General features: G+C 70.9%; 47 protein-coding genes (1 of these 47 running past the window's edge). 36 read left to right on the top strand and 11 right to left on the bottom strand.

Annotation, left to right across the window (positions count from 1 at the left end; all coding sequences use genetic code 11):
• From DEJ04_RS02950 to DEJ04_RS02920, 7 genes are all read left to right on the top strand, one after another.
• On the top strand, window positions 1–27 hold the 3' portion of the coding sequence (locus tag DEJ04_RS02950) for a LacI family DNA-binding transcriptional regulator (protein WP_071250632.1). It extends 1074 nt beyond the left edge of the window; 27 of the gene's 1101 nt are visible here — the last part of the coding sequence; its start codon lies off the left edge, out of view; it ends in the stop codon at window positions 25–27.
• A 238-nt stretch (window positions 28–265) separates the two neighbouring features.
• A complete protein-coding gene (locus tag DEJ04_RS02945; protein WP_258371290.1) occupies window positions 266–2026 on the top strand; it encodes an ABC transporter substrate-binding protein in 1761 nt (586 codons plus the stop codon).
• Window positions 2023–3003, top strand: a complete 981-nt coding sequence (locus DEJ04_RS02940; RefSeq protein WP_111046201.1) for an ABC transporter permease — start codon at window positions 2023–2025, stop codon at window positions 3001–3003. The genes DEJ04_RS02945 and DEJ04_RS02940 overlap by 4 nt, the downstream gene beginning before the upstream one ends.
• Window positions 3004–3061: 58 nt before the next feature.
• On the top strand, window positions 3062–4012 hold the full coding sequence (locus tag DEJ04_RS02935; protein ID WP_111022713.1) for an ABC transporter permease: 951 nt from the start codon (window positions 3062–3064) through the stop codon (window positions 4010–4012).
• Window positions 4009–5805 (top strand): ABC transporter ATP-binding protein, encoded by a 1797-nt coding sequence (locus tag DEJ04_RS02930; protein ID WP_111046200.1) that lies wholly within the window; start codon window positions 4009–4011, stop codon window positions 5803–5805. Before DEJ04_RS02935 ends, DEJ04_RS02930 begins: the two co-directional genes overlap by 4 nt.
• The gene (locus tag DEJ04_RS02925) at window positions 5802–6674 is read left to right on the top strand and encodes an alpha/beta fold hydrolase (protein WP_111046199.1); all 873 of its coding nucleotides are present in this window, start codon (window positions 5802–5804) and stop codon (window positions 6672–6674) included. Before DEJ04_RS02930 ends, DEJ04_RS02925 begins: the two co-directional genes overlap by 4 nt.
• Before the next feature lie 24 nt (window positions 6675–6698).
• Window positions 6699–7895, top strand: coding sequence for a glycoside hydrolase family 1 protein (locus DEJ04_RS02920; RefSeq protein WP_111046198.1), 1197 nt, complete (start codon window positions 6699–6701; stop codon window positions 7893–7895).
• Window positions 7896–8002: 107 nt separating this feature from the next.
• Here DEJ04_RS02920 and DEJ04_RS02915 read toward each other — a convergent pair whose 3' ends face one another.
• Window positions 8003–9190 (bottom strand): ankyrin repeat domain-containing protein, encoded by a 1188-nt coding sequence (locus DEJ04_RS02915; RefSeq protein ID WP_146248626.1) that lies wholly within the window; start codon window positions 9188–9190, stop codon window positions 8003–8005.
• 144 nt (window positions 9191–9334) lie between these two features.
• Between DEJ04_RS02915 and DEJ04_RS02910 the strand changes: the two genes are divergently transcribed.
• The 7 genes from DEJ04_RS02910 (at window position 9335) to DEJ04_RS02880 (ending at window position 17293) form a co-directional block, all read left to right on the top strand.
• Entirely contained in the window at window positions 9335–9955 is a 621-nt protein-coding gene (locus DEJ04_RS02910; protein WP_111029708.1) for an acyltransferase, read from the top strand.
• Window positions 9952–11049 (top strand): DegT/DnrJ/EryC1/StrS aminotransferase family protein, encoded by a 1098-nt coding sequence (locus tag DEJ04_RS02905; RefSeq protein WP_111046196.1) that lies wholly within the window; start codon window positions 9952–9954, stop codon window positions 11047–11049. The genes DEJ04_RS02910 and DEJ04_RS02905 overlap by 4 nt, the downstream gene beginning before the upstream one ends.
• Window positions 11046–12062: a Gfo/Idh/MocA family protein gene (locus DEJ04_RS02900; RefSeq protein ID WP_111046195.1), complete on the top strand. Its 1017-nt coding sequence runs from the start codon at window positions 11046–11048 to the stop codon at window positions 12060–12062. The genes DEJ04_RS02905 and DEJ04_RS02900 overlap by 4 nt, the downstream gene beginning before the upstream one ends.
• Entirely contained in the window at window positions 12059–13366 is a 1308-nt protein-coding gene (locus DEJ04_RS02895) for a nucleotide sugar dehydrogenase (RefSeq protein WP_111046194.1), read from the top strand. The genes DEJ04_RS02900 and DEJ04_RS02895 overlap by 4 nt, the downstream gene beginning before the upstream one ends.
• A 4-nt stretch (window positions 13367–13370) precedes the next feature.
• The gene (locus tag DEJ04_RS02890; RefSeq protein ID WP_181437716.1) at window positions 13371–14636 is read left to right on the top strand and encodes a lipopolysaccharide biosynthesis protein; all 1266 of its coding nucleotides are present in this window, start codon (window positions 13371–13373) and stop codon (window positions 14634–14636) included.
• A gap of 72 nt (window positions 14637–14708) precedes the next feature.
• The gene (locus DEJ04_RS02885) at window positions 14709–15887 is read left to right on the top strand and encodes a glycosyltransferase (RefSeq protein ID WP_111046192.1); all 1179 of its coding nucleotides are present in this window, start codon (window positions 14709–14711) and stop codon (window positions 15885–15887) included.
• Window positions 15884–17293 (top strand): right-handed parallel beta-helix repeat-containing protein, encoded by a 1410-nt coding sequence (locus DEJ04_RS02880; RefSeq protein WP_111046191.1) that lies wholly within the window; start codon window positions 15884–15886, stop codon window positions 17291–17293. Before DEJ04_RS02885 ends, DEJ04_RS02880 begins: the two co-directional genes overlap by 4 nt.
• 1573 nt (window positions 17294–18866) lie before the next feature.
• On the opposite strand, the gene DEJ04_RS02875 is transcribed toward DEJ04_RS02880, so the two are convergent.
• The 6 genes from DEJ04_RS02875 to DEJ04_RS18330 form a co-directional block, all read right to left on the bottom strand.
• Window positions 18867–20009: a glycosyltransferase gene (locus tag DEJ04_RS02875; RefSeq protein ID WP_110865481.1), complete on the bottom strand. Its 1143-nt coding sequence runs from the start codon at window positions 20007–20009 to the stop codon at window positions 18867–18869.
• Between the two features lie 57 nt (window positions 20010–20066).
• The gene (locus DEJ04_RS02870; protein WP_181437715.1) at window positions 20067–21353 is read right to left on the bottom strand and encodes a glycosyltransferase family 4 protein; all 1287 of its coding nucleotides are present in this window, start codon (window positions 21351–21353) and stop codon (window positions 20067–20069) included.
• Window positions 21350–21991, bottom strand: coding sequence for a sugar transferase (locus DEJ04_RS02865; protein ID WP_111046189.1), 642 nt, complete (start codon window positions 21989–21991; stop codon window positions 21350–21352). The genes DEJ04_RS02870 and DEJ04_RS02865 overlap by 4 nt, the downstream gene beginning before the upstream one ends.
• Window positions 21992–22005: 14 nt before the next feature.
• Window positions 22006–23370 carry a polysaccharide biosynthesis tyrosine autokinase gene (locus DEJ04_RS02860; RefSeq protein ID WP_111046188.1) on the bottom strand — a complete coding sequence of 455 codons (1365 nt, stop codon included), beginning with the start codon at window positions 23368–23370 and terminating at the stop codon, window positions 22006–22008.
• Window positions 23371–23492: 122 nt separating this feature from the next.
• On the bottom strand, window positions 23493–23921 hold the full coding sequence (locus DEJ04_RS02855) for a DUF3060 domain-containing protein (RefSeq protein WP_111046187.1): 429 nt from the start codon (window positions 23919–23921) through the stop codon (window positions 23493–23495).
• Between the two features lie 92 nt (window positions 23922–24013).
• Window positions 24014–26161 carry a hypothetical protein gene (locus tag DEJ04_RS18330; RefSeq protein WP_181437714.1) on the bottom strand — a complete coding sequence of 716 codons (2148 nt, stop codon included), beginning with the start codon at window positions 26159–26161 and terminating at the stop codon, window positions 24014–24016.
• A gap of 662 nt (window positions 26162–26823) precedes the next feature.
• On the opposite strand from DEJ04_RS18330, the gene dnaK reads away from it, so the two are divergent.
• From dnaK to DEJ04_RS02825, 4 genes are all read left to right on the top strand, one after another.
• Complete coding sequence (dnaK, locus tag DEJ04_RS02840; RefSeq protein WP_071246129.1) at window positions 26824–28689, top strand: molecular chaperone DnaK; 1866 nt, start codon at window positions 26824–26826, stop codon at window positions 28687–28689.
• A gap of 2 nt (window positions 28690–28691) precedes the next feature.
• Window positions 28692–29351: a nucleotide exchange factor GrpE gene (locus tag DEJ04_RS02835; protein WP_082046895.1), complete on the top strand. Its 660-nt coding sequence runs from the start codon at window positions 28692–28694 to the stop codon at window positions 29349–29351.
• 41 nt (window positions 29352–29392) lie between these two features.
• Window positions 29393–30397, top strand: a complete 1005-nt coding sequence (locus DEJ04_RS02830) for a DnaJ C-terminal domain-containing protein (protein ID WP_017886377.1) — start codon at window positions 29393–29395, stop codon at window positions 30395–30397.
• Window positions 30398–30523: 126 nt separating this feature from the next.
• Window positions 30524–30934, top strand: coding sequence for a heat shock protein transcriptional repressor HspR (locus DEJ04_RS02825; protein ID WP_027464889.1), 411 nt, complete (start codon window positions 30524–30526; stop codon window positions 30932–30934).
• A gap of 63 nt (window positions 30935–30997) precedes the next feature.
• Here the strand turns inward: DEJ04_RS02825 and DEJ04_RS02820 are convergent, their stop codons facing one another.
• Window positions 30998–32920 (bottom strand): hypothetical protein, encoded by a 1923-nt coding sequence (locus tag DEJ04_RS02820; RefSeq protein WP_111046184.1) that lies wholly within the window; start codon window positions 32918–32920, stop codon window positions 30998–31000.
• Window positions 32921–33184: 264 nt separating this feature from the next.
• Between DEJ04_RS02820 and DEJ04_RS02815 the strand changes: the two genes are divergently transcribed.
• Window positions 33185–34498, top strand: a complete 1314-nt coding sequence (locus DEJ04_RS02815) for a right-handed parallel beta-helix repeat-containing protein (protein ID WP_181437713.1) — start codon at window positions 33185–33187, stop codon at window positions 34496–34498.
• A 76-nt stretch (window positions 34499–34574) separates the two neighbouring features.
• Here the strand turns inward: DEJ04_RS02815 and DEJ04_RS02810 are convergent, their stop codons facing one another.
• Window positions 34575–36353 carry a hypothetical protein gene (locus tag DEJ04_RS02810; RefSeq protein ID WP_111046182.1) on the bottom strand — a complete coding sequence of 593 codons (1779 nt, stop codon included), beginning with the start codon at window positions 36351–36353 and terminating at the stop codon, window positions 34575–34577.
• Between the two features lie 123 nt (window positions 36354–36476).
• Here DEJ04_RS02810 and DEJ04_RS02805 point away from each other — a divergent pair, with 123 nt between their 5' ends.
• The gene (locus tag DEJ04_RS02805; RefSeq protein ID WP_071404391.1) at window positions 36477–37622 is read left to right on the top strand and encodes a class I SAM-dependent methyltransferase; all 1146 of its coding nucleotides are present in this window, start codon (window positions 36477–36479) and stop codon (window positions 37620–37622) included.
• A 72-nt stretch (window positions 37623–37694) separates the two neighbouring features.
• Here the strand turns inward: DEJ04_RS02805 and DEJ04_RS02800 are convergent, their stop codons facing one another.
• Window positions 37695–38525 carry an aldo/keto reductase gene (locus DEJ04_RS02800; RefSeq protein ID WP_111046181.1) on the bottom strand — a complete coding sequence of 277 codons (831 nt, stop codon included), beginning with the start codon at window positions 38523–38525 and terminating at the stop codon, window positions 37695–37697.
• A gap of 73 nt (window positions 38526–38598) precedes the next feature.
• Complete coding sequence (locus DEJ04_RS02795; RefSeq protein ID WP_027464885.1) at window positions 38599–39018, bottom strand: hypothetical protein; 420 nt, start codon at window positions 39016–39018, stop codon at window positions 38599–38601.
• A 238-nt stretch (window positions 39019–39256) separates the two neighbouring features.
• Between DEJ04_RS02795 and DEJ04_RS02790 the strand changes: the two genes are divergently transcribed.
• From DEJ04_RS02790 to DEJ04_RS02715, 16 genes are all read left to right on the top strand, one after another.
• Entirely contained in the window at window positions 39257–41980 is a 2724-nt protein-coding gene (locus DEJ04_RS02790; RefSeq protein ID WP_111046180.1) for a glycoside hydrolase family 2 protein, read from the top strand.
• Window positions 41981–42131: 151 nt separating this feature from the next.
• Window positions 42132–42416: a twin-arginine translocase TatA/TatE family subunit gene (gene tatA / locus DEJ04_RS02785; RefSeq protein ID WP_111029830.1), complete on the top strand. Its 285-nt coding sequence runs from the start codon at window positions 42132–42134 to the stop codon at window positions 42414–42416.
• A gap of 104 nt (window positions 42417–42520) precedes the next feature.
• Window positions 42521–43933, top strand: a complete 1413-nt coding sequence (locus tag DEJ04_RS02780) for an MFS transporter (protein ID WP_111046179.1) — start codon at window positions 42521–42523, stop codon at window positions 43931–43933.
• A 53-nt stretch (window positions 43934–43986) separates the two neighbouring features.
• On the top strand, window positions 43987–46155 hold the full coding sequence (locus DEJ04_RS02775; protein WP_111039430.1) for an ATP-dependent Clp protease ATP-binding subunit: 2169 nt from the start codon (window positions 43987–43989) through the stop codon (window positions 46153–46155).
• A gap of 74 nt (window positions 46156–46229) precedes the next feature.
• Complete coding sequence (locus DEJ04_RS02770; RefSeq protein ID WP_071404319.1) at window positions 46230–46784, top strand: DUF2231 domain-containing protein; 555 nt, start codon at window positions 46230–46232, stop codon at window positions 46782–46784.
• Window positions 46785–46830: 46 nt separating this feature from the next.
• Complete coding sequence (locus DEJ04_RS02765; protein WP_111046178.1) at window positions 46831–47484, top strand: response regulator transcription factor; 654 nt, start codon at window positions 46831–46833, stop codon at window positions 47482–47484.
• Window positions 47481–48689, top strand: coding sequence for a HAMP domain-containing sensor histidine kinase (locus DEJ04_RS02760; protein ID WP_111046177.1), 1209 nt, complete (start codon window positions 47481–47483; stop codon window positions 48687–48689). Before DEJ04_RS02765 ends, DEJ04_RS02760 begins: the two co-directional genes overlap by 4 nt.
• Window positions 48686–49204 carry a hypothetical protein gene (locus tag DEJ04_RS02755; protein WP_111046176.1) on the top strand — a complete coding sequence of 173 codons (519 nt, stop codon included), beginning with the start codon at window positions 48686–48688 and terminating at the stop codon, window positions 49202–49204. Before DEJ04_RS02760 ends, DEJ04_RS02755 begins: the two co-directional genes overlap by 4 nt.
• Window positions 49201–50331: a peptidoglycan-binding protein gene (locus DEJ04_RS02750; RefSeq protein WP_111046175.1), complete on the top strand. Its 1131-nt coding sequence runs from the start codon at window positions 49201–49203 to the stop codon at window positions 50329–50331. The genes DEJ04_RS02755 and DEJ04_RS02750 overlap by 4 nt, the downstream gene beginning before the upstream one ends.
• Window positions 50328–51056: an ABC transporter ATP-binding protein gene (locus DEJ04_RS02745; RefSeq protein WP_258371288.1), complete on the top strand. Its 729-nt coding sequence runs from the start codon at window positions 50328–50330 to the stop codon at window positions 51054–51056. The genes DEJ04_RS02750 and DEJ04_RS02745 overlap by 4 nt, the downstream gene beginning before the upstream one ends.
• Window positions 51053–52240 (top strand): ABC transporter permease, encoded by a 1188-nt coding sequence (locus DEJ04_RS02740; protein WP_181437712.1) that lies wholly within the window; start codon window positions 51053–51055, stop codon window positions 52238–52240. Before DEJ04_RS02745 ends, DEJ04_RS02740 begins: the two co-directional genes overlap by 4 nt.
• 287 nt (window positions 52241–52527) lie before the next feature.
• The gene (locus DEJ04_RS02735) at window positions 52528–53853 is read left to right on the top strand and encodes a sugar ABC transporter substrate-binding protein (protein ID WP_220035541.1); all 1326 of its coding nucleotides are present in this window, start codon (window positions 52528–52530) and stop codon (window positions 53851–53853) included.
• 3 nt (window positions 53854–53856) lie between these two features.
• Entirely contained in the window at window positions 53857–54882 is a 1026-nt protein-coding gene (locus DEJ04_RS02730; protein ID WP_111046172.1) for a carbohydrate ABC transporter permease, read from the top strand.
• Window positions 54879–55766, top strand: a complete 888-nt coding sequence (locus DEJ04_RS02725) for a carbohydrate ABC transporter permease (RefSeq protein WP_258371287.1) — start codon at window positions 54879–54881, stop codon at window positions 55764–55766. Before DEJ04_RS02730 ends, DEJ04_RS02725 begins: the two co-directional genes overlap by 4 nt.
• Window positions 55767–55878: 112 nt before the next feature.
• Window positions 55879–56667, top strand: a complete 789-nt coding sequence (locus DEJ04_RS02720; protein WP_071404329.1) for a DeoR/GlpR family DNA-binding transcription regulator — start codon at window positions 55879–55881, stop codon at window positions 56665–56667.
• Window positions 56664–57659: a 1-phosphofructokinase family hexose kinase gene (locus DEJ04_RS02715; RefSeq protein WP_111046171.1), complete on the top strand. Its 996-nt coding sequence runs from the start codon at window positions 56664–56666 to the stop codon at window positions 57657–57659. Before DEJ04_RS02720 ends, DEJ04_RS02715 begins: the two co-directional genes overlap by 4 nt.
• Window positions 57660–57671: the final 12 nt, after the last annotated feature.

The raw sequence follows: 57671 nt of genomic DNA, 5'->3' as shown, positions 1-57671 counted from the left end.
CGCGAGAGCTGCCCGCCCGCGCTGTAGGCGTGCGTGCCGTCGCGAGGCCGCACCGTGCGACCTTCCGCATCCCGTGCGAGTCCGTAGCAGTGCACAGAGCGGGCAACCTCGCACCAGTCGGCGCACCTCGCACCGTGCGCCGCCCTCCCTCAGGACGGCAACCTCGCACCAGTCGGCGCACCTCGCACCGTGCCGCCCCGCGAAACAACACCCGCAGTTGCACGCCACGATGTAAGCGCATACATTGAGCACGTACCGAATCGACATGGAGGTCGACCGAGCAATGACGCTTCCCCCACAGCGCACGCGCGGCACGCGTGACCCAGGCCCCCGCCGCCGAGGCCGCCTCGTCGCGGCCATCGCCGGCCTCGCCGCAGTGGCCCTCGTGGCCACCGGCTGCAGCATCCAGGTCCGATCCGAACCCGATCCCACCATCGGCAAGGACACGATGCTCATCAACGCGGACCGCGGCAACCCGCTGTTCGACCGCAACTTCAACCCGTACATCGCGAACGCCCGCACGGCCTCCAAGTGGATGTACGAGCCCCTCATCGAGGTGAACCCCCTCGACGGCAAGCGCAACCCGTGGCTCGCCAGCGCGTGGAGCCAGCCCGACGCGAAGACGATCGACATGACGATCCGCTCGGGTGTCGAGTGGTCCGACGGGTCGCCGTTCAGCGCGAAGGACGTCGTCTTCACCTTCGACCTGCTCAAGAAGTTCCCCGCCATGGACGTCAAGGGGGCCTGGCAGCACATCAAGAGCATCGAGCAGGACGGTGACCACGTCGTCTTCCACCTCAAGAGCGAGGACGTCCCGAGCCTGACGATCATCGGGCAGACGTACATCCTCGGTGAGGACCACTGGGGCGGCGTGAAGGACCCGACGACCTGGCGCGACCCGAACCCGGTCGGCACCGGGCCGTTCGTCCTCGGCAACTACACCGACCAGCAGTACTCGATGAACAAGAACCCGAAGTACTGGCAGGCCGACAAGATCGCCATCAAGCACCTCATCCTGCCGGCGACGAACACGCAGCTCGACACCGTCACCCGCGGCTACGACTGGGCGTACTCGTTCATCTCCGACGTCAAGGGCACCTGGGGCGCCGCGTCGAAGACGAACGAGTGGTGGTTCCCGGCCGGCGGTGTGATCGGCCTCATCCCGAACCTCACGAAGGCGCCGTACAACGACGTCAACGTCCGCCGGGGCATCTCGCTCGCGCTGGACCGTGACGCCATCGCCGAGACCGCCTCCGAGGGCAACCTGTCGGCGGCGGGCCAGACCGGCCTGATCCTGCCGAACCAGGAGCGCTACCTCAACCCGGACATCCCCGACAAGGGCATGATCACGCAGGACACGAAGGCGGCGCTCGCCAGCCTCGAGAAGTCCGGCTACACCGTGCAGGGCGGCAAGGTCGTCAAGGACGGCAAGCAGCTCGCCATCACGATCATGACCGCGAACGGCTACTCCGACTGGCTCCGCGCCGCGCAGGAGGTCCGCCGCGAACTGACGGCCATCGGCATCAAGGTGACGATCCAGGCGCCGCAGCCCGCCGGGTACCAGCAGAACATCAACAACGGCACGTTCGACATGGCGATGGGCGGCATGGGCAACGGTGACGTCTACCAGGCGTTCAACTCCCTGCTCAGCAGCGAGTTCTACCAGCCCGTCGGCAAGTCGACGGTCAACAACTACGAGCGGTACAAGAACGCCGACACCCAGAAGCTCCTCGACGAGTACAAGGCGACGACGGACACCGCGAAGCAGCAGGAGATCCTCGACCAGCTGCAGCAGACCGTGTACGACGAGCTCCCCGTCATCGGCATGTACTACGGCGGGCTCTGGGGCCTGTTCAACACCGGCAAGTTCGTCGGCTGGCCGAGCGCGAAGGACCCCTACATGGCACCGCAGAACTACGACTCGGCACCGCTGCTCATCTTCACCAAGCTCCGGCTCCGCGACAGCGCCGCCGGCAAGCAGATCCTGCAGGAGCAGAACGCCGCGCAGCAGGAGGACCAGAAGTGAAGTACATCCTCCAGAAACTCGTCCTCTTCGTCCTGACCCTCTGGGCCGCGGTGACGCTGAACTTCGTGCTCCCGCGCCTGATGCCCGGCAGCCCGGCCGACGCCGCACTCGCGAAGCTCAGCCAGAACGGTCCGGTCACCGACGCCACCAAGAAGGCCATCGAGGCTCAGCTCGGGGTGCCGACCGGCAACCTCTGGGACCAGTACGTCAGCTACCTGCACCAGGTCATCACCCTCGACTTCGGCACGAGCTACACGTTCTACCCGCAGCCCGTCGGTGACCTCGTGTCGAAGGCCCTGCCCTACACGCTGATCCTGGTCGGGGTCGTCACGATCCTGGCGTTCGTCCTCGGCACCCTGATCGGTGTCGCGGCGGCGTGGAAGCGCGGCACCTGGCTCGACTCACTGCCCACCCTGTCGGGCAGCTTCATGTCGACGTTCCCGTACTTCTGGACCGCCCTGCTGCTGCTGTTCTTCCTCGGCTACGTGCTGCACTGGTTCCCGACCACGGGCGCCTACTCGGCCACGACGACGCCGGGCCTGAACGGTGCCTTCTTCGGCGATGTCCTGCAACACGCGGTGCTGCCGGCGGTCACGATCCTGGTGACGAGCCTCGGCGGCTGGATCATCGGCATGCGCAACGCGATGATCAACACCCTCGGTGACGACTACGTGACCTTCGCCGAGGCCAACGGCCTGCGCGGACGCACCGTCGCCATCCGCTACGCGGCCCGCAACGCGATCCTGCCGAACCTGACCGGCTTCGGTCTGGCGCTCGGTGGCGTGGTCGGCGGTTCCGTCCTGGTCGAGCAGGTCTTCGGCTACCCGGGCATCGGCTACCTGCTGTTCAACGCCGTCATCGGGCAGGACTACCCGCTCATGCAGGCCCTCTTCCTGATGATCACCGTGTCGGTGCTCATCGCCAACTTCATCGTGGACGTCATGTACGGCGTCCTGGACCCGAGGACGCGTCGATGACCAACAACATCACGAAGGCGGCGTGCTGCGCCCACATCAAGCACCCGGGGGCACGTCGATGACCAACACCACCACCCCGGACGCCACAGTCGCAGTCCGCACGCAAGAAGAAGCAGCCCAGGCGCCGTCCAAGTGGCGCGCCGCCGCCCGCCAGTTCGGCGTCGTCTGGTCGAACAAGAAGGCCCGGATCGGCATCATCATCCTCGGCGTCTTCGTGTTCGTCGCGATCTTCGCCCCGCTCCTGGCCCCGTACGGCGCCAGCCAGAACGGCTTCGCCCGGTCCGCTGACGCGACGCCCGACCACTGGATGGGCACCACCGCCGCCGGCGAGGACGTCCTGTCCCAGATCATCTACGGCGCACGGATCTCGGTCATGGTCGGCGCGGTCGCGGGCATCCTGTCCACGCTCGTCGCCGTCGCGATCGGTCTCAGCTGGGGCTACGTCCGCGGCTGGATCGCCGAGGTCATCGGGTTCATCGTGAACCTGTTCCTCGTCATCCCGGGTCTGCCCCTGATGATCGTCATCGCCGCCTACCTGCAGAACGGCGGCATCGCGGTGATCATCGCGGTCATCGTCGTGACCGGTTGGGCGTGGGGCGCTCGCGTGCTCCGCTCGCAGACGCAGTCGCTGCGCGGCCGGGACTTCGTCACCGCCGCCCAGTTCTCCGGTGAGGGCGCGACCCGCATCGTGTTCCGCGAGATCCTGCCGAACATGACGAGCCTCATCGTCGGCAGCTTCTTCGGGGCCGCCACCAGCGCCATCCTCGCCGAGGCGGGCCTCGAGTTCCTCGGACTCGGCGACTCGTCGATCGTCAGCTGGGGCACGATCCTGTACTGGGCGCAGAACTCGAACGCGCTCCTCACCGGGCAGTGGATCCTGCTCTTCGCGCCGGGTCTCTGCATCGCGCTCCTCGCGATGAGCCTCACCCTGATCAACTTCGGCGTCGACGCCGTGTCCAACCCGCGGCTGCGCGACGGCGCACGGCCCCGTAAGGAGAAGCGCGCATGAGCGGCTTGCCAGAAACGCACCCGGCAGACGGCCTGGAGGCGCCCACCGGCGCCGCCACGGGCCTCCAGTCCGACGCCCGTCACGACCAGGGCGACGCCTCCGTCCTGCTCGACGTCCGCGACCTGTCGGTCGTCTACGAATCGGCCGGCCAGACGGCCGTCCAAGCCGTCGACCACGTGTCGTTCCAGCTGCAGAAGGGCGAGTTCGTCGGCCTGGTCGGCGAGTCCGGTTCCGGCAAGTCGACGCTCGGCTACGCGCTGACCCGGCTGCAGAAGCCGCCGGCGCGCACGAACGGCGGCAGCATCGTCTTCGCGGGCAAGGACATCCGCGACCTCGACGACGAAGCCCTGCGCCAGCAGCGGCAGGGCGGCTTCGCCATGGTGCTGCAGTCCGGCATGAACGCGCTCAACCCGGTGCGCACCATCCGGAACCACTTCATCGACGTCTTCAAGGCGCACGGCCACGTGTCGCGCGACCGCTGGGACGCCCGGATGAAGGAGCTCATCGAGAAGGTGAAGCTGCCGACGTCGATGCTCGCCCGGTTCCCCGGGGAGCTCTCCGGCGGCATGCGGCAGCGCGTCTCCATCGCGCTGGCGCTCTCGCTCGAGCCGCAGCTCATGGTGTTCGACGAGCCGACGACGGCGCTCGACGTCCTCGTGCAGCACGCCGTGATGGACACCATCATCGAGCTGCAGCGCACCGAGGGCTTCACCGCGATCCTGATCAGCCACGACCTCGGCATCGTCCTCGAGGCCACCGAGCGCGTCCTCGTCATGCACGAGGGCCGGATCGTCGAGGACGGCGGCTCCCGCGAGATCCTCCGCGACCCGCAGGACGAGTACACGCAGATGCTCCTGTCGCACTACGCCGACCCCCGCGCCGAGGTGGTGTCGCTGCCGGGCTTCCCGGACCGCTCGCTCCGCGCCGAGGCCGGCGAGAAGCGGCAGGAGACGACCTCGTCGTTCAGCACCGTCGGCTCCCGCGAGCGCAGTGCCGCCCGCAACCCGATCGTCGTCGACCACATCGTGAAGACCTACCCGGCTCCCCGCCGCGGTGAGCAGCCGGTGCAGGCCGTGCGCGACGTGTCGTTCACCCTCGAGCCCGGGCAGTCGCTCGCCCTGGTCGGCCAGTCCGGTTCGGGCAAGTCGACCATCGCGAAGCTGCTCACCGGCGTCGAGAAGCCGACCACCGGCACGGTCCGGTTCGGGGACCTCGACGTCGCCCGCCTCGGCAAGCGCGGCCTGCGGGACCTCCGCTCCGAGGTGCAGATGGTCTTCCAGGACCCGTACTCGGCGCTCAACCCGCTGCACACGGTCGAGTACACGCTGTCCCGGCCGATCGCGAACTACACCGGGCTGACCGGGCGCGATGCCCGACGCCGGGTGCTCGAGCTGCTCGAGACGGTCGGGCTCACCCCGGTCGAGCAGTTCGCGCAGAAGCTCCCGCACCAGCTCTCCGGCGGGCAGCGGCAGCGCGTGGTGATCGCCCGGGCGCTCGCGAGCGACCCGCAGGTGATCATCGCCGACGAGCCGGTCTCGATGCTCGACGTGACGCTGCGCGCCGGTGTGCTCGCACTGCTCGAGGACCTCCGCGAGCAGTGGGGCGTCTCGCTCCTCTACATCACGCACGACCTGCTGAGTGCGCGGCTCATCACGGACGACATCATGGTGCTCCACGAGGGCGCCGTCGTCGAGCGGGGTCACACGGCCCAGGTGCTGCAGGACCCGCAGGACCCGTACACGATCGCCCTCCTCGACGCCGTTCCCAACCCGCGGAGGACCCTGCGCGCATGACGAACCTGCACGACTTCCCGACGGTCCCGCCGTTCGGGCACCTGCCCACCCCGGACGGCGTCGACGTCGTCGGGATCGACGTCCCGGTCGGGCGGCTCACGGCCTACCGGATCGTGCCCGAGGGGGTGTCGAAGGGCACCGTGCTCATCGTCCCCGGGTACACCGGCTCGAAGGAGGACTGGCGGACCTTCCTGCCCGTCCTCCGCGACGCCGGGTGGACCGCGGTCGCGATCAGCCGGCGCGGTCAGGCCGACTCGGCAGCACCGACCGAACCGCGGGACTACTCCCTCGACGAAGAAGCCGCCGACGTCGTCCGGGTCGCGCGCCTGCTCGACGACGGTGCCCCCGTGCACTTGATCGGGCACTCGCTCGGCGGGGTGATCGTCCGGGCCGCCGCGCTCCAGGACCCGACGGCGTTCCGCGACGTCGTGCAGTTCTGCTCCGGGCCGCACGGGTGGCCGTACCGCAAGGTCGCCGAGCTGACGATCCTGCACGACACCGGCGGGAACCTCCGGCAGCTGTTCGACTCGACGAACCCGCTCTGGGCGTACCGCCCCGACGCCGAGCTGCCCGACGACGTCCGGATGGTGCGCGACCGCTTCGACGCGACGAGCCCGCTCAGCGTCGTCGCCGGTGGACACATCCTCGAGGACCACACCGACGCCTCCGACGCCCTGCGCGCCACCGGCCTGCCGGTCCTCGTCGCCCACGGCGAGTGGGACAACGCCTGGCCGATCCCGTGGCAGCGGGCGATGGCCGAGCAGACCGGCGCCGAGTACGTCGTCATCCCCTCGAGCTACCACGGCCCCCAGGTCGAGAACCCGCTCGGGACGGTCGCCGTCTTCGACGCATTCCTGAGCCAGCACTGACTCGAACAAGCACTGAAAGGCACCATCATCTCCACGCTGCAGTTCCCCGACGGCTTCCTCTGGGGTGCCGCCACCGCCGCCCACCAGATCGAGGGCAACAACGTCAACAGCAACTGGTGGGTGCACGAGCACGAGCCGGACACCACCATCGTCGAGCCCTCGGGTGACGCGGCGGACAGCTACCACCGGTACCGCGAGGACATCCGCATCGCGGCCGAGCTCGGGCTGAACTCCTACCGGTTCAGCATCGAGTGGGCCCGCATCGAGCCCGAGCGCGGGTTCGTCAGCCGTGCCGAGGTCGACCACTACCGCCGCATGGTCGACGCCTGCCACGAGTTCGGCATCGAGCCGATCGTCACCCTCATGCACTTCACCGTGCCGCGCTGGTTCGAACGCGACGGCTTCTGGCGGGCACCCGACGCCGCCGACCTGTTCGCCCGCTACACCGAGGCCGCGCTCCCCGTGGTGCAGGACGGTGTCCGCTACGTCTGCACGATCAACGAGCCGAACATCGCGGCGATGCTCGCAGGCGGCGAGGACGCGGCCAACCTGGTGGCGTTCGGCCTGCCGAACCCGGACCTGGGCGTCGCCGACGCCCTGCTGGCCAGCCACAAGCGGTCGCGCGAGGTCCTGTCACAGGTGTCGGGCCTCCAGTCGGGGTGGACCATCGCGACGCAGGCCTTCAAGTCGTCCGGCGAGCCCGGGGCGGACGCCATGCTCCGCGAGTACGGGTACCCGCGCGACGACTGGTACCTCGAGCAGGCCGCCGGCGACGACTTCCTGGGCGTGCAGGCCTACACCCGCACGTTCATCGGTCCGGACGGGCCCCTGCCCGTCGCCGACGACGTCGAGACGACCCTCACCGGCTGGGAGTTCTACCCCGAGGCCTCGGCCGACGGGCTCCGCAGCGCGTGGGAGCTCTCCGGCGGTGTCCCGCTGATGATCACCGAGAACGGCATCGCCACCGCCGACGACTCCCGCCGGCAGGCGTACACGCAGGGCGCCCTCGAGGGCATCCACCGCTGCATCGAGGACGGCATCGAGGTCCTCGGCTACCAGCACTGGTCGCTCCTGGACAACTACGAGTGGGCCTCCGGCTTCCGCCCGACGTTCGGGTTGGTCGCGTGGGACCGCGAGACCTTCGAGCGCACGCCGAAGGACTCCGCCCGCTGGTACGGGCGGGTCGCGCAGGCGAACGCCCTCGAGTCGGTCACCGTCTAGGACGGTCGATCCCGCAGGCGCGCGGCGGACGGGAGGCCCTGCTCCCGTCCGCCGCGCTTCGTCACGTCCGGCACGGGTCGGCCCACGGGCCGTGGTGCGGACAGCGCTCAGGCGGCGGCGAGCAGGTCGGCGACGGCCGTCTCGCGGAGCAGCTCCGCGCGGTCCGCGGCGGTCGAGCCCTCGTCGTCGACGGCGTCCCGGTCGACGTCGAGCGACAGCACGACGCGGACCGTGTCGAGGTCGCCGGAATCGACGGCCGCGATCAGCAGCGTCGCGCCCCGTGGCCCGCGCGCCCTGGTGTCCGCACCCGCGGTGGCGAGGGCACGCACGATCGCGGCGTGCCCGCCCCACGCAGCGCGGACGATCGGGGTGTTGCCGTCGCCGTCACGGGCCTCCAGGTCGGCACCTGCTCCGACCAGCACGTCGACCGCCCGTCGCGCGTCGCGGTCGATCGCCAGCGTCAGCGGCGTCCGCCCCTCGGTGTCCTCCAGCTGCAGGGTCGCGCCGCGGCGCAGGAGCTCCTCGAGCATCTCGGGGTGGTCGAACCACGCGGCGGCGTGCAGCGGGGCGAAGCCCCAGCGGGGATCGACGTCGTCGACGTCGCTCGCGTCGTCGGCCAGGTGCAGTCCGCCGAGGTCGCCGTAGGCCGCTGCCCGCACCACCTCGGTCGTCCACTCGACCCAGCCGTCCGGCACCGGGCCGTGCCAGCCGCGTGCCGGGCGCGCCTCGAGGTCGGCGTACACGCTCTCGGCGACGCTCCGGATCGCCACCCGGACGCCCCGGAACCGGATCGCGACCTCGCCGACGGGGGAGATCAGCAGGCGGAGTTCCCAGGCGTCGTGCTCGTTCAGGTACTCGAGTTCGCCCCGGGCGACGTGGGCGTCACCGGCGAGCAGTGCTGCGGCGTCGAGACCCGGCGGGTCGATGACGGCGTCCCGGAGCCGGAGCGACACCCTGGCGTGGTTCCAGCGGCGCCACAGGCCGCTCGGGGTGTCGAGGACCTCGTCGTTGCGCACCACGATGTCGGCGTGCACGACGACCGGGTCGGGTACACCGTGCCCTGGCAGGTCGACGGGGGTCGTCACGTCGTCCTCGTCGGCGTCCGGGTCGACGACGGCGTCGGCGGACTCCACGACCCAGCGTTCGATCCGTGAGTCGGTCCACTTGACGGTCAGGAGCGCGGCGACCGTGGGCGGGGCGTCCTCGAGCAACCGGGTCACGTGTTCGCGCTGGCCGTCGAAGTCCTCGAGGGAGACGTAGCCAACGGAGGGCCAGTTCACTCGACTCCATCGCACGGGACGACACTACCGGCGTCCGGCGCCGGGGCTGCGGTGCGATCGCATCACACTCGCAATCATCACACTTGATATGTCGTACCGGTATATCGTATGGTGGTCCGGCAGCGGAGGTCCCGCCGCGCCTGATCCGGAAGCGCACCCATGACCCCCAGTCCCACCCTCCCGACGGCGTTCATCGCCCCGGCAGCCGTCGTGTCGCCCTCGGCGGCCGTCGCTCCCGGGGTCCGCATCTGGGACGACTCCCACGTCGAGGCGCACGCGTCCGTCGGCAGCGAGACCCTCGTCGGCCGCGGCGTCACGATCGGCGCCGGCGTCCAGATCGGTGCCCGCTGCAAGATCCAGAACGGCGCCCTCGTCTACGGACCGGCGGTCGTCGGCGACGGAGTCTTCATCGGCCCCGGTGCCGTCCTCACCAACGACAACACGCCGCGGGCGATCAACCCGGACGGCTCCGTGCAGGACGCCGACGACTGGCGGCCCACGGCCGTCGTCGTCGAGCACGGCGCGTCGATCGGCGCCGGGGCGCTCTGCGTCGCCCCCATCCGCATCGGCCGGTGGGCGATGGTCGCGGCCGGCGCCGTCGTCGTCCACGACGTCCCGGACCACGCGCTCGTCGCCGGGGTCCCCGCCCGCCGCATCGGCTGGGTGAGCCGGACCGGCCGACGGCTGGCGCAGGTCGACGACCGCACGCTGGTCTGCACCGAGACCGGTGACCGCTTCCTCCACTCCGAGACCACCGACACGATCGAGGCGATCCGTTGACCACCACACTCGAACTCATCCCCGCGGCGAAGCCCCTCATCGGCCTCGAAGAACGCCGCGCCGTCGATGCCGTGCTCGAAGGCGGCGGGCTCGCACAGGGCCCCGAGGTCGCCGCCTTCGAGCGCGAGTTCGGCGACGTCCTCGTCGCCGGAGCCGCGGTCACCGCGGTCAACAGCGGCACCGCTGCACTGCACCTGGCGCTCGTCGCGCTCGGCATCGGTCCGGGTGACGAGGTCATCGTCCCCTCGTTCACCTTCGCGGCCACGGCGAACGCGGTACGACTCGTCGGCGCCGAGCCGGTGTTCGTCGACATCGATCCCCTGACCTACTGCGTGGACCCGGCGGCTGTCCGGGCCGCCGTCACCCCGGCGACCCGCGCGGTCATGCCGGTGCACCTCTACGGGCACCCGGCCGACATGACCGCGATCACCCGGATCGCCGAGGAGCACGACCTGCTCGTCGTCGAGGACGCTGCGCAGGCTCACGGAGCCCGGTGGGCCGGCACGCGCGTCGGCAGTTCGTCCGACGCCGCGGCGTTCAGCCTCTACCCCACCAAGAACATGACCGCGGGCGAAGGGGGCATGGTCTCGACCCGCGATGCCGCGGTGGACCGGATGCTCCGGCTGCTGCGGAACCAGGGCATGGAGCAGCGCTACGCGAACGAGGTCATCGGCTTCAACGCGCGGATGACCGACATCCACGCCGCGATCGGGCGTGTGCAGCTCCGCAAGGTGCTCGGGTGGACCGCACAGCGGCAGGCGAACGCGGCCTACTTCAGCCGTGAACTCGACGGGGTGGTGGCACCGACGACCGACCCCCGAGCCGAGCACGTCTTCCACCAGTACGTCGTGCGGGTGCCGTCCGACCGCGACGGCTTCGCGGCCGCACTGCGCTCCGAGTTCGGCATCGGGACCGGGGTCTACTACCCGACGCCCGTCCACCGCCTCCCGTCGTTCGCACACGACCTCGACCTGCCCGAGACCGAGCGTGCCGCGTCCGAGGTCCTCGCGCTCCCCGTCTACCCGACCCTGACGCTCTCGCAGCTCGACCGCGTCGTCGAGGCCGTCAACACCCTCGCCGGGGCCGGACGATGAGCGGGGTGCTGCGGGCCGGGGTCATCGGCCTCGGGATGATGGGGCGGCACCACGCCCGGGTCCTCCGGTCGCTCGAGGGGGTCGAGCTCGTCGGCGTCGCCGATGCCCTCGGTGACCAGCACGACGTCGCCCAGGGCGTGCCGGTCGTCCGGTCCGTCGGTGAGCTCGTCGCACTCGGCCTCGACACCGCGGTCGTCGCGGTCCCCACGGCGCACCACGAAGCCGTCGGTCTGGAACTCGCCGCGGCGGGGGTGCACGCCCTGATCGAGAAGCCCGTCGCGGTCGACGGTCCGGCTGCCGCGCGCCTCGTGGCCGCCTTCGACCGCGCCGGACTCGTCGGTGCCGTGGGCCACATCGAGCGCTACAACCCGGCGCTCCAGGCGCTGCGACAGCGGCTCGACGCCGGTGAGCTCGGCGACGTCTACCAGATCGTCACGCGTCGCCAGGGGCCCTTCCCCGCACGGATCGCGGACGTCGGCGTCGTGAAGGACCTCGCCACGCACGACATCGACTCGACGTCGTGGATCGCCCGGTCACCGTTCGTCCACGTCGGAGCGCTCGCGGGCACCAAGAGCGGGCGTCCCCACGAGGACCTCGTCACCGTCACCGGACGCCTGGCCGACGGCACCCTGACCTCGCACCTCGTGAACTGGCTCACCCCGTACAAGGAACGTCTGTTGATCGTCACCGGTGACCGCGGCACGTTCGTCGCCGACACCCTCACCGCCGACCTGACCTTCCACGAGAACGGCACCGTCCAGACCGAGTGGGACCAGGTCGCCGCGTTCCGGGGTGTGTCCGAGGGGGCCAGCACCCGGTTCGCCATCACCAAGCGCGAGCCGCTCCTGGTCGAGCACGAGGCGTTCCGCGACGCCGTGCTCGGGCGGCCGTCGGACATCGTCACCCTCCGCGACGGCCTCCGGACGGTGCTCGTCGCCGAGGCCGTCCTCGAGTCCTCGCGGATCCAGCAGACCGTGCAGCTCGGCACGGACGCCGAAGGAGCAGCAGCATGAACGTCGTCGTCGTCGGTCTCGGCAAGATCGGGCTCCCGCTGGCCGTCCAGTACGCACGATCCGGTGCACACGTCACCGGCCTCGACGTCGCGAGCGGGGTGGTCGACGCCGTGAACGCTGCGACCGAGCCGTTCCCCGGCGAGCACGGGCTCGCCGACGGCCTGCGTGAGGTCGTCCCCGCGGGGCTGCTCCGCGCGACCACGGACGCCTCGGCAGCGATCCCCGGCGCCGACGTCGTCGTGGTCGTCGTGCCGCTCTTCGTCGATGCCGACGGCATCCCCGACTTCGGCTGGATGGACGCCGCCACCGACACGATCGGCGACCACCTGCGACCCGGCACCCTGGTCGCGTACGAGACGACGCTGCCGGTCGGGACGACCCGTGGCCGCTGGGCGCCCCGGCTCGAGGCCCGCTCCGGACTCGTCGAGGGGCAGGACTTCCACGTCGTCTTCTCGCCGGAGCGGGTCCTGACCGGCCGGGTGTTCGCCGACCTCCGGCGCTACCCGAAGCTCGTCGGTGGTCTCTCCGACCAGGGCTCGGCGCGCGGCCGGGCCTTCTACGAAGCGGTGCTGCAGTTCGACGAGCGCGACGACCTCGGTCGGCCGAACGGCGTCTGGGACCTCCGCACCGCCGAGGCCGCCGAGCTCGCGAAGCTCGCCGAGACCACCTACCGCGACGTCAACATCGCGCTGGCGAACGAGTTCGCCCGGTTCGCCGAACGGCAGTCCATCGACATCGCCGCGGTCATCGACGCCTGCAACTCCCAGCCGTACAGCCACATCCACCGCCCCGGGATCGCGGTCGGCGGTCACTGCATCCCGGTGTACCCGCGGCTGTACCTCTGGAACGACCCGGAGGCCACGGTCGTCCGTGCCGCACGTGCCAGGAACGCCGCGATGCCGGCCCACGCGGTCGACCTCCTCGAGCGCCTGCACGGGGACCTGCGGGGCCAGCGGGTCGTCGTCCTCGGTGCCGCCTACCGTGGCGGCGTGAAGGAGACCGCCTTCTCCGGAGTGTTCGGCACGGTCGACGCACTCCGGGCGCACGGCGCGCTCGTGACGGTCTCCGACCCGCTCTACTCCGACGACGAACTCCGCCGTCTCGGCTTCGAGCCCCACACCGACGGCGAGCCCGTCGACGCCGCGGTCGTGCAGGCCGACCACGCCGAGTACGCGACGTGGGACGAGTCCCGGGTCCCCGGCGTCCGCACGGTCGTCGACGGCCGACGGGTCCTCGACGTCGAACGGTGGGCGTCCGCCACGGTGACCGCGATCGGTGCTCCGCCCGTGGTCCCCGTGGCCTGACACCGTGCGGTCCTCGCCCCGACGGCGCCTCCCGGCGATCGCGACGATCCTCGTCGGCACGGTCCTCGGACAGGGCCTGGTCGTGGCGATCTCGCCGCTGCTGACGCGGCTGTACACCCCGGCGGACTTCGGTACGCTCGCGGTCGTCACGGCGGTCGCGAGCATCCTCGGAGCCGGAGCGACGCTCGGTACCGACCGCGCGCTGATCGTCGCACACGACCGGGCGACGACCAGCGCGCTGGTCGCACTCGGTCTGCTCTCGACGCTGGTCGTCGGTGCAGGCACCGCTTGGGCTGCCTGGGTCCTCCGCGGTGACGCGGCACGGTGGTTCACCGCACCGGCCCTCGAGGACCTGTGGTGGACCGTCCCCGTGACGGTCGTCGCGGTGGGGGCGCAACGGATCGCCTCGGCCGTGCTCGCGCGACGGCAGCAGCACCGGTCCATCGCTGTGCGCAACGCCTGCCAGGGCATCGGCCAGTCCGCCTGGAACCTGGCGATGGCCGCGGCCGGTCCGGTCGGGCTGGTGGGTGGCCTGGCGGTCGGCCGGATCGCGGCCGTGCTCGGGATGGTCCGGTTCCGGCGGGGTGACGGCGAGCGGATCACCCGTCGGTCGCTCTCGGCCGCCGCCCGTCACCACCGGCGGTTCCTCGTCATCACGCCGTGGTCCTCGATGCTGAACGTCGTCGGCCAGCAGGCTCCGGGTCTGCTCATCGCGGCGCTGCACGGCAGCGTCGCCGCGGGCTTCGTCGCCCTCACGATGCGGGTGCTCGGTGCGCCCGTCGGCATGGTCGCCGACGCGACCGCGCAGTACGCCGCGGGGGCGTTCGGGCTCCGCATCCGGTCCGGCGATCCCGTGCGCCGACTCGTCCTGCGGCTCGTCGTGCGTCTCGCCACCGCGGGTGCGGTCGCGGTGCTCGTCGTCGTGCTGCTCGGACCCGCCGTGTTCTCGACCGTGTTCGGTGCGGAGTGGGCGGTCTCCGGAACCTACGCCCAGGTCCTCGTGCCGGCGTTCGCGGTCCAGGTCGCCGCATCGCCGGTCACGCAGGTGCTGTCGATGCTGCAGCGGCAGGGGGCACAGCTGACGTGGGACGCATCGCGTCTCGTGGTGTGCGCCGCCGCGGTGCTCGTGCCGTCCGTGCTCGGGGCCCCGATGCCGGTCGTGCTCGTTGCGCTCGCCTCGGCGATGACGGTCTCCTACGCGGCGGTCCTGCTGCTCGTGGTGCGGGCGGCCCGCCACCACGACGATGATCTGCTCGGCGCGATGCCGTGAGCGGGCCTGGCTACTGGAATGCAACATGTAGATAACTCGCTCGGGGGCAGAAACGCCCCATAGTTTCGCTGCATGGCCCCTCGACCCCGCCCGTTCGACATCGTCCACGTCTCGAGCGCCCACCCGTGGACCGACAACCGAGTGCACCTCCGTGCTGCGGCGAGCGCAGCGCGTGCCGGGTACCGCACGGCGTTGGTCGCCGTCGCTGCCGCCGGTGCCGGTGCTGATCCGGACTGGCACCTGCCCGATCCCGAGACGGGGGTGTACGTCCGACGCATCCCGGCTCGGCGTCGCGGGCGACGGGTCCTGGTGTCCTCGGTCCAGGTCATCGGGGCGGCACTCTCGTCACGGGCGCCGATCGTGCACCTGCACGACCCCGAACTGCTCTGGGCGCTCCCGCTCCTGCGGGTGCTGCACCGGACGGTGGTGTACGACGCCCACGAAGACCTGCCGGAGCAGGTGCGGGGCAAGGAGTACCTCGGCCCCGTCGCCCGCCGTGGCAGCACGGTGGCGGCGCACGCGGCAGTGGTCCTCGCACGCCGGTCACGCACCGTGGTGGCCGCGACGCCGACCATCGCGCGCCGCTTCCGCGCCGACCGGACCGTCCTGGTCCGGAACGTCCCACGGCTCCGTGCCCAGGACACCGACGCCCCGCCGGCCGCTGCTCGTGGTCAGGTGGCTGTCTACCTCGGGTCGATGAGCCGCGACCGGGGGATCGACGTCCTGACCGGCGTCGCGGCCTCACCCGGGCTCCCGGACGGCTGGCGTGTGGTCACCGCCGGTCCGATCGACTCGGCGGTCGACCGCGGTGCGTTCGACGCACTGGTCGACACCGGGCGCATCGACCACCGGGGCGTCCTGGCACCGCACTCGGCCCGCGACCTGTTGGTGACGGCTCGCGTCGGGCTCCTCCCACTCCTGCCGACGCCGGCCTACGCGGCGTCGATCCCCACGAAGCTCTTCGAGTACCTGGCGGCCGGCCTGGCGGTCGTCGCAACCGACGTCCCACTCTGGCGGGAGCTGCTCGACGGCGCCGACTGCGCGACGTGGGTGCCACCGGGTGACCCGGAGGCCGTCGTGGCCGCACTCCGCCGGTACGACGGCGATCCTGACCTGCTGCGACGGCACGCCGAAGCCGGCCGCGCCCTGGTGCTCGAACGCTTCCGGTGGGACCACGAAGAGCACGTGCTGCTCGACCTGTACCGCTCCCTGTCCGGCGCCTCGCCGATGCCGGAAGCCGTCGGGCGGTGACGCCGCTCCGGACACCCCGGTCGGTCGTCAGCCGACGGGGTGCGCTGTTCGGCGCGGCCGGAGCGATCCCCGCCGCGCTGCTCGCCACCGGGACCCGGCCGGCTGCCGCGTCCGGGCGCTCGAGTCCCGCGCCAGCAGACACGGCCCGGACGGTGACCGACGCCGGGGTCGCCCGGTTGCAGGACGCCGTCGCGGCCACCGACGCGGGTGCCGTGCTCGTCGTGACTCGGCACTGGGCGCTGTCCGAGCCGCTGCGGATCGACCGCGCGATGACGATCCGGTTCGTCGGCGGATCGCTCTCCACCACCCGCGACATCGACCTGGTCGTCGTCGCCGCGTCGGACGTCACCATCATCGACGCGGTCCTCCGTGGCTCCGGGGCGGACCACTCCGGACTCGGTCGGGGTGTCCACGTCGTCGGCACCGTCACCCGGCCGTTCCGCGACGTCCGGATACACGGCGCCGACATCCGCGACTTCTCCCACGACGGTGTCCTGCTCGACCACTGCATGGCGTTCACCGTCGCGGACTGCGTCATCGCCGACGTCGGCTACGCCGGGGTGCTCATGTTCTCGTGCACCGACGGCACGGTGCGCGGCAACCGCATCGCCCGGGTGACCCAGCCTGCGCCGTACCTGAACTCGTACGGCATCGAAGCCGTCCGCGCGACCACCACCGGACTCCTCGGCGCACCACGTTCGGCCCGGATCGTCATCGCGGACAACCACGTCTCCGACGTCCCCGCGTGGGAAGGCATCGACACCCACGGCGGGCAGTCCATCGCGATCCTCCGCAACCTCGTCGAGAACTGCCGGGTGGGGATCGCCGTCGTCCCCTCGAAGGACGAGGCGAACGCCGGCGCCACGAAGTACGCGCCCCTCGACTGCTCGGTCATCGACAACGTCGTCCGCCGCACGACGTCCGGCCCCGGGTCCGGCATCGTCATCCGCGGCGCGGGCGAGACCGTCGGTGACCCCGCCGAACGGGCGAACGGCATCGTCCTCCGCAACACCGTGACGGGGTACGGGGACGGCGACCGCGACGGGGCCGTGCTCGTCTACCTGACGCGGCACCTGATCGTCGCGCACAACCACTGCCCGGGCGGAGTCCGTCGCGGGCTCTCCCTGTACCACTCGAACGACGGCATCATGCTCGTCGGCAACCGGATCGCGGGGTTGCGGCGACAGGGCACGGCGACGTCGGTCGCGATCGACGTCCGCGCCACCGAGAACCGCGGGCACCTGGTGGGCAACCGGTACGAGGGCAGCGTCGAGAGCGGTGCCGTCTACGGGGTGCTGTGCCGCCAGACGGCCAACGACCTGGTGCTCGTGGACAACGACTGGGCCGCGGCGACGACCGAGGTCGTGGCCGGTGCCGGCGCGGTGCTCCGGGTCCGCGAGGGCTGAGCTGCCCGACGCCCCGGCACCTTCCGCCGGTCGGTCCGGCCAGCGGTCCACGCACGTGCGGCAGCACCGCGGCGCCCCGCGACCTGCATCGGCGCCGGTGCCGCTGCCTGTGACAGCCCGGGTGCGGGTGCTCCGCCCACGAGTGCCGAGCGGCGGCCGGTCCGGGATCGTGCTCGCAGCCGATCGTCGCCCGGAGCGGTGGGCCGCCGTCTGGGCGAGGCCCGCTCCCAGCCGCTGCGCGGGGCGATCAGCAGGATCAGCGTCCCCATCAGCAGCCCGTGCGAGAGCATCGCCGTGAAGATGGAGGTGTTGGACAGCATGATGCTCGGCATCACCACTGCCATCGCCGCGACCCGCATCGGGAGTCCCCGGCTCGCGCCGTCGAGGAACCGCAGCCAGACGAACAGCGCGGCCGCCGCGACGAAGATCCCGATCCACCCCAGGTTCGCGAAGCCGTCGGCGAACAGGTTGGCGTTCGCGTAGCCCACCGACCCGGGCACCAGGTAGTCGGAGATCCGTTTCGGCGGCGGCAGATCGTACGGGTACTCGATCCAGGGGCTGAGGAACGAGTACCCGTACCGGGCGACAGGGTTGTCGGAGAAGTAGTCGACGTACACCGAGGACAGCAGCCCCGGCGTCAGCATGAAGCGGCGGGTGAACACCGACGTCCAGGTGATGCCGCCCTGCACCTCGTCGGCGACCGCGGAGACGATCATGATCGCGAGGGGCGCGCCGAGGAAGGCGAGTGACCGCGCCGGCTTCGCGCCCCGGAACAGCACCGCCATGCCGAGGACGGCTATGAACGAGAACAGGACCGCCTTGAACCCGGTGCTCGAGTACAGCAGGAACTGCCCGGCCAGGGCGAGGACCACCAGGGACGGGCGGCGACGGAAGATGCCGCGCGCGAGGACCAACGGGTTGATCACGTACGCCTGACCGGTCAACAGGTACCCGAGGGCACCGCCGGTCCCGACGTCGGCCGAGTAGTCGGCACGCACCTCGTAGATGTCGTCGAGCGCCAGGAACCGGATGTGGATGCCGACCGTCGCCGCCATCAGGCCGTACGTGACGAGGGAGTAGAGGCCGCACACCAGCCAGGTGAGCGTGCCACGGTCGATCCGCCGCGCGCCGATGACCAGCACGTCGTCCGCCGGCTCGACCCGGGCTGCCGGAGCAGTCGCGACGCTCGGCGTGGCCAGGCTGACCAGTGCGAACGCCGTCCCGACCGCGGCACTCAGCGCGATCGCCGTGGCGGTGGACACGTACCCGGTCGAGATGCTCATGATCATCGTCGGGCTCACGCACACCACGAAGATCGTCCAGAGCACGACGTGCGACGGCCGGACGAGCACCCGGGGGAGCGTCAGTGCCACCCCGGTCGTCAGCACGATGACGACGAGCAGTGCCTGCCAGGGTGCGGGGACGTAGCCGTACCCCAGGTACGAGAAGATCGGTGCGACGAGGTTCGCCGAGATCCAGTTCATCGTGAGGCCGAGGAGCCCGACCGCGACGAACACGCCCGTCACCCGTCCGACCGGACGTGCGAGCTCGGCCCGGTCGATCGTCGCCCGCGTCACCGGGTGGCCGTCGGCGTCGATCGTGCTGCGCGGACGCCGGGCAGGAGTTCGTCGTACATCTCGACCAGCCGCTCGGCCTCCGGCGCCCAGGTGAACCGCGCGGCAGCCCGTCGGGCCTCGGCGCCGTGCCGCTCGAGGAGCGCGGGGTCGTCCGCGTACCGGCGGATCGCCTCGGCGATGGCCGTGGGATCGTCAGCGGGGACGAAGGTCACGCACTCGACCCCGCGCAACAGGTGCCGCCACAGGGGGATGTCGGTGGCGATGACGGCGAGTCCGGCCGCGAGGTACTCGAACAGCTTCGTCGGGAAGATCTGGTCGGTGACGGGCGTCCGACGGAAGGGGACCACGCCGATCCGGGCGCGGAGGAGCAGGTCGCGCGCCTCCATCGGACCGACGACGCCGCCGTGCACAGCACGGCCGGTGGCCTCGGCGGCACGCAACCGCTCCGTCGACGTCGCCCGGTCGATCGAGCCGACCATCTCGACCCGCCATCCGGCCGGGAACGACGGTTCCTCGACGACGGACGCGAGCACGTCGATGCCACGGTCATGACTCAGGACCCCGACGTGCGCGACCAGGGCGGGCCGCGCCTCCAGGCCGACCTGGGCGTCGTCTTCCGGACGCGCGAAGGGGAAGTTGTGGATCGCGATCCGGCGCGGTGCCGGGAACCGGCGTCCGGTCCACTCGGTCGCGGTGACCACCCGGTTCGCCGTCCCGGCCACGCGGAGCAGCCCGTGCGAGAGCCACGCGAACACGGCACGCTGCCGGTGGGTCAGGTAGTCCTTGCCCCAGACCTGGTCGGGCAGGTCCTCGTGCGCGTCGTAGACGACGGTGCGACCGGCAAGCCGGAGCACCGGGATGGTCCAGATGAGCTCGGGATCGTGCAGGTGCACCACGCGGGCACGCGACCGCAGCGCGAGGGCGAGTGCCTGCGTCGTCGACACGACCATGCGCCGGACACGCGCTCGCCGTGGGATCCGCACCACCTCGACGGCCGTGGGTGGGGCGCCGAGGTCGGACTCGACCGCGATGAGGCGGACGCGGTAGCCGGCGTCGGCGGCTGCCGCGGCTTCCCGCAGGTGGACGCGGTTGTCGACCCAGGGGTGGGCGCTGGAGACGTGGACGATGTCGGGGAGCATGCTCGGGTTTCCTCGGACGGGACGGGACGGGACGGGACAGGACGGGACAGGGGAGGGTCAGGCGGCGACGGTGTCGTCGAGGACGCCGGCCAGGACGCCGGCCAGCCGGCGGTAGTCGTGCTCGCGGACGACGTGGTCGCGGCCGCGGGCACCCATGGCCTCGCGTTCGGCGGCGGGCATCGCCGCGAGCGCGAGGATGCCCTCGGCGATCGCCTCGGGGTCGTCCGGCCGGACGTGCAGGCCGCTGGCCGAAGCGACCACCGGTTCGAGCGTGACGGGTGCTCCGACGAGCAGCGGGCGGCCGAGCAGCATGTACTCGTACTGCTTGTTCATCGAGACGCCGTGTCGGTAGAGCGGCAGGTCGTGCATGTTGACGACCAGGCAGTCCGCTCGGCGTCCGATGCGGCGGGCGTCGTCCTGCGGCACCCGTCCGTCCCAGATCACGTCCACGCCGGCCTGGAGGCGCGACGCGCGTTCCCGGAGCGCGCTGACGTCCGATCCGTCCCCGACCATGCGGAGCACCAGACGCCGGCCGCCGCTCGCGGCTGCCCGGCGGGCGGCGAGGTCGAAGCCGTCGAGGACGGCTTCGAGCGCGTTCGCCGGCCCCATCGAGCCGATGTAGGTGACCGTGAAGCGGTCGTCAGCGGGCTCGTTCTTGCCAGCGTCGGGTGCGTCGGGCTCGTCCGCGGGCTCATCGGGCTCGCCGGCTTGCTCGTCGAGCGCGACACCGTTCGGGACCCAGGTGAAGGGCGTGGGCTGACCGCGGTCGGCGTAGTACCGGCCGACGCCCTCGAGCGGGGAGACGATGTGCGCTGCCCGACGGACGACGGTCCGTTCCAGCCGTCGGAGCAGCCGGACCACCGGGTGCCGTTCGGTCATGCCCGCCAGCCCGAGGGCTGACTCCGGCCAGAGGTCGCGCGGCTCGAAGACGAACGGCACGTCCATCCGTCGAGCGAGCACCGAGGCGCCCCATGCGGCCAGGGGATGGAAGGACCCACCGATCACGACGTCCGGTCGGGGGAGCCCTCGGAGCGAACCCGGCCGGAGCAGCAGCGCGGTGAACAGGCCGATGTCGGCGATGCGACGCATCGCTCGGCGGGCGCCGGCACCACGGTGGTCGACTCCGCGGAGCCAGCAGAACTCGTACCCGTCGCCCGTCCAACGCTCGCGCAGCGTCGTCCCGTGCAGGTGGGAGCGGCCGGACGGGTGGTCTGTGCCGGCAGCGATGACCACCGTGCGCCACCCGTGCTCGGTCAGACTCGCGGCGAGGTGCTGGTGGCGGGTCGCGCGGCCGTCCCGCTCGCGGTGGTGCGCGTAGTGGTTGACGATCCAGACGGTCCTCACCGTGATCCACCCGTCATCGCCGCGGTCCCCTCGAAGTCGTCGGAACTGACGTGGCCCGGCGCGGCGATGCCCTCGCGTCGGAGCACGACGACGACCGTGCGGAGGAGGATGCGGAGGTCGAGGCCGAGCGACACGGTGTCGACGTACTCGACGTCCGACCGGAGGCGCTCGGGCCACGGGAGCGCGTTGCGGCCACGGACCTGGGCAAGACCGGTCAGACCGGGCAGGACGTCGTGTCGGCGGGACTCCTCGGCGGTGTAGAGGTCGAGGTACCGGCAGAGGGTCGGGCGGGGCCCGACGAAGCTCATGTCGCCCCGCAGGATGTTCCACAGGCTGGGGAGTTCGTCCAGGCTCGTCGACCGCAGGAACGAACCGAACGGCGTGAGGCGGTCGCTGTCGCTGACGAGTCCGGCTGCGGGGTCCGGCTCGAGCATCGTGCGGAACTTCAGGATGGTGAACGTCTTGCCGTGGAGCCCGGGGCGGGGCTGCCGGAACAGCACGGGACGACCGAGCCGAGCCGCGACCAGGACGGCGACGACGGCGAGCACCGGAGCGAGTGCGACGAGCGCGAGGGAGGCGCCGACGATGTCGGAGAGGCGCTTGGCGCGGAGCGTGCGCGTGCGGCGGGGGGACTGCATGGGACGTGTCCTTGTCATCGGTCAGAAGGGCGAGCGCTCTTGTACTCAGAGCGGTAGTACGCGCTCCGGGAGGCCTTGTGCTTGGTCTTGGTCAGGACGATGCCGGCGACCTGCTGGCCGACGCGGGCCAGTGCCTCGATCGCGAGTCGGACGTCGGAACGCTTCGTCTGGTTGGCGGCGGTGACCAGTAGGGTCGTCGACACGAGCGTGCTGACGAGCGCCGAGTCGGTGACCGCGAGGACCGGCGGTGTGTCGACCAGGACGACGTCGTAGTTGGCGGCCAGCTCGGCGAGGACCCGTGCCATCGCCTCGGATCCGATCAGCTCGCTGGGGTTCGGGGGGATCGTGCCGGCGGGCAGGACCGAGAGGCCGTCCAGGCCCCAGTCCTGCAGGACGTCGTCGAGTTCGACGCGGCCGACGAGCAGATCGGTGAGCCCGACGGCGCCTTCGAGGCTCATCACGGCGGCGACGTTCGGGCGACGGAGGTCGGCGTCGATGATGACGGTCCGCATGCCGCTCTTGCTCAGGGCGATCCCGAGGTTGGCGGTGGTGGTCGTCTTGCCCTCGGACGGCCTGGCGCTGGTCACGGCGATGGTCGGTGCGCCGCTGGTCCGGAGGAACTGGATGTTCGTGCGGAGGCTGCGGAAGGCCTCGGACCGCGCCGAGTTCACCTCGTCGCGGATGATCAGCGGGTGCCGACCAGCGTCGGCGTCGAACGCGATGTCGCCGACCACGGGGACGTCGCCGTCCAGGTCTTCACTGGAGCGGACGCGCGTGTCGACCGCAGCGCGGAGCAGTGCGAGTGCCGCGCCCGCTGCGAGACCGCCGAGCAGACCGAGTGCGAGGTCGGCGGCCTTGCGCGGGGCGATGGGACTCAGCGGTCGGGACGCGGGTGTGACCTCTTCGAGCCTGACGGAGGGCGCTTGGTCGGCGCCGGTGGGCTCGATCTCCTGCACGACCGTGGCGAGGCTCTTGCCGATCTGCTCGGCGATCGTGGCCGCTGCCTTGGCGGACCCGTCCTGCACGGCGATCTTGATGATCACGGTGACGGCGTCGACCGAGGTGGTGACCTGGGAGGCGAGTGCCGCGGGGGTGGTGTCGAGGTCGAGCTCGTCGATCACGCCCTGCAGCACGCGGGGGGAGGTCGCGAGTTGCATGTACGACTTGATCTTCTGCTGTGCGGCGGTCGACCCCTGTGCGATCTCACCCGCGGTCGCCGAGGTCTCGCCGGCGACCGAGACGTAGTACGAGGTCGACGCCTCGTACGTGGGAGGGGTGACGCTCGTGATGACGAGGGATGCACCGGCTCCGAGGAGCGTTGCACCAGCGATGATCCACCAGCCCGAGAGGAGGGCGCGGATGACGGCGAGGTAGTTCAAGAGGAGCCTCCGGTCGGGTTGCTGGACCAGTGTAAAACATCACATCTGAAAGAACAATACGGCGCGCAGAAGGGGACGGAAGTGATGCTCCCGTCCCCTCCTGATTCCGTCGGCGGTCGGACTCAGCCGGCTGCCGTGATGGTGTTCCCCTTGCCCTGGTCGTCGACCTTGGGCGCTTCCCCCTTGTAGGTGAGCGTGTTGTTCGACCCGCTGAAGTAGACCTTCTTCGTCGAGGAGACCGAGATCGTGGCGTTGCTCGCCTCGACGGTGATGGTGTCGATCGTGCCGAGGTCGTAGGTGCGGTCGGAACTGATGAGGTTCGCCGCTGCGCAGTCCTCGGTCGTGATCGTCTTGTCGGAGTCCTCGTCGTCATCCCAGAGCTGCACGGCCCCGTCGATGCACTCGTTGTAGGTGGTCTGGGCCGCCTTCGTGGTGCTCGAGGCGGTCGGGGCGGGGTCCTTCGCGTCGGACGAGCTGCACGCCGTGACGCCGAGTGCGGCGACGAGGGCGATGGATGCGGCGGCGAGACCGCGGCGGATCATGGTGTTCATCGGGTTTCCTCTCCGAGGAGTTCGTTCGGCGGTGGTGCCGTGCGGAAGAAGGGGAGGCCCCTCCCGTCGCGTGGACGGGAGGGGCCAGGGTGCTACTTGGTGTCGGCCGGCAGGGTGAAGAGCTCGCTGAGCTCGACCTTGCCGTTCTTGGTCTGCTCGAGGGCGAACCGGAACTCGGTCGCGCCGCGCGAGACCGCACGGTCGAAGGTCCAGTTGCCCTCGGCGTCGACCTCGAAGGTGCCGGGGACGATCTGCGTGCCGGTGATGTTCAGCACGCGGTAGCTCGCGCCGGGCTCACCGGTACCGGTGAAGGTGTTCACGGCACCGGGAGTGACGGAACGGTTGGCGACGGTGACCGGAGCGAAGTCCGCGGCGTTGATCGTGAACAGTTCGGACTTCTCGACCTGGCCGTTCTTGGTCTGCTCGATCACGAAGCGGAAGTTCGACGCACCGTTGGAGACGACGCGGTCGAACGTCCAGTTGCCCTGGGCGTCGACGTCGTGGGTGCCGGGGACGATCTGCGTGCCCGAGATGTTCAGGACGCGGAACGTCGCGCCGGGCTCACCGGTCCCGGTGAAGGTGTTCGAGCGGCCCGGGGTGACGCGCTCCGGCGTGGTGACGGTCACCGGGGCGAGTGCCGCGGCGTTGATCGTGAACAGTTCGGACTTCTCGACCTGGCCGTTCTTGGTCTGCTCGATGACGAAGCGGAAGTTCGACGCACCAGCGGAGACGACGCGGTCGAACGTCCAGTTGCCCTGCGTGTCGACCTCGAACGTGCCGGGGACGATCTGGGTGTCGGAGACGTTGAGCACGCGGAACGTGGCGCCGGGCTCCGCCGTGCCGGCGAAGGTGTTCGTCAGGCCCGGACGGACGGCGGCCGGCGTGGTGACGGTCACCGGTGCGAGAGCCGACGCGTTCACCGTGAACAGCTCGGACTTGGCGACCTGGCCGTTCTTGGTCTGCTCGATGACGAAGCGGAAGTTCGACGCACCGTTGGAGACGACGCGGTCGAAGCTCCAGCGGCCGTCGGCACCGACCTCGAAGGTGCCGGGGACGATCTGGGTGCCGGAGACGTTGAGCACGCGGAACGTCGCGCCGGGCTCGGCCGTACCGGTGAAGGTGTTCGAGCGACCCGGGGTGACCGAGGCCGGACCGGACAGCGTGATCGGGGCCAGCTCCGTGCGACCCTCGACCGTCGCGGTGACGGTCTTGCGGTCGATCTCGCGGTCGTTGATCTTCTGGACCACGACGAGGGCGTTGTCGCCGACCTCGAGGTCGTCGACCGTGATGGACCAGGCGCCGGTGGTGGCGTCAGCCTTGGCCGTCTCGTCGCCGATCGAGATGTCGGCACCGGGGGTGGCGGTACCGGTCACCACGGCCGAGCGGGCCTCGTTGTCGACCGACGCGACCTCGGCGGTCAGGTCCACGACGGAGGTCCCGATCGTGGTGGACGTCGAGCCCTGTGCACGGAAGTCGTTCGTGCTGCTCGTTCCGCTGAAGTCGAATTCCATCGCGCTCGGCGCCTCGGGCGCATCTTCCGCAGCGGTGACGTCGACCATGAAGCGGTACTGCTGGTCGGCCGGACGCTCGCTGGCCCAGTCCGCGTCGAACGTCAGGGTGGTGTTGTCGTTCGACAGGCGGCCGTTGGTGAGCGGGATCGACGTGGAGGCGTTCCATGCGGTGTTGCCGACGCGTCGCCATGAGCCCTGCACGGTGTCCTGCTCGGAGAAGGTCGCACCATCCGGAGCGGTCAGCACGACCGTGCCCTTGGTGTTCGTACGATCAACGCGGTTCTCGACGACGAACGGGACCTGCGTGGTCTCGCCGCGCTCGAGCTCCACCGGGCCCTGGTCGACGCCGAAGAGGCCGCCGCCCTCGACGATCGTGACGGAGACGGACTTCCGGTCGATCTCCGTGGTACCGCGCTTCTGGATGGCCACGAGCGAGTTCACGCCGTTCGCGAGGTCGGTGACCGTCATGGTCCACTTGCCGTCCGCGTTCACGTTGACGGTCTTGGAGCCGATCGTAACGGTCTGGTTCGGCGTCGCCGTTCCGGAGATGACGGCCGACTTCCCGATGTTGTTCGTGCTGGTCAGGTTGGCAACGAGCGGCTGGTTGACTGACGCAATGATCTCGTCGTACGTCGCCAGCTGGAACCCTCCGCCGCTGTGAAGGTAGTAGGCGTTAGCCTCACCGAGAACCACAGAAAGCCCGAGGTTGCGTGACAGAGAGAACTGCATGGAGCTGGCCGAGCAGGTCGCCCACTTCAGGAGGGTGCCGTTGAGCGCTGACGCAAGGCAGCTATTACTGCCCACCTGCTTGATCGGGCCAGTGGTGCCAGGTGCTGGGAACTCCACAGAGACCGCTCGGCTTCTCGCCTCCGCGAATGTGAATCGATGATTTGCTGAGACGGCGTTCGTACTCGCCGAACTGATGGCCCACCAGTAGCCCTGATTCGGGTGCTTCAAGACGAGGCGCCCAGTAACGGTTGAGTTCGTCGACGCGGAAGTCGCCGTTTCCGACGGAGCAGCGGAGGCGGGCACGCCGCCGAAGGACAGGCCGGAAACGATGGTGGCAGCGGCCAGCCCGGCCGCACCCATGGACTTGAGGGCGAAGGAAGCCCTCTTCTTGTGAGACATGTGCATCTTTCAGGACAGGCCGCGCGACGGCGGCTGTGCGGGAAGGGCACGCCCGTCAACAGACTCTGACGGCGCATGTGTATTCAGAATATCACGTGAAATACCAACATGCGAACGCGCTAGCAAGCGGGCGCAGGGCTGGGAGTTGAGTGGGATTGGCGCAGGTTCGCTCTCCTTGAAGTTGACTCCAGGCGACTCAGGAGTAGAGTTGAGTCCATCGGACGCAAGTCCAACGACTTACCCCCAAGCAAGAGGAGCAACACATGGGACGTGCAGTAGGCATCGACCTCGGAACCACCAACTCCGTCGTCTCCGTTCTCGAAGGTGGCGAGCCCACCGTCATCGCCAACGCCGAGGGCATGCGCACGACGCCCTCGATCGTGGCGTTCACGAAGGACGGCGAGGTCCTGGTCGGCGAGACCGCCAAGCGCCAGGCCGTGACGAACGTCGACCGCACCATCGCGTCGGTCAAGCGTCACGTCGGCACCGACTGGACCACCGAGATCGACGGCAAGAAGTACACGCCGCAGGAGATCTCGGCCCGCACCCTCGGCAAGCTCAAGCGCGACGCCGAGCAGTACCTCGGCGAAGACGTCACGGACGCGGTCATCACCGTTCCGGCGTACTTCAACGACGCCGAGCGCCAGGCCACGAAGGACGCCGGTGAGATCGCCGGCCTCAACGTCCTCCGCATCATCAACGAGCCGACCGCGGCCGCTCTGGCCTACGGCCTCGACAAGGGCAAGGAAGACGAGCTCATCCTGGTCTTCGACCTCGGTGGCGGCACGTTCGACGTGTCCCTGCTCGAGGTGGGCAAGGACGACGACTTCTCGACGATCCAGGTCCGCGCGACCTCCGGTGACAACCGCCTCGGTGGCGACGACTGGGACCAGCGCATCGTCGACTACCTGGTCAAGAAGTTCAAGGACGAGCACGGCGTCGACCTGTCCACGGACAAGATCGCCAAGCAGCGCCTGAAGGAAGCGGCTGAGCAGGCCAAGAAGGAACTGTCGTCGCAGATGTCGGCGAACATCCAGCTCCCGTACCTGACGCTCACCGCCGAGGGTCCGCTGAACCTGGACGAGACCATCTCGCGTGCACAGTTCGAGCAGATGACCTCCGACCTGCTCGACCGCACCAAGAAGCCGTTCAACGACGTCATCAAGGAAGCCGGTGTCTCGGTCAACGACATCGCTCACGTGGTGCTCGTCGGTGGCTCGACCCGCATGCCCGCCGTGGCCGAGGTCGTCAAGTCGCTGACCGGTGGCAAGTCCCCGAACCAGGGCGTCAACCCGGACGAGGTCGTCGCCGTCGGCGCCGCACTGCAGGCCGGTGTCCTGAAGGGCGAGCGCAAGGACGTCCTGCTCATCGACGTCACGCCGCTGTCGCTCGGCATCGAGACCAAGGGCGGCCTGATGACGAAGCTCATCGACCGCAACACCGCGATCCCGACCAAGCGGAGCGAGACCTTCACGACCGCTGACGACAACCAGCCGTCGGTCGCGATCCAGGTCTTCCAGGGCGAGCGCGAGTTCACCCGCGACAACAAGCCGCTCGGCACCTTCGAGCTCACCGGCATCGCACCGGCTCCTCGTGGCGTCCCGCAGGTCGAGGTCACCTTCGACATCGACGCCAACGGCATCGTGCACGTGTCCGCGAAGGACAAGGGCACCGGCAAGGAGCAGTCGATGGTCATCTCCGGCGGTTCGTCGCTGCCGAAGGAGGACATCGAGCGCATGGTCCGCGAGGCCGAGGAGCACGCCGCCGAGGACAAGGCCCGTCGCGAGGCCAACGAGCGTCGCAACCAGGCCGAGCAGCTCGTCTACTCGATCGAGAAGCTGATCAAGGAGAACGACGAGAAGCTCCCCGCGGACGTCAAGTCCGAGGTGCAGGCCGACGTCGACGCGCTCAAGTCCGCACTCGCGGGCGAGGACGACGACGCCGTGAAGTCCGCCTTCGACAAGCTCAACGAGTCGCAGGGCAAGCTCGGCCAGGCCATCTACAGCCAGCAGGACGCAGCAGCCGGCACCGCCGGTGGCGAGCAGCCCGCGGGTGAGCAGCCGGCCGACGACGAGGACATCGTCGACGCCGAGGTCGTGGACGACGAGGACGACAAGGACAAGAAGTAACGATGACGGATCCCAAGGACAACGCGCCCCACGAGGACGAGCCCCAGGTCGAGGGCGACGCCACGAACGCTGCCGAGCCCGAGGACCTCATCGAGGCGGAGGGGCCCGACGTCGAAGTACCGACGGACGGCCCCGCCGCCGGGGGCCCGGCGGCCGATGCAGCGAACGACCTCTCCCCGGAGGACGAAGCGCTGCTCGCCGACGCCGCCCGAGGCATCGCCGAGGACAAGCTGAGCACCGAGGACCGCGACCTCGTCGCCGAGATGCGTGCTGACATGCTCCGAGCGCAGGCCGAGCTGGTGAACTTCCGGAAGCGCGTCGAGCGTGACCGTGAGGCCAACCGCGAGGTCGCCATCGCCGAAGTGGTGCGGGCCCTGCTGCCGGCGCTCGACGACCTCACCCGGGCCGAGGCCCACGGTGACCTCGCCGAGGGCCCGATGCAGGTCATCGGCCAGAAGATCCGCGGGGGCTTCGAGAAGTTCAAGCTCGTGCAGATCGGCGAGAAGGGCGAGGCGTTCGACCCGAACATCCACGAGGCGATCGTCCAGCTCCCCACCCCGGGTGCCACCGGACAGACCGTCGCGGACGTCGTCGAGCCGGGCTACAAGCTCGGTGAGCGGGTCCTCCGCGCGGCCAAGGTCGCGGTGGCGGTCCCGGCCTGAGCCGGGTCCCCACGGTGACGACAGAAGAAGGCAGGTGATCCATGGCCAGTCAGGATTGGTTCGACAAGGACTTCTACAAGGTCCTCGGCGTGTCCAAGGACGCCTCCGACGCCGAGCTGAAGAAGACGTACCGGAAGCTCGCGCGGCAGTTCCACCCGGACTCCAACCCGGGTGACGCCGCCGCCGAGAACCGCTTCAAGGAGATCAGTGAGGCGTACTCGGTGCTCTCCGACAAGGAGCAGCGCCAGGAGTACGACCAGGTCCGCGCCATGGGCTCCGGCGCTCGCTTCACGGCGGGCGGCGGGGGCCAGGGCGGGTTCGAGGACGTCTTCGGCGGGATGTTCGGGCAGCAGGGCGGTGGCGGACAGCGTGTGCGCTTCGGCCAGGGTGGCCCCGGCGGTGCCGGCGGTTTCGAGGACATCCTCGGCGGGATGTTCGGCGGGGGTGGCGGCTTCGGCCAGACCTCCGGCGGCTACCGCGGCTTCGGTGGGCCGACGAAGGGCCGCGACGTCACGGCGTCGACGACCCTCGACTTCACGACGGCCATCGCCGGTGACACCGTCAAGCTGTCGCAGGGCAACGGTCGACCGGTGAACGTCCGCATCCCCGCGGGTGTCGCCGACGGTCAGAAGATCCGTCTGCGCGGCCGCGGCGAGCCCTCGCCCGACGGTGGTGAGGCAGGTGACCTCGTGGTCGCCGTGTCGGTGCGGAAGCACCCGGTGTTCGAGCGCGACGGGCTCAACCTGCGCGTGGACGTCCCCGTGACGTTCACCGAGGCAGCGCTCGGCGCGACGATCGAGGTCCCGACGCTCGGCGGTTCGCCCGTGAAGCTCAAGGTCGCCCCCGGCACACCGTCGGGTCGTGTCCTGCGCGTCAAGGGCCGCGGCGTCACGACGAAGAACGGCACGGGCGACCTGCTCGCGACCGTCCAGGTCGCGGTGCCGTCACACCTGTCGGACAAGCAGCGCGAGGCCGTCGAGGCACTCGCGGCTGCGCTGCCCGACGAGAACCCCCGCGAGGACCTCCTCGCCAAGGCGCGCGACTAGCCCGCACGCAACCACAGCAGTAGACCGGTCTGGAGGCCCGGCGCGGCTCCGTCAGGAAGCCGCACCGAGCCTCCAGGCTGGTTTCCACCCCATGCGGACGACGGAAAGGAACGCGCCATGACCGACATGGACGAGAACTCGCCCGTCTTCGCGATCGCGGTCGCTGCGGAGCTCGCCGAGATGCACCCGCAGACGCTGCGGCAGTACGACCGGCTCGGCCTGGTCGTGCCGGGCCGCACCCGGGGTGGGTCGCGGCGGTACTCGATGCGCGATGTCGTGCAGTTGCGCGAGATCGCGCGTCTCGGCTCCGAGGGGGTGTCGCTGGAGGGCATCCGGCGGGTGCTCGACCTGGAGAACGAGAACAAGGCGCTGCGCGACCGGGTGCGCGAACTCGAGTCGGCACTGGCCGACCAGCTCATCAACCGGCCCGGTGCACGGGTCTTCGCCGCCACCGCGAGTGGTGCGGCGATCTCCCTCAAGGCGGGGTCGCGGCCGCAGCGGAACACGCAGATCGTGCTGTACCGCGGGCCGCGCTGACGCGCCGATGAATCGATGCCCCCGGACCGAGTGGTCCGGGGGCATCGTCGTTTCAACCCGGCATCAGCGGGTGTTGGCGAACACTTCCGTCAGCGCCGTCTCGTAGGTGGTCCCCGAGATCGACACCCGGAACATGAACTGGAACTTCGTGGCGCCGCGGGAGACGACCCGCTCGAAGCTCCAGTTGCCCTCGGGGTCGACCGTCACGGTGCCGGGCACGATCTGTGTGCCCGATGCGTTGAGCACGACCATCGTCGCCCCGGCCGGGCCGGTGCCCTCGAAGGTGTTCACGACGCCGGGGTCGACGGCGCGTGTGGTGATCTCGACCGGCGCGAAGCCCTCGTTGCCAGCGATCGTGAAGAGCTCGGACCGCTCCGGTCCCTGTTCGCCCTTCGTCTGCTCGATGACGAACTGGAAGCTCGCGGAACCGCGCGTCACCACCCGGTCGTAGGACCAGTGGCCCTCGTCGTCGACCTGGTGCGTGCCGGGCACGATCTGGGTGCCCGAGACGTTCAGGACGCGGTAGCTCGCACCGGGTTCGCCGGTCCCGGAGATCCGGTTCGACACCCCGGGGGTGACGGTCGCCGGCCCCGAGAGTCGGACCTGGGTCAGGCGGCCGGTCTCGCCGGGGTTGATCGTGACCTGTGCGGTGGTCGTGTTGTCGCCCTTCGAGCCCTGGACCACGCGGAGGACGTGCTCGGCTCGGTCCAGCGAGTCGGTGTCGACGAACCAGCGGCCGCTGGGCAGGACCCCCTCGGTGCTGCGTCCGACCGTGCGCTCGCCGTCGGCGGTCACCTCGACCACCTCGATGGTGGACCCCGGTTCGCCACTACCCGACATCGAGACCGAACCGCCAGCGTGGGCGGCGCCCTCGGCCGGGGTGGCGATGCTCACCGCGGCCCCGTAGTCGACGTCGCGGGTCACCTCGTTCGCGGTGTCGCGGACGCCGTCGACGAACTGTGCGGCAGTGACCCGCAGGACACCGCCGGCATCGGGTGCGGGGATCGTCGTCTCCCACGCTCCGTCCGGACCTGCCGTGACCGTGTCGCCGAGCTGGTTCCCCGCGGCGTCGTAGAGGCGGACCGCGGCCTCGGGCTGCGCGCTCCCACTGGCCGTGACCGGATCGGACAGGGCGTCGACGAAGGTCGTCTCGAACGTGAGCGGTGCCACCGTCAGCGTGATCTCGAGCTCTGCGGCGCCGGTGCGTTCGGTTCCCTCGTATTGCTCGAGCTCGAGGGTGCTGGTGCCGAGGAGCAGGTTCGTGACGCGGGCCGTCCAGCGACCGTCGGGCCCGACGACCTGCGGGTTCCGACCGTCGATGAGGACCGTCGCGTCGGGGGTCCCCGTGCCGGAGACCTGGGCGCTCCGCGTCGTGACGTCCGTGGAGTCGACCCGTGCGGTGAACGAGGGCGTGAAGTCCTCGATGTTCGGCAGTCGGTCGGCGACGTTCTGGGACTGCAGGCGCATCACCCGGTCGGTGTTGAACAGCCCGAGGAACCCGCGGTTGTAGGTCGACTGCAGGCCGGTGCCGATCGGGTTGTTCGAGCCGGTGTTCGCCGCGGTGCGGAACCGCTGCTTGGCGTCACCGTCGACGCACGTCTCGAGGGTGACGGGCGAGTAGCTCGTGATCGACGCGGTCCCGGCCGTCAGGCAGAGTTCAGGGGCGGAGAGGGGTCGCACGGTGGTGACCGCCCCGGGGGCCGGGACGGACCACCGCACGGCGGCAGCCCGAGCGGCAGCCAGGGTGCTCGCTCGGTTCGCCGGGATCTCTGCTCCGGCCGCCGCCGCCGAGGGGGCGCTGTACCGCGGGGTGGACGGGTCGCCGGCGAACGCCGAGGTCTCGGTGACGAGCGGGCCGACCATGGTCAGCTCCGACTCGTCGAGCTCAGCGGCGGCGGCCGGGGACAGCCCGGCGGTCGCGGCGATCGTCAGGACCGTCAGGCCGATTGCCGTGCGAGCGGTGGTCCTGCGGGGGTGTCTCGTCATCGATGTCTCTCTCGTCTCTGAGGGTGGATGGGCGGTACCGATCGGGTCCATGTGACCTAATCGGAACGCAACATATCAGAGCTGAAAACCCATCGACTATGCGGCAACGCGAGATACAGAATGCCTTCCGTATTCTGAAATTCCGACGTCTCGACACGGCGCCTGGCGCGCCGTAGTGTTGCGGCGCAAGGCCGGGTGATCGGCTCGACGACAGGGGCAAGGATGGACGATCGGGTGCGGCCAGAGGAACGGAGTCGGCGTCGTGTGCTGGTCGCTGCCGTGGTCGGCGGACTCGGGCTGGCGGCGGCCGTGGTCCTGGGGCAACGCCCCGGATCCACCGAAGCGGTGGGCGACGCTGACGACGACCTGCAGACGGCACTGGACGCGGTGCCCTCCGGAGGGGAGTACGTGATCGACCGGGCCTGGACGCGTTCGCGGAGCCTCGTCGTCCGGCGTCCACTGCGGTTGCGGTTCACCGGCACCGGTGCCCTCCACATGACGACGGGGTCGAGTGCCCTCCTGGTGCAGGTGTCCGACGTCGAGATCGTGGACGCCGTGATCACGGGCGCCGGTGCCGACAGCGGGGCCCTCGGCCACGGGATCGCGGTGATGGGGCTTCACGGTGCTCCGCTGCACGGGATCGCCGTGCGACGCGGGCACTTCCGGGACATCCCGCACGACGGTGTGCACCTGGAGTACTGCGACCGATTCGAGATCACCGGGACGACCATGGAGCGCCTCGGGTACGCGGGCATCGTCGGGGTCGGCGTCGTCGACGGGGCCATCGACGGCAACACGGTGCGAGATGTCCGGCAGCCCGCGCGTCGAGTCAATTCCTACGGCATCTCCCTGACGCGTGACGCCCGGTACGCCCCCTCGGAGGCCCGCCGGTCGGCTCGGGTCCGGGTGACGGGCAACCGGATCGACGGCGTCCCCGCTTGGGAGGGCATCGACACGCACGCCGGCGAGGACATCGAGATCCGCGGCAACGTCGTGACGGGCTGCCGGGTCGGCATCGCCGCCGTGCCGTCGAAGGACCCCGCCGATCGGGAACAGACGAGCGTGGCGCCGATCGGACTGGTCATCGCGGACAACACCGTGACCAGGTCACCGGGTCTCGCACCGGGGTCCGCCATCATCGTGAGCGGTGCCGGAACGACCGTCGGTTCCACTCGGCCACGGGCAACGGGAGTGGTCTCGGGCAACGTCGTGACCGGTGGCGGCGGGTCCTCGGGTGAGGCGGGCATCCTGCTCAAGCTGACTCGGGGGATGGTGGTCGCCCGCAACCGGATCGAGGCGAGCGTCGACAACGCCGTCTGCCTCGCGCACTCGAACGCGTCGGTCGCGGTCCGTGGGAACCGCATCGTGGGGGTCGGTGGCACCGGGGTCGGGGTGAACGTCCGTGCGGGAGCGAACCACGGCGTGATCACGCGGAACCACTTCGAGTCCGCACCGCACGCGCTGGCCGTGGCGGTCCGGTTCGGGGACGCGGACAACCGGTTCGCCGTCCGGCACAACACCTGGGGGACGGCACGGGTCCGGATCGCCCACGGCGGAGCGACGGTGACGACCGGCTGACCTCTTGCCCCCGACGCAGAGCACCCCCGGAGCCTCGTGGGCCCGGGGGTGTTCTGGTTCAGCGGTGGAGCGGCGATCAGCTCGCGGCGAGGGAGAAGGTGCCGGACTTCTTCGGGGTGCCGTTGACGGTCTGTTCGATGACGATGTCGAGCTTGGTGGCGCCCTTGGAGACGACGCGGTCGAACGACCAGGTGCCGTCGGCGGTGACCTGGTGGGTGCCGGGGACGATCTGGGTCCCGCTGGGGTTGAGGACCCGGAATGTCGCGCCGGGGGTGGCGGTGCCGGCGATGTGGTTCGAGACGCCGGCGGTCACCGTCTTGGTGGTGACCGTCACCGGGGCGACGGTCTGCGCCTCGGCTTCGAAGGCGATGTCCCGCATCACGGACGTGCGGCCGTCGGTGGTCGTCTGCGTGAAGGTGAGCTCGTACCCGGCCGTGCTGGTCAGGGCGGCCGAGGCCTTCCATGTCCCCACGCCGGAGCGCGCACCGGTTACGGGCGTCTTGAAGAGCTCACGGCCGCGCTGGTCGGTGGCGGTGATCGTCGCACCGGCCTCGGCCGTCCCCTCGAACGCGCGTGCCCCCGGCTTGTAGGTGTTGTCGTCCGTGATGCCGTCGACCTGCAGGAGACGGGGGAGGGCCACGCGCTCCGACAGGGACGAGAACCCCTGCCCGTCGAACCCGAGGTTCGCGATCTCGAGCTGCTTGCCGGTCTCCTGCGCGCGGATGACGTAGCTCCAGAGATCGCTGCGCGAGAAGCCGTCGATGACACGGTCGCCGTCGAGGATCCACAGGCCCGGAGCGCCGTCCGGTTCGCCGACGACCTGGACCCGGCCGTCGGTGTGGACGTAGACCGAGCGCAGTGTCGGCTTCGGCACGGACGCGTCCGTCGGGAGCTGCGCGAGCGGGGCTGCGGTGCGGCTCGAGGGTGTCCCGTCCGCGGCCTTGGCGACGACGTAGACCGTCGAGCCGATGCGTTCCTGCGGGACCTGTGCGACGTAGCCGGACTGGGTGAGGGTCGCTTCGGCGATCGTCGCTCCCGATGCGTCTTCGACGACGACCGAGCCGACGGACTCCGCGTACTGACCGGTCACCACGAACGAGCCGTCCAGGCGCCGTTCCGTGGTCTCGAGGGTGGGTGCGGCCGGGGCGTCGCTCGCGGACGGTGCGAACCGGACGTCGCGCAGCTCGTTGGTCCGACCGTCGGGCGTCGTCTGCGTGAGGGTGATCACGTGGTCGGCGTCGGCGAGGTCGGCGTCGGCACTCCAGGTGCCGGTGCCGGCGCGCGAGCCGCTGGCCTTGGCCGTGAACAGGGTGTCACCGGACGCGGTGTCCTTCGCGACGATCGTGGCTCCTGCGGTCGCCCTGCCAGCGAAGTGGGTGGTGCCCGGCGTGAACGTGTTCTGCTCCTGCAGTCCGTCGACACGGATGCTCCGCGGCATCGGGATGCGCTCACCGCGGGTCTGGGTGCCGTCGGCGGCGGTGTGGACCCGGATCACCTCGAGCCCGGCATCCTGGTGACGGTCCTGCACGGTCAGGAAGAACAGGCCGCCTCCCGTCGAGCGGTCGTAGGCGGTGTTGCCGATGACGAGCCAGACGTCGTCCCCACCGGCATCCCCGGCGACGATGCGGGACCCGAACGGCGTGCTCCAGTCCTGGTAGAACTTCGGGGCTGTCAGCGAGGGATCGACGGGAATGGCGTCGAAGTCGGGATTGTCCTCCTGCACGGTGGAGCCCGACGATGACGCGGGAGTGGTCGTGGCCGCGGTTGCGACGGCTGGCGTCAGCAGGCCGAAGCCGAGGGAGGCGGTGAGGACACCGCAGACGACTGCGGCGCTCCGGAACGAGGTGGATGCCATTGGGGGCTCCTTCTGGTGGGGGGAATTCCCAGTGTATTGACATGTGAAATACACAACCTGTTGATATCGCGAGTGCGATCACCACGCGCTCCGGTGCGGGCCGCCGCCGGGTACGCTGACGCGGTGCCAGACTTCGCCGACCTCTTCCGCCGACGCGACGACGACGCGCCCGACCTCATCGCGATCGACGGCACCGACCGCTTCCTGCTCGACGAAGCCCCGCACGTGCACGGCGACGCGCTCCGGCAGCCCGGCGAGGTCGCGGTCGTCGACGACCGGTACGGGGTGCTGACGCTCGGCCTCATCACGCAGTACGGCGCGAGCGACATCCGCGTCGTGCAGGACTCCCTGGTGGGGGAGCGGGCGCTCGAGGCCAACGCCGGAACGTTCGGGCTGCGCGGCTTCCACCACCCCGACTCGCTCGAGGACGCGTTCCGCGACGTGCGGCTCGTGGTGCTGCGGCTGTCGAAGTCGCACGATCGCCTCGACGAGATCGCCCGCGCCGTCGCCCGGTTCGCCGCGCCCGACGTGGTGCTGCTCTGCGGCGGCAACGTGAAGTACATGCACGTGACGCAGAACGACGTGCTCCGGCGCTCGTTCGGCGAGGTCACGGCATCACGAGGCCGTGGCAAGTCGCGACTGCTCATCGCGCAGGACCCGCTCCGCGCACAGGCGAACCGCGCCGCCACGACGAACCCCTGGCCCCGGTCGGTGCACGTCGACGACCTCGGCATGACCCTGGTCGCCCACGGGGGTGTGTTCGCCGGGACGTCGCTCGACCAGGGCACGCGGGTGCTGCTCGACGCGATGGACCAGGCGGTCCCGACCGCGCGCACGATCGTCGACCTGGGAAGCGGCAACGGCGTGATCGCGGCTGCGGTCGCTCGTCGGCGACCGTCGGTGCGGGTGATCGCCACCGACGTGTCCCGCATCGCGGTCGAGTCGACGCGCGCGACGGCGGAGGCCAACGGCGTGGCCGACCGGGTGACGGTGCTGCGGACCGACGCAGGCGACGAGCTCGCCGAGGGGTCCGCACAGCTCGTGCTCTGCAACCCGCCGTTCCACGCGGACACCACGGTGACCACGGACACGGCCGAGGCGATGTTCCGGAACGCGGCCACGATCCTCCAGGCCGGTGGTGAACTGTGGTGCGTCTGGAACACGCACCTGCGCTACCGGCCGGTGCTCTCGCGCCTGGTCGGTCCGACCCGTGAGGTCGTCCGGACCCCGAAGTTCACGGTGACGGCCTCGGTCGCGACCAACCGCTGACCGGCCACGGACGGCGAGAGCCGCCCGGGCTGACCCGGACGGCTCTCGCGACGTGGTGCGGTGGGGGACCGATCAGGCCGGCACGTAGTCGAACGTGTCGGGGTCGGGGCCCGTGCGGTGACCCTTGTCGAGGGCGGTGATGTCCGTCATGTCCTCGTCCGAGAGCTCGAAGTCGAAGATCGCGAAGTTCTCCTCGACGCGGGCACGCGTGACCGACTTCGGGAACACGATGTCGCCGCGCTGGATGTGCCAGCGGAGGACGACCTGGGCCGGGGACTTGCCGACCGACGAGGCGACGCGGGTGATGGTCTCGTCGTCGAGGACGAGGCCCTGCGCGATCGGGGACCAGGCCTCGGTCGCGATGCCGAGCTCGCGGTTCACGGCGCGGAGCTCGTCCTGCGCGAGGTACGGGTGCACCTCGATCTGGTTGACCGACGGCGGGACGTCGGTCTCCGCGCGCAGGCGGTGCAGGTGGTGCGCCTGGAAGTTCGAGACACCGATCGAGCGGGCGGTGCCGGCGTGGTACAGCTCCTCGAGGGCCTTCCACGTCGGGACGAAGTCCGAGACGGTGGGCAGCGGCCAGTGGATGAGGAACAGGTCGGTGTAGCCGCCGAGCAGGTCGGCCGACTTCTTGCCGTTCTCCAGCGCCGCCTCGGGGGCGTGGAAGCCGTTGTTGAGCTTCGAGGTGACGAAGATCTCGGAACGGTCGATGCCGGACTCGGCGATCGCCTCGCCGACCTCCTTCTCGTTGCCGTACATCTCGGCGGTGTCGATGTGGCGGTAGCCGACCTCGAGCGCGGCCAGTGTGGCGGCCTTCGTCTCGGAGGGGTCGATCTGGAAGACACCGAAGCCGAGCTGCGGGATGGTCTTGCCGTCGTTCAGGGTGATGTTCGGAACGGTCATGGTGTCATGCAACCAAACGCCCCTCAGCGCCCATTCCGCCAACACCCAGGAACGGCGACCCCGGGCGTGCCGTTCAGGCGAGCGCAGCCGTGATGTAGGCCTGGAGGGCCTGGCCGTACGCGATCGCCGGCACCTCGGACGCGAAGCTGCGGTCGGCCCCGCCGATCGTCGCCGTCACGGTGAAGACCACGCGACCGCCGACCTGCACGCGGGTCAGTCCGATGAACGACGGCCCGAGCAGTTCGCGCAGCTGGTCCTCACGGGGGAGCCAGAGCGACTCGGTGGCGGTGACCGAGTCGAGCGCCCACTCGGTGGTGCCGTTGAAGCCGAGGATCGTGCCGGTGGGGGAGTCGTGCCGCTCGACGGTCATCTCGGACACCGTGTAGACGTCGTCGTCGATGCCGGGCTTGTCGATCACGAACCGGTCCCCGGTCTCGGGGTGCCAGCGGAGGCCGGCGTCGCGGAGGGACCTGGCGAGTTCGACGGTGATCACGTTCCCACCTTGCCCGCGAGACCCGCCCCTGTCACCACCTAGGTTGCCGAAAGCATCCCGTACTAGCATCGCCGAGCACCCCTCGCGCGAGCGCAACCCGTTCGTGCGCGCGACGTGACGACGCCCGGGCAACCGGTGCCGAGCCTCCAGGCCGTGGGAACCGGCCGCGGGTCGGACCGCCGGTCGACGTCCCCGACCGAGGCTGACGGACACCCTGCCGCCGAAGAGAAGGACCCGCATGACCCTCGAACGCGAGGAACTCCGCGACGACTGGACCGTGACGATGGCCGGAGGAACCGGTGCGCCGGACGGCGTCGCGGGCCGCACCCTCCCGGCGACGGTGCCGGGCCAGGTCCACACCGACCTGGAGCGGGAGGGCCTGCTGCCGGACCCGACGTTCCACCTGAACGAGCAGGCCGCGAAGTGGGTCGGCCGCGCCGACTGGGCCTACCGCCGCACGGTCGACGTCGACCCGCGGGGCCACGAGCGCGTCGACCTGGTCTGCGACGGCCTGGACACGGTCGCGGAGCTCAGCCTGGACGGCGTCGTCGTGGGCACGACCCGCAACATGCACCGCCGGTACCGGTTCGACGCCTGGGTGCAGACGGGGTCCGGCGGCACCACGAAGGACCTCGAGATCCTGTTCGAGTCGCCCTACCGCGAGGCCGGCCGGGTCGCCGCGAAGGCCGGCAGCATGCCCGGTCCGTACGACGAGCCGTTCCCGTACGTCCGCAAGATGGCGTCGAACTTCGGCTGGGACTGGGGTCTGACGGCGGTCACGAGCGGCCCCTGGCGGCCGGTCGCGATCGAGCGCTGGTCGACCGCGCGCCTGCGCGAGGTCCGCCCGCTCGTCGACGTCGAGGCCGGCGAGGGCGTGCTCGACGCGCACATCACCGTCGAGCGCTCGGGCATGAACGACCTGGACCAGGACGGCGAGGACGACGACCTCGTGCTCGTCGTCACCGTGAGCGGCGAGACCGAGGACGGCGGCACCACGCGCCAGCGGTCCCGCGCGCAGCTGACCCCGAAGGACGACGAGACCGTCGTCACCGTGCGCGTGCCCGAGGCGCGGCGCTGGTGGCCGCGCGGCTACGGCGCGCAGCCGCAGTACGACGTCGTGGTCGAGCTGCAGACCGTCGACGGCGAGGTGCTCGACCGCGACACGTTCCGCACCGGGTTCCGGTCCACCCGCATCGAGACCCAGGTCGACGGCATCGGCCGCCCCTTCGCCGTGCACGTCAACGGCACGCTCATCGACGTCCGGGGCGTCAACTGGATCCCCGACGACGTCATCGTCTCGCGCGTCGACCGTGCCCGACTCGAGTCCCGGCTGGGTGCCGCGGCCTCGCTCGGCACGAACCTCGTGCGCGTCTGGGGCGGCGGAGTGTACGAATCGCGCGACTTCTACGAGGTCTGCGACGAACTCGGTCTGCTCGTCTGGCAGGACTTCCCGTTCGCGTGCTCGGCCTACCCCGAGGTCGAGCCGATCCGCAGCGAGGTCATCGCCGAGGCACGCGACAACGTCGCCCGGCTCGCCCGCCACCCCTCGCTGGTGGTCTGGAACGGCAACAACGAGAACATCTGGCTGCACGACGCCGACGGCTGGGGTGCGGAGCTGGGCGATCGTGGCTGGGGACTCGACTACTACCTCGACCTGCTGCCGACCATCGTCGACGCGGTCGACCCGTCGCGCTTCTACACGGTCGCGTCGCCGTGGTCCGGCTCCGAGTCGCTGCCCGCGAACGAGGTCGACCACGAGACGCACCACTCGTGGGACGTCTGGAACCGGCTGCCCGACACCGCCTACCGCGAGTCGGTGCCGCGGTTCGTCTCGGAGTTCGGCTGGCAGGCGCCGCCCGCCTGGCGCACGCTGCGCGACGCGGTCACGGACGCGCCGCTGCGGGTCGACTCGCCCGGTGTGGTCCACCACCAGAAGGCCGCGGACGGGATGGCCAAGCTGGCCCGCGGGCTGGAGCCGCGCTTCGGCGCGGTCGACCCGGCCGCGTTCGACGCGTGGCACTACCTGACGCAGCTGCAGCAGGCGCGGGCGATCGCGACCGGCATCGAGCACTGGCGCACGCACTGGCCGCGCAACACCGGCGTGGTGGTGTGGCAGTTGAACGACCTGTGGCCGGTGTCGTCGTGGTCGGCGATCGACTCTGCGGGGCGCCTGAAGCCGCTGGCGCACGAGCTGCGCCGCCTGTACGACGACGTGCTGCTGACGATCCGTCCGGTGTCGTCGGTGGCGGTGACGCCGGGTGCGGCCGGTACCGCTGGTGCGTCGGGCGCGGTCGCCGCGTCGGGTGCGTCGGGTGCGTCGGGACCGTCGGGTGCGGAGCGGACTGGAGGCCCGGATCACCCGGGTGCGTCGCCTGCGGTCGGCGAGACGGCCGATTTGGGCGAGCTCGCGGACACGCTCTCGCTGGGCGTCTCACCCGGTGCGTTCGGGTCCTCGCCCGTCGAGGTGGCCGTCCGGTCGACCCGCACCGGGCACGACAGCGTGGTGCGGGTGCGCCGGATCACCACGGCCGGCACGATCCTGGCCGAGGCATCGCTGCCGGTCCGGCTGTCGTCGGCCGGCGTCGCGGTCGTCGCCCTGCCCGAGTCGGTCGGTGTCGTCGACGACCCGGCCAACGAGCTCATCATCGCGGACATGGACTGGCGCCGCGCGGTCTGGACCCCCGGTCCCGACGCCGCGATGCGGTGGGAGCCCGCGCGCTACCGGACCTCGTTCGCGGTGGTCGACGGTGGCCTGGACCTGACCGTCGAGGCCGACTCGCTCGTCCGCGACCTGCTGGTGCAGCCGGACCGGGTCGCGGCCGACGGCACGGTCGACCGCGGGTTCATGACGCTGCTGCCCGGCGAGCGGGTGGTGTTCCGGCTCGGCGGTGTGACCGAGGCCGACATCCCGGCGCTCCGCGAGGCGCCCGTGCTGTGGAGCATCGACGGCGTCCTGCGGTGACCGGAGCGCTTCCCTGGGCGAACGGTGTCCGTTCCGGGGGCCGGCCTGGGCATCCGGGGGCGGGAGAGTTACGATGGGGGGACACGGACTTCCGCCGCGGTGATCGACGACGATCAGCGGACGGCGACCAGTTCCAGATCAAGGAGTCATGATGATTGGTAACCTGACCGGCCTTCACCTGCTGATCATCCTCGGGATCGTCATCCTGCTGTTCGGCGCGACCAAGCTCCCGGCGCTCGCCAAGGGCCTCGGCCAGTCGATCAACATCTTCAAGAAGGAGATGTCCGACGACGAGAAGAAGGCCCAGGCCAACGGCACGGCTCCGGACGGCACCGTGCAGAACAGCACCGTCCAGAACGTCCCCGCCGAGCCCGCCGCCGGTCCGGTCCTGAACCCGGGGCCGACCGCGCAGCCGAACACCGACTCCCGGCGTTAGGACACCCAGCCCCGTCCTGTCGGCAGCCCCCGCGACCACATCGGTCGCGGGGGCTTCGTCGTGCGGGATCGACCGCGGGGTACCCGGTGCCGCAGGATGAGCACATGACCGCTCCCGTTCCGGCCCCCGTGCCGCACGGCGTCGCGCCGCTCCGGGACGACCGGCGGATCGTGCTGGTGGTGGCGATCCTGGCGTCGTTCGTCGTCGGGCTCGACTCGAGCGTCGTGAACGTCGCACTCCCCGCGATCCGGCAGGAGCTCGGCGGCGGACTCGTCGTGCAGCAGTGGGTCGTCGACGCGTACCTGGTCACCCTCGGCTCGCTCATCCTGGTCGCCGGCAGCCTGTCCGACCTGTTCGGCCGCGTCCGGATCATCACGTGGGGGCTCGTGGTCTTCGGCATCGCGTCCGTGGTGTGTGCGATCGCCCCGACCGGCGAGGTGCTCATCGTCGCCCGGGCGCTGCAGGGCGTCGGCGGGGCGCTCGTCATGCCGAGCGCGCTCGCCCTCATCGTCGCCGCGTTCCGCGGGGCGGCGCAGGCGAAGGCCATCGGCACGTGGACGGCGTGGTCGAGTGCAGCCACGATCCTCGGTCCCGTGGTCGGCGGGCTCGTGGTGGACGGCATCGGGTGGCGGTGGGTCTTCGTGCTCACCGCGGTGCCGATCGCCGTGACGATCCCGCTGGTCCTGCGCATCACCGGTGACGTGCACCCCGCCGTCCGCCCGCGCATCGACGTCGTCGGGGCCGTGCTCGCCGTGGTCGGTGTCGGCGGTGTCGTGCTCGGCCTCATCGAGCAGGAGCGGTTGGGGTGGGGTGCGCCCGTGGTGGTCGGCGCGCTCGTGCTCGGCGCCGCCGCACTGGTGGCCTTCGTGCCGTGGGAGCTCCGGGTGACGCGGGCCACGGGTTCGCCGCTCGTGCCGCTCGAGCTGTTCCGGGCGCGGAACTTCACGGTCGGCAACCTCGCGACGCTGTCCATCTACGGGGCGCTCGGCATGGTGTTCTTCGTCGTCACCCTGTTCCTGCAGGAGGTCTGGCGGTTCCCGGCCTGGCTCGCCGGCCTCGCGACGCTGCCGCCGACGATCATGCTGCTCGCGCTGTCCACCGCCGTCGGGTCCTTCGCCGGTCGGTACGGCCCGCGGTGGTTCATGGCCGCCGGGCCGGCGGTGGGCGCGGTCGGGGCGCTCCTGCTGCTGCTCGCCGGCGACGACCCGAACGGCTACTGGTGGTCGGTGTTCCCCGGGTTGGTGCTGATCGGCGTGGGCATCGCCCTGATGGTCACGCCCCTGACCAGTGCGGTGCTCGGATCGGTGCCGCAGTCCGAGGCCGGGTCCGGTTCGGCCGTGAACAACGCGGTCGCGCGGATCGCCGGACTCGTGACGGTGGCACTGGCCGGCGTGGTGCTCGGCGGTGAGGTGAGCGTCGACGGGCTGCACCGGGCCATGGTGGTGATGGCGCTCCTGCTGGCGGCCGGTGCCGTCGTCTGCGCCGTCGGGATCCGGAATGCCCCGGAGCGCACGTAAGTTGAGTGGAGTAGACTCAACTCCAGGACCACCGCAACGAAAGGACGGAACGCATGGCGAACCTCCAGGGCGCTCCTGACTCGCAAGAACGACAGAAGACCGCCCTCGAGCAGTACGGCATCGACCTCACGGCGATCGCCCGCAGCGGCAAGCTCGACCCCGTGATCGGCCGCGACTCCGAGATCCGGCGCGTCTCCCAGGTGCTCACGCGCCGCACCAAGAACAACCCCGTGCTCATCGGCGAGCCCGGCGTCGGCAAGACCGCCGTGGTCGAGGGGCTCGCGCAGCGCATCGTCGCCGGGGACGTCGCCGACTCCCTCAAGGACAAGCGGCTCATCTCGCTCGACATCTCCGCCCTCATCGCCGGCGCCAAGTACCGCGGCGAGTTCGAGGAGCGGCTCAAGGCCGTGCTCAAGGAGATCAACGACTCCGACGGGCAGGTCATCACGTTCATCGACGAGCTGCACACCCTGATGGGTGCCGGTGGCGGCGAGGGCTCCGTCGCGGCGTCGAACATGCTCAAGCCGATGCTCGCCCGCGGTGAGCTCCGGCTCATCGGTGCGACGACCCTCGACGAGTACCGCGAGTACATCGAGAAGGACGCCGCGCTCGAGCGTCGCTTCCAGCAGGTCTACGTCGGTGAGCCCAGCGTCGAGGACGCCGTGGCGATCCTCCGCGGGCTCAAGGAGCGCTACGAGGCGCACCACAAGGTGACGATCAACGACTCCGCACTGGTCGCGGCCGCGAGCCTGTCGAACCGGTACATCTCCGGGCGGCAGCTGCCCGACAAGGCCATCGACCTGATCGACGAGGCCGCGAGCCGACTCCGCATGGAGATCGACTCCAGCCCCGTCGAGATCGACGAGCTGAAGCGGAACGTCGACCGTCTGCGTGTCGAGGAGTTCGCGCTCAAGCAGGAGAAGGACGACGCCTCCAAGGCCCGCCTCGAGACCCTGCGCAACGAGCTGCACACGCGCGAGGAACGGCTGGCCGAGCTCGAACAGCGCTGGCAGGCCGAGCGCGCGAGCCTGAACCGGATCGGTGAGCTCAAGCAGCAGCTCGACGACCTGAACATGCGGTCGCAGCGAGCCCAGCGCGAGGCCGACTACGAACTCGTCTCCCGGCTGGAGTACGGCGAGAAGCCCCGAATCGAGGCCGAGCTCGCCGCCGCCGAACAGGCCGAGAGCGCCGACCGGATGGTGAACGACAGCGTCACCGACGAGGACATCGCCGCCGTCATCGCGCAGTGGACGGGCATCCCGCTCGGCCGACTGCTCCAGGGCGAGACCGAGAAGCTCCTGCACCTCGAGAGCGAGCTCGGCCGCCGGATCATCGGGCAGCGCACCGCCGTGACCACCGTGTCCGAGGCCGTCCGTCGCACCCGCGCCGGCATCTCCGACCCGGACCGCCCGACCGGTTCGTTCCTGTTCCTCGGACCGACGGGTGTCGGCAAGACCGAGCTGGCCAAGGCGCTCGCCGAGTTCCTGTTCGACGACGAGAAGGCCCTCGTCCGCATCGACATGAGCGAGTACGGCGAGAAGCACTCCGTCGCCCGCCTGATCGGTGCTCCGCCCGGGTACGTCGGGTACGAGGCCGGTGGACAGCTCACCGAGGCGGTCCGCCGCCGTCCGTACTCGGTGATCCTGCTCGACGAGATCGAGAAGGCCCACCCCGAGGTGTTCGACGTGCTGCTGCAGGTGCTCGACGACGGGCGGCTGACCGACGGCCAGGGGCGCACGGTCGACTTCCGGAACACGATCCTCGTGCTGACGTCGAACCTGGGGTCGCAGTTCATGACCGACCTGTCCCTGAGCGACGCGCAGCGGGAAGAGGCGGTCCGTGAACTCGTGCAGCAGGCGTTCCGGCCGGAGTTCATCAACCGGCTCGACGACATCGTGGTGTTCCAGGCCCTGACGGCCGACGACCTCGGGCAGATCGTGTCGCTCTACGTCGACCGGCTGGCTCGTCGCCTGACCGACCGCCGACTCGAGCTCGCCGTCACCCCGGAGGCGCGCGGCTGGCTCGCGGAGCGCGGGTACGACCCGCTGTACGGCGCGCGGCCCCTGCGTCGCCTGATGCAGCGGCAGATCGACGACCGGTTGGCACGCGCCATCCTGTCGGGTGACGTCCGTGACGGCGACACCGTCCGGGTGGACGTCGCCGCGGACGGCGACGGCCTGACCGTCGAGCCCTTCGAGCTGGCCGAGATCGTCGAGGAGTAGCCCACCACGACGGACAGGAGGCCCGTCACCGGTTCCTGGGACCGGTGACGGGCCGTTCGTCTACCGTCCACGGCATGCCTGAGATCCGCGCGATCCGTCGCCTCACCGACGCCGTCGAGCACGCGAGCGTGCTCGACAAGGCCGTCGACATCGACCGTGCCGTCGTGAACGCCCTCGCCAAGCCGAAGGCGCTGCGCCAACTGCTGCACGGTGTGCCGTTCGGCCACCCGATCCACCCGCTCATGGTGCAGGTGCCGCTCGGTGCCTGGATCTCCGCCGCGGTGCTCGACCTGGTCGGCGGGAAGGGCAACGCGAAGGCCGCCAAGACCCTGGTCGGCGTCGGGGTCGTCTCGGCGAGCAGCGCCTCGGTCGCCGGCTACGTCGACTGGTCCGAGCTGAACCGCGAGCAGCTCCGCACCGGATGGGTGCACCAGGCCGTGAACTGGACCGGCCTGTCGTTGTACGGCCTGTCGTGGCTGCAGCGGAAGCGCGGCAACCACGGCGCGGGCAAGCTGCTCGGCTTCGCGGGTCTCGCCGTCGTCAGTGTCGGCGGATACCTCGGCGGACACCTGTCCTACCGGCAGCGTGCCGGCGTCAGTGACCACGGTGAGGTGCCGTTCGACGCCTGATCCGGTTTCCCAGGTCCGTCAAAGGTACGTCACGTGTGATGTATCGATGCGCGTACTCGTGGTGGACGACGAACGGGCCCTCGCCGACCTGGTCGCGACGGGCTTGACCCGGCAGGACATGGCGGTGGACGTCGCCTACCGCGGCGACGACGCCGACGAGCTGCTGGCGGTGCACGACTACGACGTCGTCGTGCTCGACCGTGACGTCCCCGGGCTGCACGGTGACGAGGTCGCACGGCGGCTCACCGCGCGCGGCGCGCTCACCCGGATCCTCCTGCTCACCGCCGCGACGACGTTGAGCGACCGTGTGCACGGGCTCGAGCTCGGTGCCGACGACTACCTGACCAAGCCGTTCGAGTACCCGGAACTCGTCGCCCGGGTCCGCGCGCTCGGTCGGCGGAGCGTCACACCCGTCGCCCCGGTGCTCGAGCGTGCGGGGTTCGTCGTCGACACGAACCGGCGGATGGCCACGCGCGACGGGCGGCCGCTCAACCTGACCTCGAAGGAACTCGGGGTGCTCGAGACCCTGCTCCGCGCGGACGGCAGGATCGTCTCCGCCGAGCACCTGCTCGAGAAGGTCTGGGACGTGAACACCGACCCGTTCACCGCCGCGGTCCGCGTGACGATGTCGAAGCTCCGCCGGAAGCTCGGGGACCCCGACCCGATCCGCACGGTGCCCGGCCAGGGCTACGCGCTGTGAGCCGGTGGGCCAGGGGCTGGAGCATCCGCACCCGGACGGCCCTGACGTTCGCGCTCGCGGCCATGGCGCTGGCGACCGGGGTCGTCCTGTTCACGAACACCATGTCGCTGGCCGGTGTCGGTGCCGGCCTCGACACCGCGGCCGTGCAGCGCCCGCCGTCCGGATCGCCGGGTGCCACGACCGCTCCGGCGCCGATCGAGGTCGACGGAACCGACGACGACGGTGCGGTGGCGGTGATCCGGCTCGTGGCCGTGCAGCAGTGGCAGTGGTCCGCGATCGGGATCGCGGGTGCCGGGGTCGCGGCCGGGGGCATCGGCTGGCTCGTCAGCCGCCGGGTCCTCCGGCCCATCGACCGGATCACCGCGACCACGAACCGCATCTCGGCGTCGAACCTGCACGAGCGCATCGCGCTGGACGGTCCCGACGACGAGCTCCGGCGGCTCTCGCACACCGTCGACGACCTGCTGGCCCGCCTGGAGACCGCGTTCGAGAGCCAGCGCCGGTTCGTCGCCCAGGCGTCCCACGAACTCCGGACGCCCCTGGCGGTGCAGCGCGCGGCGGTGCAGATCGGCCTGCACGACGACGCCGACCCCGCGGAGGTCCGAGCGGTCCGGGCGGAGCTGCTGGAGCAGAACCGCCGCACCGAGCGGTTGGTCGAGTCGTTGCTCGTGCTCGCCGAGGCCGATCGTGGCCTGGCGGGCGCGACGCGCGCCGTCGACCTCGACGAGGTGACCGCCGAGGTCGTCGCGGGAGCGGCCCGGGACGCGGCCGAGGCGGGGGTGACGCTGACCCACGAGTGCTGCACCGGGCCTCCCGGCCTGGTCGTCCCGGGGGAGCCGACGCTGCTGCGGCAGCTGCTCGGCAACCTGGTCGGCAACGCCGTCGAGTACAACGAACCCGGCGGCACCGTCCTGGTGACCACGGAGCCGGACGGGTTCGTCGTCGAGAACGGTGGGTCGGTGGTCGCGGCGGACGAGGCGGAGTTGCTCGTCGAACCGTTCCGCCGCGGCGGGACGGACGGCGCACGCGGCCAGCACAGCGGTCTCGGGCTGTCGATCGTGGCCGCGATCGTGCACGCGCACGGGTGGCGACTGTCGATCGCCGCACGGCCGACCGGCGGGCTGCTCGTCCGGGTCCGTGTTTCGTCGGTGCAACCCGACGTGCACGGGGGGCGAAACAGCCGTTCCGGTGTGCTGGAGGCATGAACCACACCACGAAGACGACCACCCGGCGCACCCGGTCCCTGATGAGCGCGGCCGCTGCCGTCGTCCTGCTGCCCCTGTTCCTGGTCGGCTGCTCGGACGCGTCACCGGACGCCGACACGACGACGGCGTCCGGTGGGGCGGCACCCGGCGTCGCCCTCGCCGAGTGCATGCGCGACCGGGGCTACGACATGCCCGACCCCGGCACCGGGGGCGGGTCGATGCAGCTCAGCGCACCCGACGGCGTCGATCCCGAGCAGTACCAGGAGGACCTCAAGGGCTGCCTCGACGACTCCGCAGCGGCCGGCGACGCGCAGGCCGCGCAGCCGATGCCGGGCAGCGAGGAGATCGCGAGGAGTACGGCGGAGTGCCTGCGGGAGCAGGGGTTCCCGGACTTCCCGGACGACCAGGAGGCGCAGAACCGGTTCCAGCCGGACGACCAGCAGGCGTTCGACGAGGCCGCCCACACCTGCACCGACGCGGCCTTCGAGGCCGTCCAGGGCGGAGCCGGGTCGTGACCCACCGGCGCGTCCGTCGCCGGGTGATCGTGTCGGTGTGCCTCGTCGCGGCGGTGGCCGCGGGCGGCGGCGCGTGGGCCCTCGCCACGGTGCCGAGTGGTCCGGGAGCCTCGGCCAGCAGCGGGTCGCGAGGCGACACCGCGCCGACCGGAGCCACCGCCACGGTCACGCGCGGCGACCTGACCGACTCGAAGGTGTTCGCCGGGACGCTCGGGTACGGCGCGGCGACGGGGGTGCCAGGTGCCGCCGCCGGCACGATCACCTGGCTGCCCCGCGCCGGTGACGTCATCGAACGCGACGGGGCCCTGTACGCCGTCGACGAGCGGGACGTCCGGTCGATGTACGGCACCGTACCGCTCTGGCGGGACCTGGAACGGGGGCTGCAGGGCGCCGACGTGCGGCAGCTCAACGAGAACCTGGCCGCGCTCGGGTACGACGTGTCCGTCGACGACCGGTTCGGCCCACGGACCGAGCGAGCCGTCCGGCAGTGGCAGCAGGACCGCGGACACGAGGTGACCGGGGTGCTGACGGCGGACGACGTCGCCTTCGTGGACGGCGCGGTCCGGGTCGCCTCGGTCGACGGTCGGCTCGGGGAGCGGATCGCCGGCGGAGCGGGAGCGGGCGCCGGTGGCGCTGGTGGTGGCGCGGGTGCGGCGGCCGGCGCGGGTGCGGCGGGCGACGTCCTGCAGGTCACGAGCACCCGGCGCGTCGTCGCGGCGACCGTTCCCCAGCGCGACGCCGAGCGGCTCGCGGTCGGCACCGACGTCGAGGTCCGGGTGAACGGCGCTGGGGCGGCGATGCCCGGTTCCGTCGTCGACGTGCAGCCCACGACGAGCGAGGACGGCGGCACGGCCGTCGACGTCTCGGTGTCGTTCGACCCGGGGAAGCGCACGTTGCCCGCGGCAGCGTCCGCGCAGGTCGACGCGAAGGGCACCACCGAGCGCGACGTCCTGTCCGTGCCGGTCGCCGCACTCGTCGCGGGCGCCGGCGGCCGGTACGCCGTCGACGTCGTGCAGGGGGACGGCACGACGGAGCGGGTCCGGGTCGAGCCCGGCTTCAGCGCGGACGGACGGATCGCGGTCACGGGTGACCTGGCCGCCGGCGACCGCGTGGTGGTGCCCGGATGAACGCCGCCGTGCTGCGATCCGCCGCCGTGCGGCCCACTGCCGCCGTGCTGCCGCCGGACTCCGTCCTGTCACTCCGGGACGTCACGAAGACCTACGGCGACGTCGGGGCCCTGCGCGGGGTGTCGCTCGAGGTCACCGCGGGTGAACTCGTCGCGGTCGTCGGCCCGTCGGGGTCGGGCAAGTCGACGATGCTCAACGTCGTCGGGACCCTCGACCGTCCCACGTCCGGCACGGTGACGATCGCCGGCAACGACGTCGCGACGATGTCCGACGACGCCCTGTCCGGACTCCGTGCTGACCACATCGGGTTCGTCTTCCAGCACTTCCACCTGCAGGCCGGCGCGACCGCCACCGAGAACGTCGCCGACGGCCTGCTCTACCAGGGCGTACCCCGGCGCGAGCGGCACCGGCTGGCGGTCGAGGCCCTGGGGCGCGTGGGCTTGGCGCACCGGGTGGACCACCGACCGCACCAGCTCTCCGGCGGGGAGCGCCAACGCGTCGCCATCGCGCGGGCCGTCGTCGGCGACCCGACGATCCTGCTCGCCGACGAACCGACGGGTGCGCTCGACACAGCGTCCGGTGCCGCGGTGGTCGCGCTCCTGCGCGAGCTCAACGCGGCGGGCACGACGGTCGTGGTCATCACGCACGACCTCGACCTGGCGGCGTCGCTGCCACGACAGGTCCGGATGCGCGACGGCATGATCGAGCCCGAGGTCGCCCGATGAGCCGGCGTCGGTCCGTGGGCGCGGTCGACCTGCTCCGCCTCGGCGTCTTCGGGCTGCGGACCCGGCCCGGACGTGTCGTGCTGTCGGCGCTGGGCATCGCGATCGGCATCGCGGCGATGCTCGCGGTCGTCGGGATCTCGTCGTCGAGCAAGGCGAAGGTCGACCAGGTGCTCGACACGCTCGGCACGAACGTGCTCACCCTCACCCAGGCGCAGGGCCTCGGCGAACCGGTCCCGTTGCCGTCCACCGCACTCGAGTCGGTGCTGCGGCAGGACGACGTCGAGTCGGCCGCCGCCGTCGGTACCGTGCCGGACACCGGCGTATACCGGAACGACCGCGTGCCGACGCCCGAGACGAAGGGCCTCGGGGTGCTCGCCGCGTGGGGCGACGTGCCACGGGTCCTCGGCGGGCAGCTCGCAGCCGGGCGGTGGATCGACGACGCCGCCGGGGCGCCGCCGCAGGTCGTGCTGGGGGCACGGGCGGCCGCGGTCCTCGGCATGGAGGACCTGCATCCGGACAGCCGGGTCTGGATCGGCGGGCAGTGGGTGCAGGTGGTCGGGGTGCTCGACCCCGTCGCGCTCGCCGAGGACCTCGACTCGCGGGTGTTCGTGCCCCGCGGGTTCGCCGGGCAGCTGGGCTTCGACGGGGCCCCGACCGCGGTCTACACGCGCGTCGACCCGGCGCACGTCGAACGGTCGCGGGACCTGCTCGCCGGTGCGGTCCGACCCGGGGCACCGCAGGACGTCGGCGTGACACGGCCGTCGGACGCGCTGGCCGCGAAGGACGCCACGGACGACTCCTTCACCGGGCTGCTGGTCGGCATCGGCGGGGTGGCCCTGCTCGTCGGGGGCATCGGGGTGGCGAACACGATGGTGATCACCGTCCTGGAACGCCGCGCCGAGGTCGGCGTCCGCCGTGCGCTGGGGGCCCGTCGTCGGAGCATCCGCGACCAGTTCCTGGTCGAGTCCTTGCTGCTGTCGTTCCTGGGCGGCTTGGCCGGCGTCGTGCTCGGCGTCGCGGTGACGGTCGTCTTCGCCGTCACGCAGGGCTGGCCGGTCGCACTGCCGGTGTGGGCCGTCGTCGGGGGACTCGGTGCCACGGTCGTCATCGGCGGGGTCTCCGGGCTCTACCCGGCGGCACGCGCGGCGCGGATCCCGCCGACGTCCGCCCTGGCGGCCGTCTGACGCGTGCGGTGGACGCGCGCACGGGAGGCCCGGTGCCGGTCCGCCCGACCGGCACCGGGCCTCCAGACGGTCGCTTCCACACGCCGGACGCGAGTAGCAGATCATGCCTGGTCATGACCACCTGGTCAAGCATCTGCGTCGATCTGTTCGACATCCGTGATGCCCCGGAAACACGCGGATCGAAAGCGGTCACAGGGACCGATCCAACGGTTGACAAGGGGCCGTACAGGGTCTTCTATTGCGAATACGCAACGTCCTTTCATAAAGGTCGGACCAAGGGAGTCATCGTGACACGAACGCGTTTCGCCGCACTCGGTGCGCTCGCCCTCGCAGGCGCGCTCGCCCTCACCGGGTGCTCCGCCGGGAGCAACGCCGCTTCCGACGGCGGCACGAAGTCCATCGGCACACCCGATGGCACGGGCAAGACCATCACCGTCTGGATGATGAACGGCGACCTGAGTGACAAGGTCCTCGACGCCGCCGGCAAGCAGTTCACCGCCGACACCGGGGCGAAGGTGAAGATCCAGACCCAGCAGTGGGACGGGATCACCACCAAGCTCACCACGGCGCTCGCGCAGAGCGACGCCCCCGACGTCGTCGACCTCGGCAACACGCAGGTGCCGGTCTACGCGGCCGCCGGCGGGTTGACCGACCTGACGCCGTACCGCGACGAGCTCAAGGACGGCCAGACCTGGCTCACCGGGCTCGAGGGTCCCGCCACCGTCGACGGCAAGCTCTACGGGGCGCCGCTGTTCGCCGGCAACCGGGCCGTGGTCTACGACAAGCAGGTCTGGAAGGACGCCGGTGTGACCGACGTGCCGACCACCTACGACGAGCTCACCGCCGACCTCGACAAGGTCAAGGCCGCCAACCCGGCCAGTGACTTCTCCGCCTTCTACATGCCCGGGCAGTACTGGTACGGCGGGCTGCAGTGGGTCTGGGACGCCGGCGGCGAGATCGCCACGGACAAGGGCGGCAAGTGGACCGGCACGCTCGACTCCGCGGACGCGGTCAAGGGGCTGACCGCCTGGAAGGACTTCCAGAACGCGTACTCGGCGAAGTCCACCCAGGACATCAACACCGACAAGCCCTCGCAGAGCGACGTCTTCGCGCAGGGCAACACCTCGGCGTTCCTCGGGTCCGCCTGGGAGATCGGCTCGATCACCACGGCGAAGCCGGAGCTCGCCGACCGCATCGGCACGTTCCCGATGCCGTCGTCCACGGCGGGGAAGACGCAGCCGGTGTTCCTCGGTGGCTCCGACCTGGGGATCCCGGCCAAGGCGGAGAACCAGGAGCTCGCGCTCTACTACCTGAAGATCCTGACGTCGAAGGAGTTCCAGCAGGACCAGGTGTTCGGGGTCGACGGCTGGGAGCCGAACTCCACCGAGCTGCTCGACGCGGTCGCCGGCGACGTCGACGAGCTGCACAAGCCGTACTTCGAGGCGGCCGGCACGAGCCGACCGACCCCGGCCACCCCGGGCTGGGCCACCATCGAGGGTGACGCCTCGTTCCAGTCGATGTTCGCCGACGTCGCCACCGGCCGGAAGTCGCCGGAGCAGGCCGCCGAGGGCTTCTCGAAGCACCTCACGACCGCGCTGAACGCGCAGCCGTAGGCGATGACGTCCACTGCGGAGCCGGTGACCGACGCGGAGCAGCCCGCGCCGGTCACCGGCGGGCAGGCCGGCGGACCGGTTCAGGGTCCGTCGCGGGGTTCCCGTCGAGGCGGGCGGGGCACGGGTCGTCGGTCGCCGGTCGGGTCGCGGGCGCCGCTCGTCCTGCTGGCCCCGGCGGCGCTGCTGCTCCTGGCCCTCGTCGTCTACCCGCTCGTCCGGCTCGTCGTCATCTCGTTCCAGGACTACGGGCTGCGGGCGATCTTCACCGGGCAGGCCGGGTTCACCGGGCTGACGAACTACACGGACGTCCTGACCGACGCGTCGTTCTGGCCGGTCATCCTGCGCACCGTGCTCGTGACGGGCGCGATGGTCCTCGGCACGATCGTCATCGGCATGGGGGTGGCGCAGCTGCTCACCCGTCTCGGGGTCGCGATGCGCACGGTCGTCAGCGTCGTGCTCGTGCTGGCCTGGGCGATGCCGAACGTGGCCTCGAGCCTGGTCTGGCAGTGGCTCTTCCAGCCGTTCTACGGCGTGCTCAACTGGCTCATCACGCAGCTGCGGGTGTTCGGCGACCACACGCAGGACAACTGGGCCTCGCATCCGGGGCAGGCGTACACGATCGTGCTGACGCTCGTCATCTGGCAGGCCGTGCCGTTCGTGGCGCTGACGCTGTACGCCGCGCAGTCCCAGATCGCGCCGGAGTACTACGAGGCCGGTGCGCTCGACGGGGCCTCGGTGTGGACGATGTACCGCGCGATCACGCTGCCGGCCCTCGCGCCGACGCTGCTGCTCGTGTCGATCCTGTCGGTGATCTGGGACTTCAACGTCTTCAACCAGATCTGGCTGCTCACCCGCGGCGGACCGGAGGAGGCCACGCTGACCCTCGGCATCTGGACCTTCGTGCAGTCGTTCGTGTCCAACGCCTACGGGCAGGGCGCGGCGATCGCCGTGATCTCGACCCTGATCCTCGGGGTGCTCACCAGCTACTACATCCGCCGGCTCGTCCGCAGCGGTGAGGAGGACCTGTGACCGTCTCGAGAACGGCGCCCCGCGCGGGCAGCGTCTCCGCGCCGGGCCCCGTGCGGGTGCGCAAACGCAAGCCGCGCATCGTCGCGAACACCATCGCCGTGGTGTTCTGCCTGGTCTGGGTGTCCCCGATCTACTGGATGGTGAACACGGCCTTCAAGCCCGCCGACGAGGTCACCACGATGACCCCGATCTGGGCGCCGCTGCACCCGACGCTCGACAACTTCACGCGGGCGCTCACGCAGGAGGGCTTCCTCGTCTACCTGCGGAACTCCACCATCGTCGTGGTGGCGGCCGTGCTGCTGTCGATCGTCGTCGGGTTCCTGGCGTCGGCGGCACTGTCGCGGTTCCGGTTCCGCGGACGGCGGGCGATCCTGGTCGCGATCCTGTTCGTGCAGATGATCCCGTCGGGCGCACTGCTCATCCCGCTCTTCCTGTCGTTCCAGACCCTGGGGCTGCTAAACAGCTACGTCGGGCTGATCCTGGCGTACGTGGCGAGCGTGCTGCCCTTCTCGATCTGGGTGATGCGCGGCTTCTTCGTGGCCGTCCCCGTCGAGATCGAAGAGGCCGCGAAGGTGGACGGCGCCGGCACCTTCCGGATCCTGTGGAGCGTGCTGTTCCCGCTCGTCATGCCCGGGGTCATCGCCACGAGCGTGTTCGCGTTCATCGCGGCGTGGAACGACTACCTGATCGCGTACGTGATGCTCAAGGACCAGGGGATGTACACGCTGCCGGTCTGGCTCGCCGGGTTCTCGACGAACAAGGGCACGGACTTCGGTGGGCTGATGGCGGCGAGCGTGCTGTTCTCGATCCCGGTCGTGGTGTTCTTCCTCATCGTGCAGCGCCGGCTGGTCAGCGGGATGACTGCGGGTGCCGTGAAGGGGTAGCGCTCGGACGGCCGGCACCTGTGGACGTGTTGGTTGCATGTCGGAACGGTTGCGTTCTTGTGGGTTTCAGACGTACAGTGCTCGAAACCCAACGGAACGAAGGAGTTCGGGCATGTACGCAACCGAGCGGCACACCGCCATCGCCGCCGAGCTGCAGTCCGCCGGTCGTGTATCGGTCGCCGGTCTGGCCGAGCACTTCGACGTCACCACCGAGACCGTTCGCCGTGACCTCGACGCCCTCGAGTCCGCCGGGGTCCTGCGCCGGGTACACGGGGGAGCGGTCCCCGTCGGCCGCTCGAGCGTCGTCGAACTGAGCGTCGCCGAGCGCGAGGGCCAGCACGGCACCGCGAAGTCCGCCATCGCCCGCGCCGCGATGCGCCTGGTGCCGCCGACCTTCACCGGCTCGATCGCCCTCGACGCCGGCACCACCTGCGCCGCCGTCGCCTCCGAGCTCGCCCGCTGGGAGCCCGAGGTCGCCGGCTCGACCATCACCGTCATCACGAACTCGGTGCCGATCGCCGCGACCCTGCAGCACAGCGAGCACCTCGAACTGCACCTGCTCGGCGGCCGCGTCCGTGGCGTCACGAGCGCCGCCGTCGGCACGGCCACCGTCGAGCAGATCGGCGCGCTCCGGCCCGACGTGGCGTTCATCGGCACGAACGGCCTGTCCGCCGGCTTCGGTCTGAGCACCCCGGACGAGTACGAGGCCGCCGTGAAGGGCGCCTACGTGCTCGCCGCCCGACGGGCCGTGGTGCTCGCCGACGCCGCCAAGCACGGCGTGGAGGCCCTGATGCGGTTCGCGCGCCTGGACGAGATCGACACGCTCGTCACCGACGAACAGCCCCCGGCCGACCTCGCCGGTGCGCTCGCCGACGCCGACGTCGAGGTGGTCGTCGCATGAACGCCCGCATCGTCACGGTCACCCCGAACCCGTCCCTCGACCGCACGATCGAGCTCGCTGGCGAACTGCAGCGCGGCGCCGTCCAGCGTGCGACCCGGTCCACCGCGGAACCCGGCGGCAAGGGCGTCAACGTCTCCCGCGTGGTCGTCGCGAGCGGTGGGGACACCGTCGCCGTCCTGCCCGGCGACGAGCTCGACCCGGTCCTGCTCGGCCTGGCCACCCGCGGCATCCCGACCGCCGCGCTGCCGATCGGGGCGCCCCTCCGCTCGAACGTCACCGTGACCGAGCCGACCGGCACCACGACGAAGCTCAACGAACCCGGCCCCTCGCTCGCCGGCCGCCTCGACGATCTCGCTGCCCTGGTCGCCGACACCGCCGCTGCGACCGCGACCGGCCCCGCCGCACGCTGGGTCGTGGTCGCCGGGTCGCTGCCGCCCGGTCTGACCGACGACGCGCTCGCCGTGCTCGTCCGGGCCGTCCGTGCCCGCCACGGTGCCGACGTCCGGATCGCCGTCGACTCGTCCGGGGTGCCGTTCACCGCGCTGCTGCAGTCGGGCGAACGGATCGACCTGGTGAAGCCGAACGCCGAGGAACTCGCCGAGGTCGTCGGCGGCGACCCCGAGGAGTACGAGCGCGACCTCGACGCCGCGGTGGCCGGAGCCCAGCGGCTGCGGCGGAAGAACGTCGGCACCGTGCTACTCACCCTGGGCAGCGCCGGCGCCGTGCTGGTCTCCGACGAAGGGGCGTTCGCCGCCGCTGCACCGAAGATCGTCGCCCGGTCGACGGTCGGCGCGGGGGACTCCTCCCTCGCCGGCTACCTGCTCGCCGAGGTCGCCGGAGCCGCACCCGAGCAGCGTCTCGCACAGGCCGTCGCCACCGGTGCCGCGGCCGCAGCCCTGCCCGGCAGCGACGTGCCGGCACTCGACCACACCGACCCGACGGCGGTCTCCGTCCGGGTGCTCCACACGCACCCGGCCCCCGAACCCGCCTGATCCCCTCCCCAC

It is taken from the genome of Curtobacterium sp. MCLR17_044 (assembly GCF_003234435.1).
GTDB lineage: Bacteria > Actinomycetota > Actinomycetes > Actinomycetales > Microbacteriaceae > Curtobacterium > Curtobacterium flaccumfaciens.
Note: the sequence above shows the minus strand (reverse complement) of the source record. Positions and strands in the feature narration are given on the sequence as shown.

Excerpts from the sequence above, each read along its gene's own strand:
- DEJ04_RS02945 (WP_258371290.1), top strand. The coding sequence starts at position 266 with ATGGAGGTCGACCGAGCAATGACGCTTCCCCCACAGCGCACGCGCGGC.
- DEJ04_RS02935 (WP_111022713.1), top strand. The coding sequence starts at position 3,062 with ATGACCAACACCACCACCCCGGACGCCACAGTCGCAGTCCGCACGCAA.
- DEJ04_RS02930 (WP_111046200.1), top strand. The coding sequence starts at position 4,009 with ATGAGCGGCTTGCCAGAAACGCACCCGGCAGACGGCCTGGAGGCGCCC.
- DEJ04_RS02925 (WP_111046199.1), top strand. The coding sequence starts at position 5,802 with ATGACGAACCTGCACGACTTCCCGACGGTCCCGCCGTTCGGGCACCTG.
- DEJ04_RS02910 (WP_111029708.1), top strand. The coding sequence starts at position 9,335 with ATGACCCCCAGTCCCACCCTCCCGACGGCGTTCATCGCCCCGGCAGCC.
- DEJ04_RS02900 (WP_111046195.1), top strand. The coding sequence starts at position 11,046 with ATGAGCGGGGTGCTGCGGGCCGGGGTCATCGGCCTCGGGATGATGGGG.
- DEJ04_RS02895 (WP_111046194.1), top strand. The coding sequence starts at position 12,059 with ATGAACGTCGTCGTCGTCGGTCTCGGCAAGATCGGGCTCCCGCTGGCC.
- DEJ04_RS02885 (WP_111046192.1), top strand. The coding sequence starts at position 14,709 with ATGGCCCCTCGACCCCGCCCGTTCGACATCGTCCACGTCTCGAGCGCC.
- DEJ04_RS02875 (WP_110865481.1), bottom strand. The coding sequence starts at position 20,009 with ATGCTCCCCGACATCGTCCACGTCTCCAGCGCCCACCCCTGGGTCGAC.
- DEJ04_RS02865 (WP_111046189.1), bottom strand. The coding sequence starts at position 21,991 with ATGCAGTCCCCCCGCCGCACGCGCACGCTCCGCGCCAAGCGCCTCTCC.
- DEJ04_RS02855 (WP_111046187.1), bottom strand. The coding sequence starts at position 23,921 with ATGAACACCATGATCCGCCGCGGTCTCGCCGCCGCATCCATCGCCCTC.
- DEJ04_RS18330 (WP_181437714.1), bottom strand. The coding sequence starts at position 26,161 with ATGCAGTTCTCTCTGTCACGCAACCTCGGGCTTTCTGTGGTTCTCGGT.
- dnaK (WP_071246129.1), top strand. The coding sequence starts at position 26,824 with ATGGGACGTGCAGTAGGCATCGACCTCGGAACCACCAACTCCGTCGTC.
- DEJ04_RS02835 (WP_082046895.1), top strand. The coding sequence starts at position 28,692 with ATGACGGATCCCAAGGACAACGCGCCCCACGAGGACGAGCCCCAGGTC.
- DEJ04_RS02830 (WP_017886377.1), top strand. The coding sequence starts at position 29,393 with ATGGCCAGTCAGGATTGGTTCGACAAGGACTTCTACAAGGTCCTCGGC.
- DEJ04_RS02825 (WP_027464889.1), top strand. The coding sequence starts at position 30,524 with ATGGACGAGAACTCGCCCGTCTTCGCGATCGCGGTCGCTGCGGAGCTC.
- DEJ04_RS02820 (WP_111046184.1), bottom strand. The coding sequence starts at position 32,920 with ATGACGAGACACCCCCGCAGGACCACCGCTCGCACGGCAATCGGCCTG.
- DEJ04_RS02810 (WP_111046182.1), bottom strand. The coding sequence starts at position 36,353 with ATGGCATCCACCTCGTTCCGGAGCGCCGCAGTCGTCTGCGGTGTCCTC.
- DEJ04_RS02800 (WP_111046181.1), bottom strand. The coding sequence starts at position 38,525 with ATGACCGTTCCGAACATCACCCTGAACGACGGCAAGACCATCCCGCAG.
- DEJ04_RS02790 (WP_111046180.1), top strand. The coding sequence starts at position 39,257 with ATGACCCTCGAACGCGAGGAACTCCGCGACGACTGGACCGTGACGATG.
- tatA (WP_111029830.1), top strand. The coding sequence starts at position 42,132 with ATGATTGGTAACCTGACCGGCCTTCACCTGCTGATCATCCTCGGGATC.
- DEJ04_RS02780 (WP_111046179.1), top strand. The coding sequence starts at position 42,521 with ATGACCGCTCCCGTTCCGGCCCCCGTGCCGCACGGCGTCGCGCCGCTC.
- DEJ04_RS02775 (WP_111039430.1), top strand. The coding sequence starts at position 43,987 with ATGGCGAACCTCCAGGGCGCTCCTGACTCGCAAGAACGACAGAAGACC.
- DEJ04_RS02770 (WP_071404319.1), top strand. The coding sequence starts at position 46,230 with ATGCCTGAGATCCGCGCGATCCGTCGCCTCACCGACGCCGTCGAGCAC.
- DEJ04_RS02765 (WP_111046178.1), top strand. The coding sequence starts at position 46,831 with ATGCGCGTACTCGTGGTGGACGACGAACGGGCCCTCGCCGACCTGGTC.
- DEJ04_RS02755 (WP_111046176.1), top strand. The coding sequence starts at position 48,686 with ATGAACCACACCACGAAGACGACCACCCGGCGCACCCGGTCCCTGATG.
- DEJ04_RS02745 (WP_258371288.1), top strand. The coding sequence starts at position 50,328 with ATGAACGCCGCCGTGCTGCGATCCGCCGCCGTGCGGCCCACTGCCGCC.
- DEJ04_RS02740 (WP_181437712.1), top strand. The coding sequence starts at position 51,053 with ATGAGCCGGCGTCGGTCCGTGGGCGCGGTCGACCTGCTCCGCCTCGGC.
- DEJ04_RS02730 (WP_111046172.1), top strand. The coding sequence starts at position 53,857 with ATGACGTCCACTGCGGAGCCGGTGACCGACGCGGAGCAGCCCGCGCCG.
- DEJ04_RS02720 (WP_071404329.1), top strand. The coding sequence starts at position 55,879 with ATGTACGCAACCGAGCGGCACACCGCCATCGCCGCCGAGCTGCAGTCC.
- DEJ04_RS02715 (WP_111046171.1), top strand. The coding sequence starts at position 56,664 with ATGAACGCCCGCATCGTCACGGTCACCCCGAACCCGTCCCTCGACCGC.